Annotated in this window: 38 protein-coding genes; 13 read left to right on the top strand and 25 right to left on the bottom strand. The window is 33.0% G+C overall.

All coding sequences use genetic code 11. The features are described from left to right. Positions 1-900 precede the first annotated feature (900 nt). Positions 901-1710, bottom strand: a complete 810-nt coding sequence (locus IQ05_RS14850) for a lysophospholipid acyltransferase family protein (RefSeq protein ID WP_144894246.1) — start codon at positions 1708-1710, stop codon at positions 901-903. 81 nt (positions 1711-1791) lie between these two features. Continuing rightward, a complete protein-coding gene (locus IQ05_RS14845) occupies positions 1792-2442 on the bottom strand; it encodes an NUDIX hydrolase (protein ID WP_144894245.1) in 651 nt (216 codons plus the stop codon). A 93-nt stretch (positions 2443-2535) separates the two neighbouring features. Between IQ05_RS14845 and IQ05_RS14840 the strand changes: the two genes are divergently transcribed. Beyond that, positions 2536-2967, top strand: coding sequence for a DUF4268 domain-containing protein (locus IQ05_RS14840; protein WP_144894244.1), 432 nt, complete (start codon positions 2536-2538; stop codon positions 2965-2967). A 16-nt stretch (positions 2968-2983) separates the two neighbouring features. Here the strand turns inward: IQ05_RS14840 and IQ05_RS14835 are convergent, their stop codons facing one another. The 5 genes from IQ05_RS14835 to IQ05_RS14815 all read right to left on the bottom strand — a co-directional run bounded on the left by IQ05_RS14835 (position 2984) and on the right by IQ05_RS14815 (position 8009). Then, positions 2984-3388, bottom strand: coding sequence for a hypothetical protein (locus IQ05_RS14835; protein WP_144894243.1), 405 nt, complete (start codon positions 3386-3388; stop codon positions 2984-2986). A gap of 3 nt (positions 3389-3391) precedes the next feature. Beyond that, positions 3392-4336 carry an NAD(P)H-dependent flavin oxidoreductase gene (locus IQ05_RS14830; RefSeq protein WP_144894242.1) on the bottom strand — a complete coding sequence of 315 codons (945 nt, stop codon included), beginning with the start codon at positions 4334-4336 and terminating at the stop codon, positions 3392-3394. 14 nt (positions 4337-4350) lie between these two features. Next, a complete protein-coding gene (locus tag IQ05_RS14825; RefSeq protein ID WP_144894241.1) occupies positions 4351-5964 on the bottom strand; it encodes a S8 family peptidase in 1614 nt (537 codons plus the stop codon). 70 nt (positions 5965-6034) lie between these two features. Next, complete coding sequence (gene mnmA, locus IQ05_RS14820) at positions 6035-7222, bottom strand: tRNA 2-thiouridine(34) synthase MnmA (RefSeq protein ID WP_144894240.1); 1188 nt, start codon at positions 7220-7222, stop codon at positions 6035-6037. A 70-nt stretch (positions 7223-7292) separates the two neighbouring features. Further along, entirely contained in the window at positions 7293-8009 is a 717-nt protein-coding gene (locus tag IQ05_RS14815; RefSeq protein ID WP_244289587.1) for a toxin-antitoxin system YwqK family antitoxin, read from the bottom strand. A 418-nt stretch (positions 8010-8427) separates the two neighbouring features. Between IQ05_RS14815 and IQ05_RS14810 the strand changes: the two genes are divergently transcribed. Next, complete coding sequence (locus tag IQ05_RS14810; RefSeq protein WP_144894239.1) at positions 8428-9390, top strand: fasciclin domain-containing protein; 963 nt, start codon at positions 8428-8430, stop codon at positions 9388-9390. A 442-nt stretch (positions 9391-9832) separates the two neighbouring features. Here the strand turns inward: IQ05_RS14810 and yidC are convergent, their stop codons facing one another. The 6 genes from yidC to guaA all read right to left on the bottom strand — a co-directional run bounded on the left by yidC (position 9833) and on the right by guaA (position 17849). Then, on the bottom strand, positions 9833-11740 hold the full coding sequence (gene yidC / locus IQ05_RS14805) for a membrane protein insertase YidC (RefSeq protein ID WP_144894238.1): 1908 nt from the start codon (positions 11738-11740) through the stop codon (positions 9833-9835). A gap of 65 nt (positions 11741-11805) precedes the next feature. Next, positions 11806-13419 carry a CTP synthase gene (locus tag IQ05_RS14800; RefSeq protein ID WP_144894237.1) on the bottom strand — a complete coding sequence of 538 codons (1614 nt, stop codon included), beginning with the start codon at positions 13417-13419 and terminating at the stop codon, positions 11806-11808. A gap of 150 nt (positions 13420-13569) precedes the next feature. Continuing rightward, positions 13570-13800, bottom strand: coding sequence for a DUF3820 family protein (locus tag IQ05_RS14795; protein WP_144894236.1), 231 nt, complete (start codon positions 13798-13800; stop codon positions 13570-13572). 61 nt (positions 13801-13861) lie between these two features. Continuing rightward, entirely contained in the window at positions 13862-14263 is a 402-nt protein-coding gene (locus tag IQ05_RS14790) for an OsmC family protein (RefSeq protein ID WP_144894235.1), read from the bottom strand. Then, the gene (locus IQ05_RS14785) at positions 14263-16206 is read right to left on the bottom strand and encodes a LysM peptidoglycan-binding domain-containing protein (RefSeq protein ID WP_144894234.1); all 1944 of its coding nucleotides are present in this window, start codon (positions 16204-16206) and stop codon (positions 14263-14265) included. The genes IQ05_RS14790 and IQ05_RS14785 overlap by 1 nt, the downstream gene beginning before the upstream one ends. Positions 16207-16319: 113 nt before the next feature. Next, positions 16320-17849: a glutamine-hydrolyzing GMP synthase gene (guaA, locus tag IQ05_RS14780; protein ID WP_144894233.1), complete on the bottom strand. Its 1530-nt coding sequence runs from the start codon at positions 17847-17849 to the stop codon at positions 16320-16322. A gap of 162 nt (positions 17850-18011) precedes the next feature. Here guaA and IQ05_RS14775 point away from each other — a divergent pair, with 162 nt between their 5' ends. Together IQ05_RS14775 and IQ05_RS14770 are read left to right on the top strand one after the other, a co-directional pair. Next, positions 18012-18539 carry a hypothetical protein gene (locus IQ05_RS14775; RefSeq protein WP_144894232.1) on the top strand — a complete coding sequence of 176 codons (528 nt, stop codon included), beginning with the start codon at positions 18012-18014 and terminating at the stop codon, positions 18537-18539. 72 nt (positions 18540-18611) lie between these two features. After that, positions 18612-19415 carry an endonuclease/exonuclease/phosphatase family protein gene (locus IQ05_RS14770; RefSeq protein WP_144894231.1) on the top strand — a complete coding sequence of 268 codons (804 nt, stop codon included), beginning with the start codon at positions 18612-18614 and terminating at the stop codon, positions 19413-19415. Between the two features lies 1 nt (position 19416). On the opposite strand, the gene IQ05_RS14765 is transcribed toward IQ05_RS14770, so the two are convergent. After that, positions 19417-20259, bottom strand: a complete 843-nt coding sequence (locus IQ05_RS14765; protein WP_144894230.1) for an isoaspartyl peptidase/L-asparaginase — start codon at positions 20257-20259, stop codon at positions 19417-19419. Between the two features lie 31 nt (positions 20260-20290). Beyond that, positions 20291-21163 (bottom strand): cyanophycinase, encoded by an 873-nt coding sequence (locus IQ05_RS14760; RefSeq protein ID WP_144894229.1) that lies wholly within the window; start codon positions 21161-21163, stop codon positions 20291-20293. Positions 21164-21403: 240 nt separating this feature from the next. On the opposite strand from IQ05_RS14760, the gene cphA reads away from it, so the two are divergent. Further along, positions 21404-24028 carry a cyanophycin synthetase gene (gene cphA, locus IQ05_RS14755; protein WP_144894228.1) on the top strand — a complete coding sequence of 875 codons (2625 nt, stop codon included), beginning with the start codon at positions 21404-21406 and terminating at the stop codon, positions 24026-24028. Positions 24029-24185: 157 nt separating this feature from the next. Here cphA and IQ05_RS14750 read toward each other — a convergent pair whose 3' ends face one another. Next, on the bottom strand, positions 24186-25445 hold the full coding sequence (locus tag IQ05_RS14750; protein WP_144894227.1) for an asparagine synthetase B: 1260 nt from the start codon (positions 25443-25445) through the stop codon (positions 24186-24188). 315 nt (positions 25446-25760) lie between these two features. On the opposite strand from IQ05_RS14750, the gene IQ05_RS14745 reads away from it, so the two are divergent. Continuing rightward, positions 25761-26282: a DUF547 domain-containing protein gene (locus IQ05_RS14745; protein WP_158634597.1), complete on the top strand. Its 522-nt coding sequence runs from the start codon at positions 25761-25763 to the stop codon at positions 26280-26282. Positions 26283-26342: 60 nt separating this feature from the next. On the opposite strand, the gene IQ05_RS14740 is transcribed toward IQ05_RS14745, so the two are convergent. The 9 genes from IQ05_RS14740 to tgt all read right to left on the bottom strand — a co-directional run bounded on the left by IQ05_RS14740 (position 26343) and on the right by tgt (position 34940). Beyond that, complete coding sequence (locus tag IQ05_RS14740; RefSeq protein WP_144894225.1) at positions 26343-27008, bottom strand: response regulator transcription factor; 666 nt, start codon at positions 27006-27008, stop codon at positions 26343-26345. Continuing rightward, positions 27008-27802, bottom strand: coding sequence for a sensor histidine kinase (locus tag IQ05_RS14735; RefSeq protein ID WP_144894224.1), 795 nt, complete (start codon positions 27800-27802; stop codon positions 27008-27010). Before IQ05_RS14735 ends, IQ05_RS14740 begins: the two co-directional genes overlap by 1 nt. Next, positions 27780-28196: a hypothetical protein gene (locus IQ05_RS14730; RefSeq protein ID WP_244289586.1), complete on the bottom strand. Its 417-nt coding sequence runs from the start codon at positions 28194-28196 to the stop codon at positions 27780-27782. Before IQ05_RS14730 ends, IQ05_RS14735 begins: the two co-directional genes overlap by 23 nt. 245 nt (positions 28197-28441) lie before the next feature. Further along, positions 28442-28822, bottom strand: coding sequence for a hypothetical protein (locus tag IQ05_RS14725; RefSeq protein ID WP_144894223.1), 381 nt, complete (start codon positions 28820-28822; stop codon positions 28442-28444). A 184-nt stretch (positions 28823-29006) separates the two neighbouring features. Further along, positions 29007-30551, bottom strand: coding sequence for a replicative DNA helicase (gene dnaB, locus IQ05_RS14720; RefSeq protein ID WP_086453927.1), 1545 nt, complete (start codon positions 30549-30551; stop codon positions 29007-29009). A gap of 151 nt (positions 30552-30702) precedes the next feature. Continuing rightward, the gene (locus IQ05_RS14715) at positions 30703-31656 is read right to left on the bottom strand and encodes an acetyl-CoA carboxylase carboxyltransferase subunit alpha (protein WP_144894222.1); all 954 of its coding nucleotides are present in this window, start codon (positions 31654-31656) and stop codon (positions 30703-30705) included. A 115-nt stretch (positions 31657-31771) separates the two neighbouring features. Next, positions 31772-32659, bottom strand: a complete 888-nt coding sequence (locus IQ05_RS14710) for a DMT family transporter (protein WP_144894221.1) — start codon at positions 32657-32659, stop codon at positions 31772-31774. Continuing rightward, positions 32646-33734 carry an LptF/LptG family permease gene (locus IQ05_RS14705; RefSeq protein ID WP_144894220.1) on the bottom strand — a complete coding sequence of 363 codons (1089 nt, stop codon included), beginning with the start codon at positions 33732-33734 and terminating at the stop codon, positions 32646-32648. Before IQ05_RS14705 ends, IQ05_RS14710 begins: the two co-directional genes overlap by 14 nt. A 75-nt stretch (positions 33735-33809) precedes the next feature. Beyond that, the gene (gene tgt / locus IQ05_RS14700; RefSeq protein ID WP_144894219.1) at positions 33810-34940 is read right to left on the bottom strand and encodes a tRNA guanosine(34) transglycosylase Tgt; all 1131 of its coding nucleotides are present in this window, start codon (positions 34938-34940) and stop codon (positions 33810-33812) included. A 197-nt stretch (positions 34941-35137) separates the two neighbouring features. On the opposite strand from tgt, the gene IQ05_RS15435 reads away from it, so the two are divergent. The 7 genes from IQ05_RS15435 (at position 35138) to IQ05_RS14670 (ending at position 41732) form a co-directional block, all read left to right on the top strand. Continuing rightward, on the top strand, positions 35138-35308 hold the full coding sequence (locus tag IQ05_RS15435; protein WP_167496950.1) for a hypothetical protein: 171 nt from the start codon (positions 35138-35140) through the stop codon (positions 35306-35308). A 12-nt stretch (positions 35309-35320) separates the two neighbouring features. Next, entirely contained in the window at positions 35321-35635 is a 315-nt protein-coding gene (locus IQ05_RS14695; protein ID WP_144894218.1) for a hypothetical protein, read from the top strand. 18 nt (positions 35636-35653) lie between these two features. Next, positions 35654-37036, top strand: a complete 1383-nt coding sequence (locus IQ05_RS14690) for an NAD-dependent succinate-semialdehyde dehydrogenase (RefSeq protein WP_144894217.1) — start codon at positions 35654-35656, stop codon at positions 37034-37036. 311 nt (positions 37037-37347) lie between these two features. Next, positions 37348-38391 (top strand): tyrosine-type recombinase/integrase, encoded by a 1044-nt coding sequence (locus tag IQ05_RS14685; RefSeq protein WP_144894216.1) that lies wholly within the window; start codon positions 37348-37350, stop codon positions 38389-38391. Positions 38392-38551: 160 nt separating this feature from the next. Further along, entirely contained in the window at positions 38552-39640 is a 1089-nt protein-coding gene (locus tag IQ05_RS14680; RefSeq protein WP_144894215.1) for a hypothetical protein, read from the top strand. Between the two features lie 172 nt (positions 39641-39812). Next, on the top strand, positions 39813-40634 hold the full coding sequence (locus tag IQ05_RS14675; protein WP_144894214.1) for a carboxypeptidase-like regulatory domain-containing protein: 822 nt from the start codon (positions 39813-39815) through the stop codon (positions 40632-40634). A 168-nt stretch (positions 40635-40802) separates the two neighbouring features. After that, positions 40803-41732 (top strand): hypothetical protein, encoded by a 930-nt coding sequence (locus IQ05_RS14670; protein ID WP_144894213.1) that lies wholly within the window; start codon positions 40803-40805, stop codon positions 41730-41732. The last annotated feature ends 146 nt before the right edge of the window (positions 41733-41878 follow it).

The following is a 41878-nucleotide window of genomic DNA, read 5'->3' as shown; positions in this document are numbered from 1 at the left end:
GCTATTGTTATTCGACTAAATTCTAGTGGTTTTTTCAAATCTTCCGATTCTATTACTCTTATTCTTTTGTTCTGTTCTTGCGAACAAAACGGCTGTCAATTCAATATGTCTAGGAACGTGTCTTACTATTTTTTCGCCTTTCGTTTGTTTCTCAAAGCGGGTGCAAAAGTAGTTATTCTTTTTTAACCGGCAAGAAAAATTTGAAGTTTTTTTGATATAAATTTTATCTCGTTTGCTTCTCTTTCTCTTATCAATCTCTCAAAGAACTTCCGTTGTTTTGCGGGGTGCAAAGATAACTTTCGTTTTTAAATCTCACAAGCTTTTTTTAAAGTTTTTTCTAAAGATTAAATCCCTAATTACTTTGTTTTTCTTGCCAGTATTTTAATGAACGTCTGCGCTATTGCGGGTGCAAAACTACAACCTTTATTCGCTTTTACAAGCTTTTTTTGAACCTTTTTTTAATCTTTTCTTAACTTTTAAACTAAAGCACTGATTAAACGACTCTTAAAGCATAAACTTTTTTTAGCTAATTTGAATTTTGATTGCCAAACAGTGAAATCATAGCATTGATGGGGATTTGACACCATTCTATATATAAGGTGTAACGGTTTATATATACTCAATAATAGAATCCTTATCTATTATATACAGGTAGCACCTTTACCACAATAACAACATCATAAACCTTTATATATATAGGTAGTGATTATCTTCTCTAACAAAAAAGTCTTCTACACTCATAAACCGCGTTAGGGATAGCAGCGAAAAGCCCACAGTGACGACCAAAAGGAAGGAACGAGGACTTGCAGCGAAGAGCCCGACCTTATCTAAAACAACAAGAGTAGCAGGATCAACTGCTACTCTTGTTGTTTTAGATAAGGGAACGCCCAGCAAAAAAATTTAATATTCCCATCTACGGGTTTTGTTTAATTCCTCTTGCTCTTGAATGATCTCGGCTGGTATTACTTTTAAGAACGATGCATGTTGTTCTATTGCGTATTCTACTTTTTCTACAATTTCATCGATGGTGTCATTTTCATAATCAATATCCAGTGGTTCTTTGATGATAAAAGATTGAAGAATCCCTTTCTTTTTCATGCGCAATCCTTTTTTATCAAATGAACGGCGGAAACCATCAATAACTATAGGCACCACTATAGGTTTGTGTTGTTTGATGATGTGAGCAGTACCTTTACGTACTGGTTTGAATGATTTTGTAGTACCTTGAGGAAATGTGATTACCCAACCATCTTTGAGAGCGATTTTAATATTCTCCGTATCATCTGGATTGATATCTTTTTTTTCTGTGACATCAACACCTTTTTGGCGCCAGGTACGTTCTACAGAAATTGCTCCAGCATAAGCCATAATTCTTGGTAAAAGTCCAGCACGCATGGTTTCCTTAGCAGCAACATAATAAATGTTCATTTTAGGTTGCCATAAATAGGTTACGTCCTTAATATTATCTTCTCTACCACTTAGGCTTGCATTGAATACATGAAACATAGCCACCACATCAGCAAAATAAGTTTGATGATTTGATATAAACAGTACATTATTATCTGGTAAGTTTCGGATTATCTCCGATCCTTCGATTTGAAGTTCATTAAAGCCTCTATACCTGCGATGCGTAAAAGCTCCAAAAATTCTGATCAACCATTTTTTGATAAAGAGTATATGTCCGAAAGGATTTCTTTTGAATAATCCCATATTTTTTTGAATTTTATAATAGAATGCAAACTTACGAAAAAAAATAATTGCGAAAATATATGAAAAATGATAAAACTATGATTAACTATTAGGTTGTAATACCTGAATCAAAACCTCTTTCAGCTCACTTAATATCATTGCTGTTGCTCCCCAAACAATATGTTCATTAATATTAAAACCAGGAACAAAAATCTCATTTGAATAAGAAGTAATTTGCTTTTTGTTAACTAGAATTTCATTGTTTAGAAGTAGCATCAAGGGTATTTCGATTATCTGAGCAACCTCTAGTGGATCAGGAATAAAATGGAGAGGTTCTTTACTAATCCCTAAAAAAGGGTATACTAAAAAGTTGCTTGGAGGAATGTAAATTTCTGAAAATGGTTTTATAATTTTGATTTGACTTGGATCAATTCCGATTTCCTCATGAGTTTCGCGCAATGCGGTGTATGAAAAATCTAAATCGTCTTTTTCATGTTTTCCTCCGGGTAACGCAACTTGAGCTGAATGCACTCCATCATACGAATTTCTAACGATAAGAACTAAGTGCACTTTTCCATTTTTGGGATACAAAAGCATTAAAACCGAAGCTAACCTATGAATTTCATTTGAAACATCTACCTTTTTAAGGCTTTCTATTCTTTCAAGAGGAGCCATTTTTATATGTGCGTCAAAAGCTGGTAAATGGGAATTTATTATTTCTGGAACAATCTCTAAAAATTCTTGAAAATCCATAATCAATGTCTATTTTTGCAAATTGAAATAAAATCTAAATGTAGTTTAGATAATAGAGTATAGCAAATTTTACCACAAACAAAATACTTACACATGTATAGCAAAGAGGAAAACCAGAGATTAAAACGAGAATTTTGGATAGCATTTGCTGAAAAATACCCTAGAAAATGGTTGCTCTATGACACAAAAATTAAAGACTTTTCATTTAAGTTTTTTGTAGACAATAAAAAAGCTCAAGTACTTATTGATATTGAACATAGAAGTACCGAAAAAAGAATTGCCTATTTTGAAAAACTTGTTTCCTTAAAAAACATATTAAAAGAAGAGTACATATCATCCCTAGTATATGAGCAAGACTATACTTTAGAGAGTGGGAAAACTATTAGTCGCATTTGGGTTGAAAAACTACACGTGAGTGTGAGTAATAGAAGCTACTGGGATGAAATATTTGATTTTTATTATGAAAAAATGAATGCGTTAGAGTTATTTTATCTTGAATACGACTCTTATATTAAAGACATATAAAACCAACCTTTTTGGATTAAATAAGATTATAGACAATTATCCTATCCTCATAATTAATGTAAAGTTGTTTTCTGTTTTCTTGTTTTTTTCTAGTGATTATAGACAAAGTACACTCTTCTCCTTGATTGTCTTTACAATAAAACGTATCTACTTTATCAATATCATTTTCATCAGTATCATAATACTCGACGATTTCAAATAATTGGATAATTTGAGAATAAACAACTATTCTATTTTTCTTAGTATCTAATGTAACAATTAGATTCACATTTTTTGGCGCGGACCATTCCCCCCATTTGCCTTTTTCATTTTTTGTAGAAACACTTAGGGATGAAGTTTTGAATTTATAATTTTGGCTGTATAAAACAGGTCCCGTTATTATAAAAAACAGTATTATTAAAAATTTAATGCTCAATCTCATCGCTTAAAAATTAATTTTTGACATTTCTTTTTTGGCCTCCTCAAACTGTTCTAAAATATCATTCATAATTACACTTACAGGTGCTACATTATGAATTATACCCGCAATTTGACCTATCTCCAATTCACCATCAACTAGGTCACCCTCAAACATACCACGTTTAGCTCTTGCTCTTCCTAGTAATTGTATTAAATCCTCCTTAGTAGGACAAGTTGCATATAAATCCTGAACGTCTTGATAAAATTTATTTTTTATTAATCGCACAGGCGCAAGCTCTTTGAATGTAAGTTGGGTATCCCCTTCTTTAACTTGTACAATTGTATTTTTGAAATCAATATGTGCCGAAGACTCTACAGAAGCTACAAACCTGCTCCCCATTTGAACTCCATCAGCACCCAATGTCATTGCGGCAAGCATTCCTCTGCCTGTTGCAATACCTCCTGCAGCAATTAATGGTATTTGAATTTTTTCCTTAACCATCGGTATTAATGTGAGTGTAGTGGTTTCTTCCCTTCCATTATGACCTCCTGCTTCAAAACCTTCAGCAACTACAGCATCTACTCCTGCTTCTTGTGATTTTAACGCAAAAATAGAGCTGCTTACAACATGAACAACCGTTATTCCGTTTTGCTTTAGATAAGAAGTCCAAGTTTTGGGATTTCCAGCTGAAGTAAATACAATTTTCACCTCTTCCTCTACAATAATTTTCATTATTTCCTCAATGTTGGGATACAAAAGAGGCACATTAACTCCAAATGGGTTTGATGTTGCTTTTTTACATTTTTGAATGTGTTCCCGTAATACCTCTGGATACATAGATCCTGCTCCAATTAACCCTAATCCACCGGCATTACTTACCGCACTTGCAAGTTTGTAACCGCTATTCCATATCATTCCACCTTGAATTATTGGATACTTAATATTAAAAAGTGTCGTAATTTTATTCATTAGTCTAACTATAACTATTGTTTGTAAATTTTTCCAGTTTTAATGAAATCCTGAGATTGGAACTTGTATAAATACAATCCGGTTTGGAGTTCTTTAATTGAAATTGATGAGTCGTTATTCTCTATTTTTTTTTCAAAAACTTTTTGTCCTGCAGTATTAAAAAATTGTATTATTCCAGATGTACTATTTTTTGGCAAAATTAAAGATAGTAGATCGGCAGTGGGATTAGGATAAATAACTACTTCATTAACTGCTATTTCATTTAAATCTAACTGATCTGAGAAAGCAGCATTAAAATCTGGAACTCCATATCCGTATAGATTGTTTGGAGCCGCAAATCTATCTGACGACTTGATTATTATTTCTCTAATTTCTTTATTTGTTTTATTAGGTAAGGCCTGCCACAAACAAGCTACTAAACCCGTCAAAATTGGACTTGAAAAAGAAGTTCCGTTAGCTGTTACTATATTTCCCAAAGGATCTGAAATAATGGCTGATTGACCTTGAGCCATAACGTCTGGTTTAATTCTATTATCAAAAGAAGGACCAATTGAACTGAACGAAGTTCTAATTTCGCTTGCATTTACGGCTCCGATAGCTAAAACAGAAACTGCATCTGCAGGAACTGCTATATTTGGATTGGAAGACTCACCAGAATTACCTGCAGAACTAACTACAATAATGCCTCTTGAAAAAGCAATCTCAGCTCCACGTGACATAAATGCTGTTTTTCCGTCCATTTCACTGTACGTATGATTATAAGATGTATTGTCAAAATCAAAATAACCCAAAGAAGTATTGATGATATCTACACCTAAACTGTCCGCTTTTTCGGCAGCTTCAACCCAAAGTGATTCTTCTACTGGATTTTCAGATGTATCATTTTCAGTGATAAACAAATAATAAGAAGCATCTGGTGCTGTACCAACAAGCTGGTTTTCCTTAAAGCCTCCCATTGTAGAAAGTACCGATGTTCCATGAGAAGTTCCCGTGTAAAAATCTGGATTTCTTAAAACATAGTTATAACCTCCTAAAATTTGTTTGTTGTCTATTAATCGCTTAAATGGTTGGGCTGAATTAACACCTGGAAAACCACTATCCATAACTGCAATAATCTTACCTGAACCAGTATAGTTTTGTTGATGTAATAAATGCCCGTTTAGCATTTGAATTTGATTAGAGGATGTGCCGTAAGCATACTCTATCTTCGTCTTTGCTGTTTTTGAAACATTTTTTTCCTTTTTAACCGCAATACTTTTGGCTGATTGATTCAAGGATTTATTTGCAAAATCAATTTTTTCAACAAATGGTAATGCTTTCATTGCATTGAGATCTGTTTGTGTTCCCCTAACATGTATTGCATTGAGCCATTTTGAAGTAGCCATAACAGAAACTCCGCTCTTGCTTTTTATTTGATTAAGATAGGTACTTTCTATTGGAACATCTTTTGCATCTAAGTCAATTTTCTGATTGCTTCGTCGGTCTAATGCCCTTTGCGAAAGCATTTTTGATGGTGAATTAAAAAAAGTTGGTGAACTAGGTTTGTCTTTTAAATACACCCAAGCATCTTGTTGTGCATGAAGTAAAGATGTACATATAAATAATAAGATGAAGTATTTTTTTTTCATAGTGCACTGTATTATTAAATGTATAAAATTTAAAATTGATCTATTATGTGTACAAAAAAAATCTAAAAAATCATGAAATCACACCAGAGCCTACTAATTCTTCTCCTAAGTACCAAGCTGCAAATTGCCCTTCAGTGATTGCTGATTGTGGTTCCTCAAAAGAAATAAACATTTCATTTTCAAATTGATGTAATATTGCTTTTTGCAATGGCTGACGGTATCGTATACGTGCCATTACTTCTAAAGTTTCACCATTGATTAATGCCAAATCATCTCGTACCCAGTGCACCTCGTCTTTTAAAATTCGTAATGCCTTTTTAAATAAACCTGGATGATGGCTTGTAAGTCCAGTATATACGGTGTTTGTAATTACATCCGTTGCAATAATAAACAATGGGTCTTTTGTACCCCCTACATTTAAACCTTTACGCTGACCGATAGTAAAATAATGAGCTCCTTTATGATTACCCATAAATTTCCCCATCTCTGGAGTATAAGCAATTTTTGTAGCTTCAATACGGAGTGAATCTTCTACCGTTAATCCTGATTTGTCATCTTGCTGATATATAGGATGATCTTTATAAATTTGAATAATGGCTCCTTCTTTAGGCTGAAGTTTTTGCTGTAAAAATTCAGGAAGCCTCACTTTACCAATGAAACAAAGACCTTGAGAATCTTTCTTTTCGGCTGTTACAAGTTCCATTTGAGCTGCTATTTCACGAACTTGAGGTTTGGTCAATGCGCCTATTGGAAACAATGATTTTGATAATTGTTCTTGAGATAATTGACATAAAAAATAAGATTGATCCTTATTAACATCAGCACCAGCAACTAGTTGATATACTGTTTTACCCTCAATTTCAGTTTCACTTTTTTGACAGTAGTGTCCCGTAGCTACAAAATCAGCTCCCAAACTCAATGCAATTTTCATAAAAACATCAAACTTTATCTCTCTATTACAAAGCACATCGGGATTTGGAGTTCTACCTTTTTCATATTCATTGAACATGTAATCAACAATCTTCTCTTGATATTGTTCACTTAAATCAACTGTTTGAAAAGGTATACCTAATTTTTCAGCAACAAGAAGAGCATCGTTACTATCTTCTAACCAAGGACATTCATTAGAAATAGTCACTGAATCATCGTGCCAATTTTTCATAAACAATCCTATAACTTCATATCCTTCTTGTTGCAACAAATAAGCTGCAACGCTTGAATCTACCCCACCTGAAAGTCCTACAACAACACGCTTCATCTAAAAAAAATTATACTATTTAAGGGTGTAAAGTTACAAAAGATTTACATTAGAAATTCCCAAGATTTTTTTAATTGTTTTTGGTGTTTTTACTTTTTTGGTGCAGGCACATATTTGTTTCTTTGACAAGTTTTCCTTTTTCATAAAATTGCCAAATACCCATTTTTTTTCCATTTACAAATTTGCCTTGCGAGACAATGACTCCAATTGCATCTCTAAAAATAGCAACACCATCATAAACATTGTCTTTGTAAATGGATTCCTCAAGTACAACTCCATTTTCGGCAATTTTTTTATAAAGACCGTTTTTTAAATTATTTTTATAACTAATTTCCTCTGCAATAGCACTATTAGGATAGTACACATATCGCACACCTTCTAATTTACCCTTTACATAATTCTCAACAGTCATAATGGTTTTTGAGGCTTGGTGATAATATTTCCATTGTCCATCAAAAAGCTTGTTTATCACATTTCCTTCGCTGACTTTATTACCTTTTTGATCAAAAAATATTGTGAAAGCGGCATTGTTTTTCAAATTAAACTCGCGCGTAGCTATAACTGACATCGCTTTAGTATCATCATAAAATTTAAAAATACCAGTTTCCTTACCATGATCAAATGTTCCTTCATAACGAGGTCGTTTGGATTCTTCATAAACTCCCTTCCATAACCCGTGCTTTTTACCTTTGTCATCGTATTTATTAAATTCGGTTTGGGCAATACCCTTGTGTCCAAAAATTATAAATAATAAAACAGAAAACAACACCATTTGATTTTTAAACATAATAATAAGATTTTGATATGTAGTACAACTACAATATGTGACTTTTAGTGTCTCAAAATTACATTTTTTAGAAAGAAAAGTGTAAAACTCATATAGTTTTAATATTAAAAAATAAAAATAAATACTTTATTGCATCTATCAAGAATAAAGATGGAAGTTTCGATTAAATCCGGATTTTAATATTTGTTTAACTAAATAAAAAATTAATTAAAACAAAAAATAATACGAAATAATCTTTTTGGAATACTAAAATCAATGATTTACTGATTTTTAGTAGCCTAAAAGTAATTTTATCAAACAATAAACAGTTTTAAAAATAATAATAAAATTCAATACTGTTTATTAAATTTTTCTAAATATTAAACAAAAAATAAATTCTTATATTTAGTTTAGCAGAAACAATTAAACAATAACCCTTATGAAAAATGTATTAAAATTTAAAAACATTTTCGTTATTGCACTTTTGGCAATTCTATCCTTCTCGTGTGACAACGATGATGAAAGTACTACTGCAGATAACACAGTTACAGGTTTAGCTGTAAAATCTCCTAATTTAAGTATCCTTGTACAAGCACTTACTCGCGCTAATCTTGCAACAACACTTCAAGGAACAGGACCCTTTACCGTTTTTGCTCCAACGGATGCAGCATTTACAACTTTTTTACAAGCGAACAATTTCAACAGTATCAATCAAGTGCCGGTAGAGGTATTAACTCAAATTTTATTGAACCACGTGGTAAGCGGAACGGTAAAATCAACGGATCTACAAACTGGATACGTAAAGACCTTGGCCAAAAGCGCAACTTCTGGAACAAATACTATGAGCATGTATGTTAACTTATCATCAGGCGTTAGATTAAATGGTGTAGCTTCGGTTACTACCCCAGATGTAATAGCATCAAACGGTGTCATACACATTGTAGATGCAGTAATAAATTTACCAACTATTGTTACACATGCAACTGCAAACCCAAACTTTAGTTCACTTGTTGGTGCTTTAACTGGTGCTGGTCAGCCTAATTTTGTGTCTATATTGTCAGGTACTGGACCATTTACTGTATTTGCACCAAATAACGCTGCTTTTACGTCATTGAACACCGAGTTAGCTCCAGGTGGTATTGCCAGTGTTTCAGCAGCTAACTTGACAAAAGTATTACAGTACCACGTAGTTAGCCCTGCAAATGTATTAGCAGCTACATTAACCGAAGGACAAGTCGTAACACCAATATTAACTCCAGCTCAAACTTTTAAAGTATCACTTACAGGTGGTGCCAAAATTACAGATGCAAGTAATAGAGTTTCTAATATAACTGCATTTGATGTGCAGTGTTCAAATGGAGTTATTCATGTTTTGGACAAAGTTCTATTACCTATCTTATAATAATTAAAAAAATATAAACTAATTACTTTTAAATAATTAAAATGGCTGTCAAATTTTTCAATTTGACAGCCATTTTTTGTTGTGTATTAATTCGAATTTACTTAATTAAAAATTCTATTACTATCATTGTCTTAAAGATTTTGAATTGTCAATAAGTAGACAGACTTAAACTTTAAACTTAATACAATTAAAAAGGAACGAAATCAATTAGTTACGTCCAGAGTTTACCTTATAAGTTTAAGAGTTTGAAAAAAGACCAAACACTTACTTTACATACACATTCATTATATCCTTACCTTAAATATAACATCTATTCTTGAAAATAAAGTACCAAACAATTCACGCTAGAAAATCAATTTTTTGAAAAACTCAAATATTCAAGAATAAAAAAACCTCACAAAACAAATATGTTTTATGAGGCCTTAAATATTAAAAAATCTAATTACTTATTCTTTTTGTCCAATGCTTTTTGAGCTTCGGCTTGTTCCATTACTTCTTGTAACTTTCGTTGAAACTTACCTTGTTTTTTGGGTTCTTTCAGTTTGTTTTCTTGAATTTGTGCATGAATTTTATCACTGTCAATGAAATACTTTTTAATTACCAACATGATTAATATAGTAACCAAGTTTGATATAAAGTTGTACAAACTCAATCCAGCTCCATAACTATTAAAGAAAAACAACATCATTATTGGCGAAACGTAAATCATGATCTTCATCATCTTGGCCATATCTGGCATACCTTCTTGTTGTGGCGCTGCCATTTGCTGGTCTCCAGATGTCATTTTCATATAAAAGAAAATAGCTATCGCTGCAAGAATAGGAAACAAACTAATATGATTTCCATAAAAAGGAATGTAAAAAGGCAATTTTACAATTTCATCAAAAGATGAAAGGTCATCTGCCCAAAGAAAACTTTTATGTCTTAACTCAAATGCGGATGGGAAAAACTGAAACGAAGCCATCAAAAAAGGCATTTGAATCAATGCTGGTATACAACCTGCCATAGGATTCACGCCCGCTTTGTTGTAAAGCTTCATTGTTTCTTGTTGCTTTTTCATTGGATCTTTCTTGAACTTCTCTCCCAATTCAGCAATTTCAGGTCGCAATAACTTCATTTTTGCTTGAGACAAGAAAGATTTGAAAGTTATAGGCGACATAGCCAATTTTATCAAAATAGTAAAAACTATAATTGCAATACCATAGGCAATATATGATCCTAAGAAATCAAATAATGGTACAAATATGAAACGATTAATCCATCCGATGATTCCCCAACCCATTGTTACAATTTTCTCTAAATTCAAATCATAACTAGCCAATGTTTTATAATCAGATGGTCCCATGTACCAACTTAATTTGTGATCAATTTCACCATTAGTAAACGCTAATGGAATATTTGCTTTAAATGATTTAGTAAATGTTGTATCTACTTTTTCATCTTTCATCAAGTTAGTTGATGTTACTTGGGCGTTCTCAAATGGAGTTTTAGAAACTAATATAGTTGAGAAAAAATGCTGTTTGAAAGCTATAAATGTAGGTTTTTCAAGCAACTCATTCTCAGAAGCTCCAAGTCCAGCATAGTCTATTTTACCGTCTTTGTGCTCAAAATATATTTCAGTATATTTATTTTCGTAAGAAATACTTTTTTCATTTCTATTTGCCTTTAAATTCCACTCTAAATCTAAAGGTTTTGAAGTATTCAACACTTTTTGAAGACCTTGAGAACGAATATCAAAACCAATCATGTAATCATTTGGTTTCAAAATATATTTATACTCTAAAAACTCATTGGCTCCAGCCTTTAATTTCATAGACAAAACTTGGTCTGCACCAATTTTTGTTAATGATGATTCAAAATATAAATCTTTAGTGTTTAAAGTGCGGTTGTCCAAAGTGATCAACTGTACATTCAAACTAGCGTTGTTGTCGTTAATCAATTGGACTAATTGTCCTGACCCTTTTTTAAATTTTTCAAACTCTTTTAAAGTAGCCTCAACAATATATCCTCCTTTATTGGCAATTGTAAGTTTTACCAAGTCGTTTTCAATTGTTGTTACGCTAGCCTTTGCAGATGGCAAAGTTGCAGAATAAGCAAAACTACCTAAAGATTTTTCTAATTGTGCCAATTGTGTTGTATCCCCAGTTGCGGCAACAGCTTGAGCAGCAATTTCAACTTTTTTTACTTCAAGAGCCTTTGCTTTTGCCTCTTTAATTTGCAATGCCTTTTGCGCTTTTTCTGCTGCAACCACCTTTGGATCTGGTTGATTTTGATACATGATAAAAATCAAGATTACAAAAATTAAGGCAAAACCGATAATTGAATTGAGGTCAAATTTTTTTTGTTCCATTTTAATATTTAAAAGTGTTTAATCTATTAGTAGCAAGTTTCAGTAAATGTTTCACTACAACCTTACTATTTTTTTTTTGCTTGAACTGCAGCTGCTACAAAATTAACAAAAATAGGATGCGGATTTGCTACCGTACTCTTGTACTCTGGATGGTATTGAACACCTATAAAGAAAGGATGGTCCTTAATCTCTACAATTTCAACCAATCCTGTTTCAGGATTTACTCCAGAGGATATCAATCCAGCATTTTCTAACTGGTTCACATAGGCATTATTGTACTCATAACGATGACGATGACGCTCAAATATGGTTTCTTTTCCATAAATTTTGTATGCAAGTGTATCTTTTTTGATGTCACATTTCCAAGCACCTAATCGCATGGTACCGCCTTTATCAGTAACGGTTTTCTGTTCTTCCATCAAATTGACAACAGGATGTGCTGTATGTTCATTCATTTCAGTAGAATTGGCGTCAGCATATCCTAAAATATTTCTAGCCTGTTCAATGATCGCCATTTGCATTCCTAAACAGATTCCGAAAAAAGGAACTTTATTTTCCCTAGCGAATTGTACAGCAGCTATCTTACCTTCTATTCCTCTTTCTCCAAAACCTGGTGCTACTAAAATCCCATCTAAATTTGCACATTTTTCTTTGATATTGCTAGCATCTAAGTGTTCCGAGTGAATTGAAATTACATTCACTTTTGTTTCATTGGATGCGCCTGCATGAATAAAAGCCTCCAAAATAGACTTGTAACAATCTTGCATTTCAACATATTTACCCACCAAACCAATGTTGACAGTATGCTTAGGATTTTTCAATCTTTTTAAGAAAATGTTCCAGTTTTTTAAATCCGGTGCTGCTTTCTTTGGTAAATCTAATTTTTTCAAAGCTACAACATCTAATCCTTCTTCGAGCATTAAATTTGGAACCTCATATATAGTTGAAGCATCTATAGATTGTATTACCGCTTCACGTTTTACATTGCAAAAAAGAGCTAATTTATTGCGCAATTCTTCTGACAATTCGTGCTCAGTTCTACAAACAAGTATGTCCGCTTTAATACCGCTTTCCATCAATGTTTTTACAGAGTGCTGCGTAGGCTTTGTCTTTAATTCTCCAGCTGCAGCCAAAAAAGGAACCAAGGTAAGATGAATTACAATACCGTTGTGCTCTCCAAGCTCCCAAACTAATTGTCTAACAGACTCAATATATGGTAGAGATTCAATATCTCCTACAGTTCCACCAATTTCTGTGATTACGATATCATAATCCCCAGAATTGCCAAGCAACTGCATTCTTTCTTTAATTTCATTGGTAATATGAGGCACAACTTGTACCGTTTTACCTAAAAACTCTCCTCTTCTTTCTTTTTCAATTACAGACAAATAAATTCTACCTGTAGTAACATTATTAGCTTGAGATGTTGGCACATTCAAAAAACGTTCGTAGTGACCTAAGTCTAAGTCTGTTTCTGCTCCATCATCAGTAACATAACATTCTCCATGTTCATAAGGGTTTAACGTCCCTGGATCAACGTTTATGTACGGATCAAATTTTTGAATAGTTGTACGATATCCTCTTGCTTGTAACAATTTTGCAAGAGATGCTGCAATGATTCCTTTTCCTAAAGAAGAAGTCACACCTCCTGTAACAAAAATATATTTTGTTTGATTCATTCTGTCGAGTTTTGTGTTGTAGTTGTGTAAAAAAACGTGGCAAAAGTACAAATTTAATTGGACTATTAGAACATATACTTCTGAGATTTTATAGTTTAAAAAACGGAAGGATTAAACCCATATTGATAACTTAAAAGCAAAATTTAAATGCTATGGTTTGGGATATTTTTTTTTAATATTCCGAATCAAATCCTCTAGGCCATTAAGTTTTAATTCATAAACCAATTGTAATTGTTGCCCTAACTCACCTTTTGGAAAGCCTTTATTGGCATACCAAACAATATAATATTCAGGTATTTCAATTAAAAACCAGCCCTCATATTTACCAAAGGGCATTTTAGTATGAGCCAGTTTTATAAGTTGTTTTTGGTTTTGATCCATTTTATAAAAAGAAAAAAGCAAGAAATAAATCTCTTGCTTTATATGTATTGATTACTAAGTATTATTTCCAGTTAAACGAAATGCTTTTTTCTATTTCTGGATGCAAACTTAAAAAGACAGGACACGTTAAGGCAGCTCTTTCTAATATTGTTTTTTCTTTCTCATTTTGAGTTCCAAAAATATCAAATGCGATTTCAATTTTACCTATCCTTCTTGGTTCTGCATTCATGATTTTAGTAACATTTGCAATAGAACCCTTTAAATCAACATTTAAATCTCTTGCTTTAATACCCATAATAGTCATCATGCAAGTAGCCAATGCATTCGCAACGGTATCTGTAGGAGAAAAAGCTTCCCCTTTTCCGTTATTGTCTACTGGTGCATCCGAAAGAATTTCTGTACCCGATTGTAAATGAATCGACGATGTTCTTAAATCCCCTAAATATGTTACTCTTGATGTCATTACTTTGCTTCTTTAATCGTTAAATCTGTATCATAATACAAGATATAAATTCCGTTATTGCTATACCCTCCCGTGGTGTTTTTTGAGTAATCAAACTTATTATCTACTTGCTCTGTTGTAACTTCCAAGGTTGTTTCCTCAAACTTTTTACCTTGGGACAAACGCAAAAGCGTATCAAACGTAACATCAAATCCTCTTGTTGCAAAAACACTTGGATACACTTTATTTTTCTTTTTGTATTCTTTTTCAAAAATTAAAGCCTCTGGAGATTCATTTTCACGGCTTACAGCAGGATACATCAGTTTCAGTTTTGTTAAACTTGAAAAATTAATTTCATCTGTATCTAATGTTTCATTAGGTTCTAAAATAACTAATTGTACTTTGTAAGTTGCCATAGCACTCATTAATGCAGAAAGTGTAGCCTTGATCATGCCTGTATTTTCGGTTTCCATGACTACATAATTCATCTTGTCTTTTACTAATAAACTTTTAATACTCTCAGCTGATACACCCCCTGTAGCGGTAAGAGGTACAAAACGCACATCTTTGTGATTGTCTGAAATAAACTTTATTACTGAACCTTTTTTCTTGTCTACAACTGCAATCATATTCCCACCTTTGGTACGCATGTAGTCAAACATGGCATTCTTAACTGCATCCGGATTAGGAACCGACTGGAAAATGTTTGCAAATTTAACTTCATTTTCTTTTGACAAAGGAGATACTACTGGAACTTGATTTTGCAAAACAAGCTCTGCCATTTTCTCTACATTTGCTTGATAAAATGGTCCTATTATTGCGTCAGATTCTTCGAGATTATTACTTTTTGTCAATGCTGCTACGGCCGAACTATTTTTAGATTCTTGTGAATCTAGTATTTTTATTTCTACATTTAACCCTAATGTTTTTGCCGAATCAATTGCCATTAAAGCACCCGAATAAAAATCTAAAGTCATGTTTAGAAATTTATCTTTCTTTAAGCGTGCGGTAATAGAATTTACAGTGTCGTTTTCAATTTTTGTAACATTAAATGGCAACAATAAAGCTAATTTCTTTCTCTCGTTATTTTTCTTAGCAAGGACAGTAAATTCCTTTTTTATTGCTTCTACTGGTGTGATAGTAGCTGATTCTGGGATTTTTATCTCCATTCCTACTTCTACTCCATTAGCCAATGCTGGATTTTCTTTCAATAGTTCTTCTTGAGATAACCCCGACATTTTTGACAAACTGTAGAGCGTTTCTTTTGGCCTTACAACATAGCTTATAAAATTCCCTTTTGGAAAAACAGCTGCAGAAGCTACTTGTACAGATTCTTTTTTTACTTCAGTTGCTATAACTGATTTTGCAATTTTAATTGGATTTCCTTTAATGATTAGCTCATAACCTATGGGTAAATTGGATACAATTTCAGGATTTTTTCTCTCTAATTCTTCTATTGTAATACCGTATTTATTAGCAATAGAATATTTAGTTTCTTTAGCTAAAACAATATGTTTTACCGCTTTTTCCTGCGTAGGAACATTACTTTTTAAAGCCGTTTTAGATGGAATCACAAGAACTTGTCCAATTTTTAAAGCTTGAACATCTAGTAATGGGTTTACTTTTTGCAGTTCCTCTGTTGTAACATCATATTTTTTCAAAATTCCATACAAAGTCTCTTTTGGAGCCATGACATGTTTTGTTGAAGTTACCTCTTTTTTTACTGGTAAAGTAATAGCTTTTTTAGCACTTGGACTTGGAATCAACAAAATACTATTCAATTGCAATCCTTTTTGAACATCTGGATTTAACTGGTAAATATCATACGGTGTCACTTTGTATTTTTGAGCAATACTATTGATAGTTTCCCCTTTTTCAACCTTGTGAGTTGTAGCTTTACTTTGTGCAAGCGTACTCAAATTGAACCACAATGCTGTCATGCATACTGCTAAAAAATATTTCATCTTTTTTTATTAATTTTAAATCCTTAACAAACAACGGTATCAAATTTTATTCCAAAATCTGATACCGTTAATTCTTATGCGCTTATTATCACGCTATTTTAATTGAACTGGTGCTATTCCCATTCAATTGTTGCTGGTGGTTTTGAACTGATATCATAAACCACTCTATTTACCCCTTTAACTTTATTAATGATATCATTTGAAACTTTCATTAAAAACTCATACGGAAGATGAACCCAATCAGCAGTCATACCATCAGTAGATTCAACGGCGCGTAATGCAATTACTTTCTCATAAGTACGTTCATCACCCATAACTCCTACGCTATTTACAGGTAGAAGAATTGCTCCTGCTTGCCAAACTTTATCATACAATCCCCAAGATTTTAATCCGTCAATAAAAACAGCATCTACATCTTGTAAAATTTGTACTTTTTCTGGTGTAATATCCCCTAAGATACGTATTGACAATCCAGGTCCAGGGAAAGGATGTCTTCCTAGTAATTCTGGATCTATACCTAATGAAGCACCAACTTTTCTTACTTCATCTTTAAAAAGCATTCTGAGTGGTTCCACAATTTTCAATTTCATGTAATCTGGCAAACCACCTACATTATGATGTGATTTGATCGTTGCAGAAGGTCCTTTTACAGATACCGACTCAATTACATCTGGATAAATGGTTCCTTGGGCCAACCATTTTACATCTTCGATAATTTTTGACTCATCATCAAAAACTTCTACAAATACGCGGCCTATAATTTTACGTTTGGTTTCTGGGTCACTAACGCCTGCTAATTCAGACAAGAAACGATCTCCAGCATCCACTCCTTTTACATTCAATCCCATTCCTTTGTATTGATCTAATACATTTTGGAACTCATTTTTACGTAACAAACCATTATTTACAAAAATACAATATAGATTTTTACCAATAGCTTGATGTAATAAAACTGCTGCCACTGTTGAATCTACTCCTCCAGAAAGACCCAAAACAACTTTATCGTCTTGTAATTTTTCTTTCAATTCAGAGACCATTTCTTCAACGAAAGCATTTGGAGTAAAGGTTTGTGGAACCTCAGCTATTTTTACTAAGAAATTCTCTAGCATTTTAGAACCATCCGTTGAGTGAAAAACCTCAGGATGGTATTGTATTGCATAAGTGGTTTCGCCTTCAATTTTGTAAGCAGCAAACTCAACATCATGAGTGCTGGCTAGTTTTACACCATTTGTTGGCAAAGCTTTGATACTATCACTATGACTCATCCAAACTTGGCTGTTTGAAGAAACACCTTCAAAGAAAATCTCATCTTCCTTGATAAATGATAAATTAGCTCTACCATATTCTCTTGTATTAGATGCAGCTACTTCACCACCGCTAAAATGAGATAAATATTGAGCTCCATAACAAACTGCTAATAAAGGAAGTTTGCCTCTTATTTGAGATAAATCTGGATGGGGTGCATCGTCTGCGCGAACAGAAAATGGACTTCCTCCAAGAATTACTGCTTTATAAGATGATAAATCACTCGGAAAATGATTATATGGGAAAATTTCGCAGAATATATTTAATTCGCGAACTCTACGCGCAATAAGCTGTGTGTATTGCGATCCGAAATCTAAAATAAGTACGTTGTGTTGCATGCGCAAAAATACTTTTTATATTTTGAATTGAAAAATTGAATTTTGAAAAATATTCATTTAATTTGCTTACAATGCCATTCTCAACTTGTAAACTTAAAATTTCTAAAATCCATACTACAGAAATTTGCGTACATCCCAAAAATAAATTCACAAAATGTAATTATGAAAACAAAAATTTCTTTAGCCATAGCTGTATTGTTATTGATTGCGACTTCTTGCAATGTAATTGATGATTTACTCACTTTTAACATTGAAAATGAAACAAGTATACAAATTGATAGTGCTTTTCCTGTTGGGACAGCTTTTACAATTATCACTCCTGATGTCACGACAAATTCAAGTGCCACATTTGAAAACAATAATACGAAGGCCGATTTAGTTAAGGATGTGAAAATTACGGATTTGAAATTAACGATTACTAACCCTAGCAATAAATCATTTAGTTTTCTAAAATCAATACGATTGTTTATTTCAACAGATGCAAATGACGAGATTGAATTAGCATTTTTAGAAGACATTAATTCAACTGCCACTACTTTGAACCTGACGTGTACTTCGGCAAAACTTGACAAATACGTTAAAGCTCCATCGTATACTATTAGAACAAGAGCTGTTGTAAAAGAAACCTTGACTCAGGATATTACTGTAAAAGCTAATATGAGATTTAGAGTTACTGCTGATCCTTTTTAAAATACAGTTAACCAAAAAAGATATTCTAAACTAAGAATTGCGAAGATTTTTATCCTTTTTATACACTTACCGTTGAAATCATTTTTTTTATTTTTACTCTTACTTGTTCAGTTGTCTTTAACTGGACAAGTCAAAGTTATTTCTTGGAATATTGAAAATCTTGGTAAATCAAAGAGCAATGAAACTATCGATTTTATTGCACAAACTACACGAGACTATGATATTATTGCCATACAAGAAGTAGTTGCGGGTTACGGTGGTGCGCAAGCAGTGGCACGGCTAGCAGATGCGTTAAATAGAAAAGGATCTAAATGGGATTACTCCATCAGCAATCCTACCTCCAGTAGCGCTTATAAAACAGAGCGATATGCTTTTTTATGGAAAACAAGCAGAGTAAAACTTATTGGAACTCCTTGGTTAGAAAAAAAATACCATCTAGAAATAGATAGAGAACCGTATTACGCCACTTTTGAATTTGATAAAAAACAATTCACATTAGTAAATTTTCACGCCATTACAAAAAGTAGACAGCCCGAAACGGAAATCAAACATTTCAAGTTTTTACCTAATTTGTATCCAACTCTTAATTTGGTTTTTTTAGGTGATTTTAATTGTCCGCAGTCGCATTCTGTTTTTGGCCCGCTAAAAAAATTAGGATATAAATCAGCGTTACAAAACCAAAAAACATCTTTGAAAAGGAAGTGTCAAAACAATACTTGTTTGGCGTCAGAATTTGACAATATCTTTTACAATTCAAATCGAATTTCGTTTTTAGATACAGGAGTAATTCATTTTTACAATAAATTCAATTCACTAGAAGAAGCTAGAAAAGTATCTGATCACATTCCTATTTGGATGTCATTCAAGGTGCTTTAATTTATTCAAAAACCTGAAATTCAGTTCCGTCAAAACTAGCATAAACCATACTAGGATGTGAATCTTGATGGTAAATAGTACCGTTGTGATCTATTGCAATTGCACCTGCAAAACCATCATAGGGTAATAACTCATTGAAGGTTTTAGCAAAAGCGTCTTTCAGTTGCATTCCATCAGTTACTCGGGTAACAATTTTTACAGCTGTAGCATTACTTACAATATCTTCTCCTACACCTGTCATGCTTACGCCACAAAAAGCATTGGCATAATTTCCTGCTACAGTTGCCGAATCTGAAATTCGACCTGGGATTTCAAAACCTTTACCACCAGTAGAAGTAGCTACAGCTATTTTTCCATCTTTATCTAATGCTACACATCCTACAGTTCCTGTTCCGGTAGCTTTTAATTTGGCTTCAAATTCTTGTTTTCGTTGTGAAATTTCTGTAGAAAAATACTCAAACCCATTCGCTCTAGCAAAATTAGTAGCTCCAGATCCTCCTAAAATTCGATCATCTTGTTGCATTAATAGAGCCGCTACCTCAATAGGATTTTTTACAGCTTCTATATTGATTACACCACTCATTTTTTGGGTTTCACCATCCATAAGAGCAGCACTCATCCTAATTTTTCCGTCACTTTGAATTTGTGAACCCGTTCCTGCATTAAAAAGAATATCATTTTCAAGTTGGGTTACAGCATAAACAACCGTTTCTGAAGCAGTATGAGTTTTTAAGTACTCATAAGATCGCATCACTATTTCTTCAAGTGCTTTCTGTTTTGCAATTTTAGTATCATCTGAAGTTGATGATTCCGAAAAAAAACCGCCGTGTATAATTAGTTTCATAATGGAGTTCTAGAATTAAAGTCTGAAAAATCTATAAATAATGCGAAGATTGAATGTGCATTTTATGTGTATCCAAGTTGTAAGTATCAAACTTACTCATTACGTGTGTGACCAAATGCGAAATGGAAATGGGTTGCCCCAATTCTACTTTAGTCAAATTAGTATCTTTTATTTCTCGGCCGTCCACCAGAATTACAAGTCCAGACCCGATGGCTTCCATTTCTTTATTATTGGTAATTAACAAACCCGTATCTTCTCCAAGACCTATTCCTAAAACTCTTGGATTCCCCACAACTGCTTGAAATAATCGACCAATACGACCGCGCTGAACAAAATGCGTGTCAATAATAACGCCATCAATAAGTCCTAAACCACTCGCTATTTTTACTTCTCCTTTCAACAAAGCTTCAGAGCTACTGCCTTGGTAAATCATATTGTTTGAAGCTGCTGCTGCACCTGCTGATGTTCCAGCATAAATAAACTCTTCATTATGATATTTATCAAGCAACATATCGTGAAAAGGAGTTCCGCCCAAAATAGAACTCAATCTTAATTGATCACCTCCTGTAAACATTACAATATCAGCCGCCTTTAATCGTGCCAAAACTTCCAGATCAGCTGCTTGCTCTCTTCTTTCAATGGTCAGTATATCTACGTTCTTTGCATTTAAATACGTAAATGCCTTTACATATTCGGGACCAATTTCACGCGGAATTACAGATGCCGTTGTAACAATCTCTATTCTAGATTCCTCTTTATACTTTGATTCGTTCAGAATTCTTTTTAAAATTCCAGTTTCAAAAAAATTTAAATTGGTATTCGCATTTTTATCTAAATCAGTTTCTGTAAAACTTCCTTTGTCTACAGCACCACCTATAATTATCAGTTTTCCAAGTATATTCATTTGGCAAAAATAACTAAAAACTTAAAAAGTACCATTTACAAGGGCGTTTATTTAAAAAAAATACAGTTTGGAGTATATTATTGCATAAAATTTTTTATTTCATATCAAAAATGGCTACATTAGTAAAATGCTTTCTTTTTTTTATTTTTTGATGCATTGGTTTTGAAAAATACTTCAAATATCGAATTCAAAAATAGAAATATCTGTTTGGCTTTCACTTAAAAAAATCATTTTGCTTTTATGAAAATTATTAAAATACAAGCCCTACGTGGACCGAATATTTGGAGTATTCAACGAAAAAAATTAATCCAAATGCGATTGGATTTGGAGGAAATGGAGCAATTTCCTACCAATAAAATCGAAGGTTTTAGGGAAAGAATAGAAGCTATGTTGCCCAGCATGATAGAACATAGATGCTCCGAAGGTTGCAGAGGTGGATTTTTCTCAAGGGTAGATCGAGGTACATGGATGGGACATGTAATTGAACACATTGCGCTCGAAATTCAAACTTTAGCTGGAATGGAAACTGGTTTTGGTAGAACCAGAGAAACTAAAACTCCAGGAACTTACAATGTTGTTTTTAGTTACACTGAAGAAAATGTAGGTTTATTTGCTGCCGAAGCTTCCGTTGCAATTGCCGAAGCCTTAATTGCTGGTAAAGAATATGATATTGATGCCGACTTGCAAAAAATGCGTGAAATCAGAGAACGCGTTAGGTTAGGACCAAGTACAGGTAGTATAGTAGATGAGGCCGTTTCGCGTGATATTCCATGGATACGTCTTGGAACTAACTCATTAGTACAATTAGGATATGGCATAAATCAAATGCGCTTTCAAGCTACAATTACCTGTAAAACAAGTAGCATAGCGGTTGACATCGCTTGCAACAAAGAACAAACAAAAAAAATGCTAGAGAATGCTTCTATTCCTGTAGCCAGCGGAAGTATTTGTGTTGATGAAGAAAGCTTAGCCGATGTGATCAAAAAAATAGGCTATCCTATTGTGCTTAAACCATTGGGAGGAAACCACGGAAAAGGCGCTTCCATAAACGTAACCAATTGGGAAGATGCTGTATCAGGACTTGCATTTGCTCAAACCTATGGCAAACGAGTGATTGTAGAAAAATTCATTACAGGTTTTGATTTTAGAGTTCTTGTAATTGATAACAAACTAGTAGCAGCAGCAAAAAGAGTCCCAGCTCATGTTGTAGGTAATGGCGTTGATACCATTCAACAATTAATATATACTACTAACTTAGATCCAAGGAGAGGCTACGGTCATGAAAATGTATTGACACAAATTGATGTTGACCGCGATACCGAAGATTTACTAGAAAAACTAAACTATACGCTTGAAACCGTTCCTAACAATGGTGAAACGGTATTTTTAAAATCAACTGCAAATTTAAGTACCGGAGGCACATCAGTTGATGTGACTGATATGATGCATCCTGAAAATATTTTTCTAGCAGAGCGTATCTCTAGAGTAATAGGACTTGATGTATGCGGAGTTGACATCATGGCCGAGAATTTAACACAACCTTTAAAAGAAAATGGCGGAGTCATTCTTGAGGTTAATGCAGCACCGGGTTTTAGAATGCATTTGGCTCCCTCAGAAGGCTTACCAAGAAACGTTGCCGCTCCAGTGATTGACATGCTCTATCCTCCCGGAAAATCATGTAGAATTCCTATTATTGCGGTGACAGGAACAAATGGTAAAACGACCACTACCCGACTACTTGCACATATTGTTAAAAATAATGGTTTCAAAGTTGGTTTTACCACATCTGATGGTATTTATGTGCAAAACCACATGATGGAAAAAGGTGATACAACAGGACCATTAAGCGCCGAGTATATCTTGAGAGACCCTACTGTAGAATTTGCAGTGCTAGAAACAGCACGTGGCGGAATCCTGAGATCTGGACTAGGATTTAGCCTTTGCGATATTGGGGTAATCACAAATATTCAAGAAGACCACTTAGGTTTAAGTGACATACACACCCTGAGTGATCTTGCCAGAGTAAAAGCAACTGTGGTTAGAAGTGTTAAAAAGAATGGTTGGGCAGTTTTAAATGGAGATGATGAACATTGCATTAAAATTGCAAATGAACTCCAGTGCAATGTAGCCTACTTTAGTTTAAATGAAAATAGTGAATTCATAAAAAAACAATGCGCTGAAGGAAAAACAGTAGCCGTATATGAAAATGGTTTTATAACCATCAAAAAAGGAGAATGGAAAATAAGAGTAGAAAAAGCTACACTAGTCCCGCTAACATTAGGAGGAAAAGCTAAATTCATGATTGCAAACGTTCTTGCTGCAACGCTAGCAAGTTATTTATGGGGATTCAAAACGGGTGATATTAGTCAATCCTTAAAAACTTTTATTCCCAGTGCAGCGCAAACACCTGGACGCATGAATATTTTCGAGTTTAAAAAATTCAAAGTGCTTATTGATTTTGCTCACAACGCATCAGGATATAAAGGGGTTGCTGATTATTTGGAAAGCGTAACTGCATCCAAAAAAATAGGAATTATAGCAGGCGTAGGAGATCGCAGAGATGAAGATATTAGAGAATGTGCCCACATTGCAGCACGCATGTTTGATCACATTATCATCAGACAAGAAAAGTTTTTAAGAGGAAGAACCGAAGAAGAAATTATCAATTTAATTCTTGAAGGTATTAAAACCTCAGGTAAAGATGTTACCTACGAAATTATTCCAAAAGAAACTGAAGCCATAAAACACGCTATCAATTGCGCCGAAGAAGGCAGTTTTATCACCGCATTGAGTGATGTAGTAACTAATGCCATTGAAATAGTGCAAGAATACCTTGACAAAGAAAACGAAAAAGAGACGTTTTAGTTTTTTTTCTTGGAGCTATTCCTGCTGTCCGTTATATTCCCGCTTAAAAAACTACGGCAAAAAGCCTTGTTTTTTAAAATCGGGAGATGCCACTTCCATCAGGGCTAAAAAACAGAAAAACCAGTTCACAAGACTGGTTTTTTGTTTTCAATACGATTTACGTTTTCAATTTTTTCTTTTTGGCAGCCGGAAACAATACGTTGTTCAATATCAGGCGGTATCCAGGAGAATTTGGATGTAAATCCAAAACGGTAGGTGGATCACCAACTTGGTGCTGAAAATCCTCAGGATCATGACCTCCGTAAAAGGTAAACATTCCTTTTCCTTTTTGACCATGAATGTACCTAGCTTCTGCATTTAACTCACAGCTTCCCATGACTAAAACATTAGATTTTATCAACCCTGCATCGTAAGCTGTCGTTTGTCCCATAAATCCCTTGATTAACTGGGTATGATTCTGGCATAACATACTAGGAATGGGATCCCATTTTGCCGAAAAGTCCATGAGTGTGAAATAATCTTTATCTGGTGGTATTCTGCGTTTAGGCGTCATATCAATATCCGAGAATTCATATACCTCTGGTTTTCGTTCTAATGTAAAATCTTTAAAAGCAAATGAACTGCTGTAATTCATCTTGGTTTGATAATTGCCTTCGCTAGCGTCACCATCAAACATAGCCTCGCAAATATCAACTCCATCTGCTGCCAATGCAATATCAAAACTATCTGTAGCAGAACACATAGCAAACATAAAACCTCCACCTACAACAAAATCTCTAATTTTTTTGGCAACAGCTCCTTTTTGATGTGAAACTTTTGTGTACCCTAATTTAGTTGCAAGCAGTTCAGACTCTTTCTTTTGCTCGATATACCAAGGCACATTTTTAAATGCGTTATAAAATTTACCATACTGTCCTGTAAAATCCTCGTGGTGTAAATGCAACCAATCATACAGCAATAATTGATCAGATAAAACCTCTTCATCATAAATAGGCGTAAACGGAATCTCAGCATAAGTTAACACAAGCGTTACAGCATCATCCCAAGGTTGTTTTCCTTTTGGGGTATACACTGCAATCTTAGGCGCTTTTTCAAGCACCACCGATTCCATATTTTGTGACGGACTTGAAATCTCGTTTAAAATAGTGGCTTGCTCTTGATCTGAAAGAATTTCAAAACTCACTCCCCGTATCTGACATTCTTTTCTAATTTCATCAGCGTCTGGTAACAAAAAAGAACCGCCTCTATAATTAAGCAACCAGCTGGCTTTGTAATTTTTATTTAGACACCAAAACGTAATTCCGTAGGCTTTTAAATGATTTTTTTGAACCGTTTCATCCATAGGCAACAATAAAAAAGAAGCTTGCATGGTACCAGAAAACAAGAATAATACAAGTATGATAAAACGTTTTTGCATATTTAATTTATTTATAATCCAAATATAGTAACTAAGCTACTTATGGTTAAAAATTTTAACTATTTAATTTAAATATAGAGAATAAAAACACGTATTAATACGCGTACTCACTTATAGGTTTAAACTTAACTTGCAATAACTAAATAAACGAACCATGAAAAATGAAACTTGGAATAACAGCTTTAACAATACACCTATGAACCCTTTGGATATTTTAAAAAAAATAGGCCTGTGCTTATTAGTCTTATTCATAATTTTTTTCTACGTACTATGTTTCCAATACCTTTCTTAAAATAATTTTAAAATAAAATAACCTTGAAAAATTATTACACCACTTTATCAGCTAAAATTTTATCTGTAGCGCAATCAAATGGGGATACAACCTCATTAAGACGACAGCTTTACTTCACCCGTGCCGATAAATTAGAAAAAAACTTAAATACAGATGATTTAAAAAAAACATTCTGGATCAATATTTATTACGCTTACTTTTTAATCATGAAAAAAGAAAATATTGACTTGAACAGTAGGTATAACTTAAAAAGAATACGAATTGCCCATACTGAAATTTCTTTGAATGATATTGAGTTTGGAATTTTAAAAAAATCAACAATGCGTTTGGGTTTTAGTTATTTTGTGAATCCTTTTCACTCTAAGTTTGTAAAAAAGATGTCTATACAAGAAATGGATTATAGGATTCATTTTGTAATTCAAAGTATTACATTAAAAAAAACTATTTTCAATTATTATGATAGTGAGTTATTAAACGAGCAATTAGAGGAAACTATGAAACTTTTTATTAGTCAAAAACTTCAACAAGCCCCTTTATTTCAATAATTGTCAATAACAAAATAATTACTTTAAAATCTCTGTACATTTTTAACTTTTTAGATTGTTCTAATCAATAGCCATGATTTCGTTTTGAATTGCAAATAATACTAAACCTGCAATATTTCTTGATTCTGTTTTCAAAAGTAGATTATTTCTATGTCCTTCAACAGTTCTCGGACTTATAAACAAAGCGTCTGCAATTTCAGTACTACTTTTTTGATCACAAATAAGTTTTAATACTTGAATTTCCCTAGTTGTCAAAAAATTAGAATCTAATAAACATTTAGGTTTCTTTACTGTTGAAATATCCTCTTGAATTACCTTCATAATGTAATCCGTATAATAATATCCTCTCTCGGCCACTTCATTAATAGTAACCAATAGTTCTTGTGGAGTAGAATTTTTTACTAGATAAGCCACTGCTCCTACAGCAATCATGTTTAATATAAAGGATTTTGTATTGTAACTTGTTAAAGCAATAATTTTTATACTAGGATAAACGGTATGAATTATTTTTGTAGCCTCTACACCATTTATACCCTGCATTTTCAAATCCATTATGATAATATCAGGATGATTGTCATGATTGCTTTCAAGAAAAGCCAAAAGTTCTCCACCACTTGAAGCTTCATAAATTACATCAATATTATTTTCTCTATCCAATAAAAATGAAATTCCTTTTCTAAAAAGTATTTCATCATCAACTATAATAATTTTTATGCTATTTTTCATCATTCAAAATTAAAAATAATTATAACTCCCTCATTTGGTGCTGATTTTATATCGATAGTACCTTTTAAAAAAGCAATTCGGCTTTCAATATTTTTCATTCCTAAACCTTTCATGTTTTCGGAATTATGCATTAGAAAACCTATGCCATTATCTGAATAAGTACATTGCTTTTTATTATCAATTTCCTCAAAAAGAATAGCAATTTTTGTTGCTTTTCCATGGCGCAATGAATTATTCATTAGTTCCTGTAAAATCCTGAACACATGTAAATGACAATCATTTTCTGCTATGTTGAATTCCGTTCTACAGCTATAATTTACCTTAACAGCCTTTGAATTGCTAAACTCTAGACACAATTCTTCGACTCCTGCATGCAAACCAAATTTTTCTAAAACAGGTGGTAGCAATCCGTGTGCAATTTTTCTGGAGCTGTCTAATGCTTTGCCGGTTAAATCAATTATATTTTGTGTTATTTCCTGAACTTCGTTCACAGACAAATTAGGACTGTTTAACAAATGACTGTTTAAGGCTACCACATTCAATTTTGAACTTATATCGTCATGCAAATCCTGAGCAATTCTTTTTCGTTCTTCTTCTTGCGTTAAAATTACGGCTTGAATTTGATCTTGTTTAAATTGAATTTCTAAATCTTTTTTCTCTAATTCTTTTTCAATAATACGTTTACGAGAAAAATAAAAAAAAACGATTAAACCTACAGCTAGTAGTATAAAAAATAGAGAAGTATACAATATTACCGCAACAATCTCTTTTTCATACATTTGATTTCCTTCCATTATAAATTCTTAATGCTTTTTTAGAAAAACTTTTTTTCCATTCAACGAAAATAAGCAATTGAAAAAGAATTACTAAAAATGAATTTACATTCCAAGTCAATAATTTAAATTCATCACTTAGTCCAGTTGTTATGTTTCCTACAAAAAAAAGAACGGTACTAGCTAATAAATAAGTGATTATTCCTATAGTTAGAAAGTAATATTGCTTATGCTCTAACAACATGTTGTACAAATGCATTACAGCATACAAAACAACAAGTAATGAGGTAAGAGCAATTTCAAGTAAATTAAATTTAAAAAATTGTTCAGGATAGAGTGCATAATCAACAATAAGTAAAACACAACCTGCTATCATACTGTATTGTATTATAGCAACTTGTGTTTTTGTTTTCATTAATGTTTTATAAAAAAATCCCAAACACAAAAACTGTCCGATAAAATAAGCATGAACTAGGAACAAGTTATTTTTACTTTGTAACACTAAAATTTCCATAATTACCTGTACAATCACTAAAACTGTAAGATAACAAACAAGATACTGAAAGGTTTTTCCATGTTTAGAAAAACCATTCCAGTATAAAATAAAATTAAGTATTAATATGAAATAACCTACGTAATTTACTATTAAACCCATTACTATTAATTTTGCAATGGACTATCTGGGTCGCCGTGTGGAGGGCAAGGTCTAGAAGCATCATATACAATACTAATATCTTCATCTAAGTCAGCATCTTTTTCAGTTCCCAAAGTGCCAAAAACATCTCTGTAAATACCCGTTTCATCTTTATTTGCTCCTACAAAGATTAGTGTTTTTTCTTTTTTATCATTTATACCCATATAGGCACGCACAGCATCTGTTTTTAAGGCTAATACCGCTTCTAGACTTTCTCTTGGAATTAAAAAAGCATTTACTTTCTTGCTTGCATCTTCAAGTTCTTGATTACCTCTGTAAGCTTTGGTCCACTTTTCAGCAGTTTGTAATGAAACTTCAATAGGATCGGATAAGTTTTCGTTGTCCATAATCGTCTTTTTATTTTGGTTAGTTTATAGTACTTAGTTTACTAAATAAGCATTGCTAAGATATTTAATTTTTTTCAAAAAAGAACATTATAATTTCATTAATAATGTAATGATAATTTTACCAAAAAAAATGCCCTCAAAAATTATTCATTCGAGGGCATTCTTATGCTGTTACAATACACTATTAAAAGGGTACATCACTATCATCTTCATCATCATTAAAATTACTTCCAAAAGCTTCATTAGCTGAAGGCAAATTTTTTGTAATAAACGGATTGTCATCTTGGTTCATACTAGAAGGCAAATCATCATAACCGCCACTGTAATCCTCCAGATTATCAAATTTACCTAAGTGACCTATAAACTTTAATCGTACGTTTTCTATACTACCATTACGGTGTTTAGCAATCATGATTTCGGCTTGACCTGTGGTTGGCGAAGCTTCGTCATCATCCCATTCGTCAATTTTATAATACTCAGGACGGTACAAGAAGGATACAATATCAGCATCCTGCTCAATAGCTCCAGATTCACGTAAATCAGACAGTAACGGACGCTTACTAGAACCACGCGTTTCTACCGCACGCGAAAGTTGAGAAAGTGCAATAACGGGCACATTCAACTCCTTAGCCAATGCTTTTAAATTTCGGGAAATAGTAGATATTTCTTGCTCTCTGTTTCCACCTCCTTTACCACTACCTCCTGCAGTCATTAACTGCAAATAATCTACAATAATAATCCGGATACCGTGTTGTGATACTAAACGTCTTGCCTTGGCACGTAAATCAAAAATAGATAAGGATGGGGTGTCATCTATAAAAAGAGGTGCTTTTTCTAAATTTTTAACCTTGGTACTTAACTGTTCCCACTCGTGTTTTTCAAGCTTTCCAGTACGCAATTTTTCTGATGATAATCCGGTCTCTGATGAAATTAAACGTGTAATTAATTGCACCGATGCCATCTCTAAAGAAAACAAGGCAACTGGCATTTTAAAATCAATAGCCATATTTCTAGCCATTGATAATACAAATGCTGTTTTTCCCATGGCGGGTCTTGCAGCAATAATAATTAAATCACTTGGTTGCCATCCTGAAGTAATTTTGTCTAGCTTATCAAAACCAGTGGCTACACCACTTAATCCTTCTTGACCTGCAATTTCTTCAATACGTTTTTTGGCTTGCAGTACTAGACTTTGTGCGGTTTCTGAACTTCGTTTTATATTTCCTTGAGTAACTTCATAAAGCTTCGATTCGGCTCTGTCTAATAAATCAAATACATCTGTAGTTTCATCATAGGAGTCTTCAATAATTTCAGTTGAAATCCGAATTAAGCTTCGTTGAATAAATTTTTGAAGTATAATTCTAGAGTGGAATTCAATATGTGCTGATGAGGATATCTTTTGCGTAAGCTGGATTAAATAAAAATCGCCACCTGCCAACTCTAGTTTTGCGTTTTTCTTCAGCTGAGCCGATACCGTCAATAAATCTATAGGTTGTGTCTCAGTAAACAATTGAACGATGGCTTCAAAAATATGTTTGTGCGCTTCTTTGTAAAAAGCATCAGGTTGTAAAATATCAATTACATCATCAACCCCTTTTTTATCAATCATCATTGCGCCTAGAACAGCTTCCTCTAGTTCAAGTACTTGAGGCTGCAATTTTCCTTTTTCTAAGCTTATTATTGTGCTTTTATCAACCTTTACAGGATTAATATTTCTGAAATTTTCCATAAGGCGAAAGTAACATAAATTAAAAAAAAATCAGCGATGAGTTGTTACAAATAAATGTTGATAACTAACTATTTTTTGTTCATAACCCAAAAAAAATCCGTCTCGACCTAGGTTTTAGTACGAGACGGATGAACTATAAATTTGTAAGATTTTATTCTTTAAACTCTCCCATTTTACTGTATTTCTCCATTCTCTGAGCTATAAGATCAGCTGTTGATAAGTCTTTCAGTTCGTTATAGCCTTTTAAGATATACTGCTCTACTGTTTTAAAGGTAGTTTCTTTATCATAATGAGCTCCTCCTAGCGGTTCTGGTATAATATCATCAACTAATTTTTGCCTTTTCATATCAGCTGAAGTCAGTTTCAAAGCATCGGCGGCTTGTTCTTTGTACTCCCAACTTTTCCATAAAATAGACGAACAAGATTCTGGCGAAATAACAGAGTACCAAGTATTTTCCATCATGTATACCTTGTCCCCTACTCCTATTCCTAATGCTCCACCTGATGCACCTTCTCCTACAATAATTGTAATAATTGGCACTTTCAAGTTAATCATCTCAAAAATGTTTCTCGCAATAGCTTCTCCTTGTCCGCGCTCTTCAGCCTCAAGACCTGGATAAGCTCCTGGAGTATCAATAAGTGTTACCACTGGAATACCAAATTTCTCGGCCATTTTCATCAAGCGCAATGCTTTTCTATATCCTTCTGGATTTGCCATCCCGAAATTACGAAACTGACGCATTTTAGTATTGATCCCTTTTTGTTGACCAACAAACATAAACGATTGTCCATTAATTTGTCCAAGTCCACCTATCATGGCTTTGTCGTCTTTAAATCCTCTATCCCCAAAAAGTTCCAAAAACGTACCTTTGGTAAGATTCGTAATATGCTCTAAAACATAAGGCCTATTTGGGTGTCTAGAAAGCTGAACACGTTGCCAAGCCGTTAAGTTTTTATAAATATTCTTTTTTGTCTCTTCTAGTTTCTTGCTGATTTGTTTGCAAGTATTCGTTACATCAACATCTGATTCTTCACCAATAATAAGACATTTGTCCAATTGATCTTCAAGTTCTTTTATTGGAAGCTCAAAATCTAAATATTCCATAGGATTTTTGCGTTTTTGTTTTTATTTCGAACAGCAAATATAAAATTTTAAATCGTTCAAAAAGGTAAATTTAGTATTTATGTGAAAAATTTTGATTCCTAAAGCGTACCAAAAGCTATGTCGTTTTGGATTTCTGGTAGTGTTTAATCACTCCGTTAAGTATCACAGTAATGACAATTATTATGGCACCAATGTAAAACTCAAAACTCATTTTTTCTTTGCCACCCAAAATAAAATAAGCCAAGATTATCCCGTAAACAGGCTCTAAATTTGTGGTAAGCATAACGGTATAAGGCGTGAGTTTTTGCATTACTTTGACCGAGGCGGTAAAAGCATAAGCGGTACACACTGAGGCAAGTATTAATATTAGAATCCAGTTGTTTACTGTCATTTCAAAAAAAGCGGCTGTAAACTTTCCTTGTATGAAAAAGTAGGCAGATATAAATCCGACTCCCGCTACAAACTCATAAAAAGAAATAACCGAAGGATCGTGATTAGCGATTAATTTACCGTTCATCAAGGTAAATAAAACTCCTAGTAATATAGATACCAATGCATACAACATCCCATCAAGATAGTTGATTTCTACTTGCATTATTAAGGCTAACCCGGCAATGATGATGAGTCCAAAAAAAACTTCATACCACAAAACTTTTCTGCCATAAAACAAGGGCTCCAATATGGATGCAAAAAAAGCACCTAATGAAAACACCGATAATGTTATAGACACATTTGAGACATGAATGGCTTTAAAGAAAAAGATCCAATGCAATGCGATTAACAATCCAACAAACATTAACTTCAATAAAGATTTTACCGGAACTTTAAAAGATTTTTTTGAAAACACTAAAAAAGCGGCTATAAAAATCCCTGCAAAGAACATCCTAAACCACACCAATGCATCAGCAGATATAGTAATCAAAGCGCCCAAAATGGCGGTGAAACCCCATATAAAAACAATTAAATGGAGGTTTAAATAACTTTTTAAATTATCGTTTTGCATTGCGTAGTAAATAAATGGCTAAAATTCCAAAAACAATATTGGGTAACCATACGGCTAGTAATGGCGGAATACTGGACTTCTCTGCAAGTACACCAAAGATTTTATCAAAAAATACAAATGAAAAAGCAAGTGCAATTCCTATGGCTAGATTGGTTCCCATTCCGCCTCTTCGTTTCATGGATGAAACAGCGACTGCAATAATGGTTAAAATAAATGCTGAAATGGGTACACTATATTTTTTATATAAAACTACGAGATATACATTTATGTTTGAAGAACCCCGCTCGCGTTCTTTGTCAATAAAAGCATTCAGTTTGCCTAAACTTAAAGTCTCTGCTATGTAGACTACTGGCGTTAAATCCTCTAAGTCAAATTCAAAAACAGCTTTCTTTTCCGGGAGTTTTACAATTACATCATTCAGCGGGCCTACTGTTCTTTTAGTATAATCATATAAGGTGTAGGTACTGTCTTTTGGGTTCCAAGTAATTCTAGTGGCTGTAATTTTATGTACCAGTTTATCGTTTTTAAAACGCTCTAGCGAAAAACTAAAAGCCGTCTTAGTATCGGTATTAAAACTGTTTACATAAATAAAATCGGTATCATTTATTTGCCTGTACACATCAGTATTATCACCTCTCATGGCTTCTTTACCGCCTCCTTTTAAGTACATGTACCTAAAATTATTAAAACCTTCACTAGCCGATGGTACCACAAAAAATCCCATCAACAAAACAAAGACTGATACTATAGAAGCACCCATAATGTAAGGCCTCAAAAATCGTGTAAAGGAAATACCTGAACTCAGTATGGCAATAATCTCAGTATCATTGGCCAGTTTTGAAGTAAACCAAATCACCGATAAAAACAAAAATATAGGAAAAAGTGAATTGGCAAAATAAACCGTAAAATTGTAATAATAAAGTGCTATTTCAACAATAGGAACTTTATTTTCAAGCAGTTTATTAATCTTCTCAGATACATCCACCACAATCCCAATTGGAATAAACAACAACAACATAACCGCAAATGTGGCTAAATATCTTTTAAGAATGTATTTGTCTATTATTGTAAGCATGTTTTAGTTTCAAGTTTAAAGTTTCAGGTTTAAAGCATACGCCAGAACGTTACACTTAAAACCTGAAACATTTTTTTACAAACGTTGGCTCATGTTTTTAACCATCATCTCTTTCCAAGGTTTAAAGTCTCCTGCTAAGATGTGTTTTCTAGCCTCGCGCACTAACCACATGTAAAATCCAAGATTGTGAATGGTAGCAATTTGTTTTCCTAAATATTCATTGGCAGCAAAAAGGTGACGCAAATACGCTTTTGTATATTCTGTATCAACAAAAGTGATTCCCATTTCATCAATAGGAGAAAAATCAGCTTCCCACTTCTTGTTCTTAATGTTTATGGTACCATGTGCCGTAAATAACATTCCGTTACGGGCGTTACGTGTAGGCATCACACAATCAAACATATCAATACCCAAAGCAATATTTTCAAGAATGTTAATTGGCGTTCCCACACCCATTAAATATCTTGGTTTATCCTCAGGTAATATTTCACACACTACTTCGGTCATGGCATACATTTCCTCAGCTGGTTCCCCTACAGATAAGCCGCCTATGGCATTACCTTGTTGGTTCGAATTGGCAATATATTCTGCTGATTGTCTTCGTAAATCCTTATATGTACTTCCTTGAACAATTGGGAAAAAAGTTTGCTCATACCCGTACTTAAACGGGAGCGTATCTAGGTGATTGATACAGCGGTCTAGCCAACGGTGCGTCATTTTCATAGAGCGCTTGGCATAATTGTAATCACAAGGATAAGGCGTACACTCATCAAATGCCATGATGATATCAGCACCTATGGTTCGCTGAATTTCCATAACATTCTCAGGCGTGAAAAAATGGTAAGAACCATCAATGTGAGATTTAAACTTAACGCCCTCTTCCTTAATTTTTCTATTGGCACTCAAAGAATATACTTGGTACCCACCAGAATCAGTCAAAATATTGCGATCCCAGTTCATAAACTTATGCAAACCACCTGCTTTTTCAAGAATTTCAGTTTGCGGACGCAAGTATAAGTGATAGGTATTCCCCAGAATAATATCTGGATTAATATCGTTTTTTAATTCCCTTTGGTGCACTCCTTTTACAGAGGCCACAGTACCTACAGGCATAAAAATTGGCGTTTCAATCACACCGTGATCTGTTGTAATTGTTCCCGCTCTGGCCTTAGATAGCGGATCATTTTTTAATAAATCAAACTTCATATAACTTTTTTACTGTTGGCAAAGATAACAGAATTACAATTTGGGAATACCGAATTCTGATTTTTTAATACTGATTTATTATTTTGAATGATTATTAGCACTTATGACAAGAATAATATAACTTAATACTAAAATACTGTAACACTCTTAAAGTAAAAATACTGAAATTTGGGGTAACAATTTAAAATTAAAAAATCATGCAAACTTTACTCAAAAAAATCATTCCTTTAGTTCTAATTTCATTCTTTTTTACAAGTTGCTCGGTAGTAGAAGGTATCTTTAAAGCAGGAATGGGAGTTGGCATATTTATAGTCATTGCAGTAATAGCAGTGATCGTTTGGATTATTAGCCGAATTACAAAAAAATAAAACATAGAAATCATGAAAAAGGATACCAATAAGGTTAATGCCGAAAGTTCTAAAAGTACTATTGAGAAAAACCTGGAAAAATTAGAGTATCCAGCCACAGAGGATATTTTTGTTCAATTGGACCAAGACAAAGAAATTGATATAGATGCGATTCCGAATAATAAAAAATTAGAAAATAAACCAGAACTTTGGGACGAAAATGCGTTGCCAACACAAGGAATCGGAAGTGATTTAGACATTCCTGGTTCAGAACTGGATGATACTCAAGAACAAGTGGGCAGTGAAGACGAAGAAAATAATTTTTACAGCGAAAGCGACACTAAATAATCCCTTAAAAACATAATTATGGCTATCAAATCAGTTAATCCATATACTTTAGAAACGCTAAAAACGTTTGACGAAATTACAGATTCCCAGTTAGAAAAAGCAATTGATACTGCGCATGACGCGTACTTAGACTGGAAAAAAACAAGCTATGAAGATCGTGCAGCATTACTAAATAAAATTGCTGCTACCTTTCGATCAAAAAAGAAAGAATTGTCCGAAATGATCACCACCGAAATGGGGAAATTAATTGGACAATCGGAATATGAAATTGAATATTGTGCCAATATTTTTGAATATTATGCCAAAAATGGAGCTGAATTTTTAGCCGATCAAAAAATAACTACCGCAGTAGGTGAAGCCGTTTTGACCAAAGCGCCTATTGGTGTTATTCTTGCCGTTGAGCCTTGGAATTTTCCATTCTATCAAGTTGCCCGCGTGGTTGCTCCTAACTTAATGATTGGGAATACCATTGTGCTCAAACATTCATCAAACGTGCCTCAATGTGCCCAAGCATTTGAAGATATTTTTACCGAAATACAAGCTCCAAAAGGTTTATACACCAACTTGTTTTTATCTTCAAAAAAGATTGAGAAACTAATTGAAAACCCAAAAATTCAAGGTGCTTGTTTAACCGGAAGTGAAAAAGCAGGAGCTTCACTTGCCCAATTTGCTGGGAAAAACATTAAAAAATCAGTATTAGAACTGGGGGGAAATGATCCGTTTATTGTTTTGGAAGATGCCGATATTGACCGTGCAACCGACTTAGCAATTAAAGGCCGAATGATCAATAACGGACAAAGTTGCGTGGCTTCAAAAAGATTTATTGTTTTAGAGCAAGTAGCCGATGCGTTTTTAGAAAAATTCACTAAAAAAATGGAAGCCTTAAAACTGGGCGATCCCATGGACAAAGAAACACAACTAGGACCATTATCCAGTCAAGATGCCCTAGACACCTTATTAGAACAAGTAAACACCACCATAAAACAAGGCGCAACGGTTGTTACTGGAGGAAAGCAAGCAAATTTAAAAGGCGCTTTCATGCAACCTACCATTTTGACCGATTTAAAGCCAGATATGCTCGCGTATCAAGAAGAATTATTTGGTCCTGTAGCCAGTTTTTACCGCGTAAAAAATGATGAAGAAGCCATTGAATTGGCCAATGCTACTCGATTTGGTCTAGGAAGTTCCATTTTTTCAAAAGACATGGAAAGAGCAAAAAATATGGCAAAACAAATCGATTCTGGAATGGTTTTCATCAATCAACCCACAAAATCAAACGAAAGTTTACCCTTTGGCGGAACAAAAAGATCAGGTTATGGTAGAGAACTTTCTGCATTGGGGATGGATGAATTTGTAAATAAGAAATTAATTCATGCCGTTTCAGAAACCGACATCCTATAAATCAATCCACATTTTAAGAGTCCCACTTCGGTGGGATTTTTTTTTGGTAATGAAAAAAAAACAAAATCCAAATCAAAAAACAAAATCCTACACTACATTCCCACAAAATAGCATTCATTTCCTTTTGGGTGTACCCCTACGTAAAAACTTCGGGTCGGGCTTTCGGCTTTATCTTTCCGTTACACTACAAGGATACCTCCCGAAGTCTCGGGATCATCCCTTACACAAAAAAAAAGACACTACTTCATTCTACAACATGGAGTAAAAATCTTAAAAAATTTTGTATCTTTAAAGCCCAAAAAAGAGGCACAATGAACTGGAAAGCAGCACCCTTAATACACAAAGACGAAAATAGAATTGCACTCTATTTTGAAAAAAACCAAGATCTTATTCAACAAGTCAAGCAAATAAGCGGCGCTAGATGGAGCCAACAAAAAAAACTGTGGCACATACCCGATACTATTGAAAACCGAATCCAGTTTCAAATTCAAGCAGACCCCACACAGCAAATTTCTCTAGAAGCAATTCATTATTTGGAAAAATTCAAACAATGGCTGCAATCCAAACGCTATAGCCAAAACACCATAACCACCTACTCTGAGGCCCTAAAAACATTTTTGCTCTTTTTTCCAGAAAAAAACATCCCCGAAATAGACAATAATGATGTAATCCTATTCAATAACAACTACATTCTACATAAAAAATTATCTGAATCCTATCAAAATCAAATTGTAAACGCCATCAAACTCTTTTTTAAAATAGTAATGGACACCAAAATTGACATTGACAAGATACATAGACCAAAACGTGCCAAAGTATTACCCAATGTATTAAGTAAAGAAGAAGTAAAACTAATTTTGAATGCCCACAGCAACCTCAAACACAAAACAATGCTTTCCTTGATTTATAGTTGTGGCTTACGCAGAAGCGAACTTTTAAACTTAAAACCAGCCGATATTGATTCTAAAAGAGGAGTTGTTGTTATTAGACAAAGTAAGGGTAAGAAAGACAGAATTACACCATTATCCCAAAAGATATTAGAATTGCTGCGAGAATATTATAGTTTATACAGGCCTAGCATTTGGTTATTTGAGGGGCAAAATGCAGGAGAAAAATACTCTGAATACAGTTTACAAAGCGTTTTAAAACAGGCGCTACAAAAAGTAGGAAATACAAAACTAGTTACACTTCACTGGTTACGACATAGTTTTGCCACCCATCTATTAGAAAGCGGCACTGATTTAAGGTATATTCAAGAATTATTGGGTCATAACAGCAGCAAAATTACCGAAATTTACACCCACGTAAGTACGAAAAGTTTACAACAAATTAAAAGTCCGTTTGATGATTTATAACTAATTATTTCTATATTTGAAAACAAATAAAATGTGACGTTTATCACACATATCTACCCAAATTGGGATGGCTTTGAGTGATTTTGTCACACATATATACAAGTTAGCCGTCAGTTTGGCGGAACGTAGAAAAACCAAACATAAAATATAAATTATAACAATGAGAAATTATTTAATTTCAGTATTCCTTTTTTTTCCAATTTTAATTTTTTCTCAAAACATTAAAATAACTTTTATAGATAAACTTGATAAAAAACCAATTAACGGAATACAAATTTTCAGCGATAATGGAAGTTTAATTGGAAATTCAAATATTCAAGGGGAATTTAAATTTGATAAATCGATTTTGAAAGAAACAGGTGTTAAAAATTTAATGATTTATGATGATAATTATTTATCTGTTGAATATAACATTGATGAAATACCTCAAATCATCAGTTTGGAAAAGATGAAGAGTTATGAATTAGAACCTGTTATTATAATAAAAAAACTTTCGGAAAAATATTATACTATAAGAGGATATTTTAGAAGTTGGCAATTAGTAAATAATAAGCTTGTAAAATATGGCGATGGGTTAATTGAATATCATATTCCATACAAAAACACAAATAATGATTTTGATACAGGAATAAAAAAATATATTACGGAATATAGAACATTTAAAATAGACAGTATTAAACAAAAATCAAGAATAATAAGTATTTCTAGTTTTGATAGTTATTTAGATTGCCAAATCCCTAAAAGAGATATTTTAGCAAGAGGATGGAAACAATACAAAACAGAATTGACTAAAGATAGTTTGCATTCCATTTTAGAAGGCAAAAAAATTGTAGGTTACGTAAAATATGATAAAAATAATAATGCAGATGAAATTAATGTAAGTGAAAGTTTTGAGGATAGTGATGCCGTTAAATTCCTTTTTTGGAAATTTTCAGCCAGTTATATCAATACTGAAAAATGGACTGGAGAAGATGAAATTAGACATCTTAATTATTCGTTCATAAGTGAAAAAAAAATAGTTAAATCCAAAGAGAAAAATAATGCAGTTGAAACTATTAATGAGATTTTTATTGACGATAAACTTATTTACAACGACAAAATTCCTGAAAAAAGTAAAACTTACATAGATAAAGATAGAAGTTATTATACTAGTAAATATTGGGAAGAACAAATAAAAAAACATCCTTTACCAAATGCAATAAATGGGCAACTATTAAACGTAAACGAGAACAAAAATAACTATAAATAAAAAACCGAACGGCTAACAGGCGTTTGGCAAGATTGCGAATTTTGTAGTAAATTCACGTTTATTTCTCGCAAGAAAATTTATCTTTGATAGAAAATAATCGGTTCCGAAGTTCGCAACCTCGCCAAGCGCCGGAACGTTGTAGGCAAGCTTAAAACGAAATAAACACAAGAAAATGAAAATTACTATTACCTATTTTTTTCTATTATTTGTAACTCTAACTTACGGACAGATTACGTTAAGTGGAATAATTAAATCAAATACTAAAGAACCTCTTGAATATGTCAACATTGGAATTAAAAATAAAAATATTGGAACTATATCCGATGAAAATGGGAACTTTAAAATCACCCTTAATAATTCTGAATTGAACGAGTTACTTTCTTTTTCATATATTGGTTACGAAGAAAAACAGATTAATGTTTATAAATTACAAAAATCAAATTTTAATGAAATCATTTTAAAGGAAAGTCAAACTGTTTTAAATGAAGTAATTGTTATTTCAACTAAACCAAAACTTGTTGAACTTGGCACAAAGTCATATGTGTCAATGGTTGCAGGTTATGTAAAAGCCAATAATGATATAAATAATGATATTCAAGAATTTGCTAAAGAAATTAAAATAAAGAAACCTTCAAAAATATTAGATGTAAACATAAACTTGTTTAATGTCTTTGTTGATACTGCGAGTTTTAGAATAAACATTTATGATGTAAAAGATAATTTGCCAAACAACAAAATAAATACTCAAAATATTATAATTCAAAAAAAAGTCGAAAACGGATGGAATAAATTTAATATAGAAGAATTCGATTTAAATTTTGAAGAACCGTTTTTTATATCGATTGAATATTTACCAAAACAAAAAGATGAAGCGGAACCTTTTAGATATAGTGGACAACTTTTTGGTAAATCAATTACACGCTCATCAAGTTTCGGAATTTGGAATGTTAAAAAAGGATTAACAATGTCAATGTTCGCAACAGTAAAACAATAAAGCCAGCCTACAACAGCTGTTTTGAGCTAGCTGGAGTTTACTGGAATTACCGTTTCGCATCAAGTTTTCGTTAAGCCGAAAATTGAGCTGTTACGAACTTCCAGCCATCTCAAAGCAGCAAAACGTTGGTGGCAATAATCCAGAAAATCGTAACTAAAAAGAAAAAATATGTTTTCATTTTTTAATAAGAAAAACATCAAGACAGAAATACCAAATTGGGCTTCGTTTTTTGAAAATTCTGAATATTCTACATTCATATATGAAATTGAAAATTATTTTAGAAAGCTAAATATTGAAATTGAAATTTCCGATGGAATTATACTTGTAACTGAAAACGAATTAGGATTTAGTAATTTAGGATTAAGCAATGTTGCGCAAAATTGCAAACAAGACAAACCAAAAAATTATAAGGATATAATTAAGGATCACTTCAATTTATTGATAGAAGCAAACAAATTTGAAATAGAATTTGAAAAAATTGCGGATAACTTTGAGGAAGTTAAAAAATATATCGGAGTAAGATTATACAAGGATGAATATATTGATTATGTTGGAAAAGAGTTCGCAATTGGAAAAGAGTTTGAAGGAGATATTTATTCTATGCTTGTATTTGATTTTCCTCACAGCATAGCAAATATAAAACCAGAACAAATAAAAAAATGGGAGAAATCTATTGATGAACTTTTTGAAATTGGATTGCAGAATATTAAAGACAAATATCCACTAACAATAACAAAAGAAAATTTTAATGTTTTTGACATTTGGTTTGCAAATTCCGACCATTTCTTTACGCCAAATATAGTTTATGATTTAGAAAATCGAAAAGAACTAACCGGAAGTAAAGGTTTGTTAATTGGAATTCCGCATAGACATTCAGCAATAATATATCCAATTGAAAATTTAGAAGTTGTAAAAGCAATAAATGGAATTTTTCCTGCAATTTATAATATGAATGTAGAAGGTCCAGGTTCACTTAGCAATAAAGTTTTTTGGTATAATGACAGAGTTTTTACTGAAATTCCATATAAAATGGAAGATGGAAAATTGCAATTATTTCCACCAGATAATTTTCTGAAATTATTAAACGAACTAACTTGATAAATAAAATTACTGCCACCAACACACGCTACAAGCAATTTGGGTATTAGGCTTAATTTGAAGTTGGTTTTGTATTTGGAAGATTTGGCAAATCCGAAAATAGGGCTTAATTTAGTCCCAAACTGCTTGTAGCGCGGGGACGTTGT

This window comes from Flavobacterium tiangeerense (assembly GCF_007830355.1).
GTDB classification, from domain to species: Bacteria; Bacteroidota; Bacteroidia; order Flavobacteriales; family Flavobacteriaceae; genus Flavobacterium; species Flavobacterium tiangeerense.
Note: the sequence above shows the minus strand (reverse complement) of the source record. Positions and strands in the feature narration are given on the sequence as shown.

Bases quoted from the DNA above. Each gene is read 5' to 3' on its own strand.
- IQ05_RS14850 (WP_144894246.1), bottom strand. From the start codon at position 1,710: ATGGGATTATTCAAAAGAAATCCTTTCGGACATATACTCTTTATCAAA.
- IQ05_RS14845 (WP_144894245.1), bottom strand. From the start codon at position 2,442: ATGGATTTTCAAGAATTTTTAGAGATTGTTCCAGAAATAATAAATTCC.
- IQ05_RS14840 (WP_144894244.1), top strand. From the start codon at position 2,536: ATGTATAGCAAAGAGGAAAACCAGAGATTAAAACGAGAATTTTGGATA.
- IQ05_RS14835 (WP_144894243.1), bottom strand. From the start codon at position 3,388: ATGAGATTGAGCATTAAATTTTTAATAATACTGTTTTTTATAATAACG.
- IQ05_RS14830 (WP_144894242.1), bottom strand. From the start codon at position 4,336: ATGAATAAAATTACGACACTTTTTAATATTAAGTATCCAATAATTCAA.
- IQ05_RS14825 (WP_144894241.1), bottom strand. From the start codon at position 5,964: ATGAAAAAAAAATACTTCATCTTATTATTTATATGTACATCTTTACTT.
- mnmA (WP_144894240.1), bottom strand. From the start codon at position 7,222: ATGAAGCGTGTTGTTGTAGGACTTTCAGGTGGGGTAGATTCAAGCGTT.
- IQ05_RS14815 (WP_244289587.1), bottom strand. From the start codon at position 8,009: ATGTTTAAAAATCAAATGGTGTTGTTTTCTGTTTTATTATTTATAATT.
- IQ05_RS14810 (WP_144894239.1), top strand. From the start codon at position 8,428: ATGAAAAATGTATTAAAATTTAAAAACATTTTCGTTATTGCACTTTTG.
- yidC (WP_144894238.1), bottom strand. From the start codon at position 11,740: ATGGAACAAAAAAAATTTGACCTCAATTCAATTATCGGTTTTGCCTTA.
- IQ05_RS14800 (WP_144894237.1), bottom strand. From the start codon at position 13,419: ATGAATCAAACAAAATATATTTTTGTTACAGGAGGTGTGACTTCTTCT.
- IQ05_RS14795 (WP_144894236.1), bottom strand. From the start codon at position 13,800: ATGGATCAAAACCAAAAACAACTTATAAAACTGGCTCATACTAAAATG.
- IQ05_RS14790 (WP_144894235.1), bottom strand. From the start codon at position 14,263: ATGACATCAAGAGTAACATATTTAGGGGATTTAAGAACATCGTCGATT.
- IQ05_RS14785 (WP_144894234.1), bottom strand. From the start codon at position 16,206: ATGAAATATTTTTTAGCAGTATGCATGACAGCATTGTGGTTCAATTTG.
- guaA (WP_144894233.1), bottom strand. From the start codon at position 17,849: ATGCAACACAACGTACTTATTTTAGATTTCGGATCGCAATACACACAG.
- IQ05_RS14775 (WP_144894232.1), top strand. From the start codon at position 18,012: ATGAAAACAAAAATTTCTTTAGCCATAGCTGTATTGTTATTGATTGCG.
- IQ05_RS14765 (WP_144894230.1), bottom strand. From the start codon at position 20,259: ATGAAACTAATTATACACGGCGGTTTTTTTTCGGAATCATCAACTTCA.
- IQ05_RS14760 (WP_144894229.1), bottom strand. From the start codon at position 21,163: ATGAATATACTTGGAAAACTGATAATTATAGGTGGTGCTGTAGACAAA.
- cphA (WP_144894228.1), top strand. From the start codon at position 21,404: ATGAAAATTATTAAAATACAAGCCCTACGTGGACCGAATATTTGGAGT.
- IQ05_RS14750 (WP_144894227.1), bottom strand. From the start codon at position 25,445: ATGCAAAAACGTTTTATCATACTTGTATTATTCTTGTTTTCTGGTACC.
- IQ05_RS14740 (WP_144894225.1), bottom strand. From the start codon at position 27,008: ATGAAAAATAGCATAAAAATTATTATAGTTGATGATGAAATACTTTTT.
- IQ05_RS14735 (WP_144894224.1), bottom strand. From the start codon at position 27,802: ATGGAAGGAAATCAAATGTATGAAAAAGAGATTGTTGCGGTAATATTG.
- IQ05_RS14730 (WP_244289586.1), bottom strand. From the start codon at position 28,196: ATGAAAACAAAAACACAAGTTGCTATAATACAATACAGTATGATAGCA.
- IQ05_RS14725 (WP_144894223.1), bottom strand. From the start codon at position 28,822: ATGGACAACGAAAACTTATCCGATCCTATTGAAGTTTCATTACAAACT.
- dnaB (WP_086453927.1), bottom strand. From the start codon at position 30,551: ATGGAAAATTTCAGAAATATTAATCCTGTAAAGGTTGATAAAAGCACA.
- IQ05_RS14715 (WP_144894222.1), bottom strand. From the start codon at position 31,656: ATGGAATATTTAGATTTTGAGCTTCCAATAAAAGAACTTGAAGATCAA.
- IQ05_RS14710 (WP_144894221.1), bottom strand. From the start codon at position 32,659: ATGCAAAACGATAATTTAAAAAGTTATTTAAACCTCCATTTAATTGTT.
- IQ05_RS14705 (WP_144894220.1), bottom strand. From the start codon at position 33,734: ATGCTTACAATAATAGACAAATACATTCTTAAAAGATATTTAGCCACA.
- tgt (WP_144894219.1), bottom strand. From the start codon at position 34,940: ATGAAGTTTGATTTATTAAAAAATGATCCGCTATCTAAGGCCAGAGCG.
- IQ05_RS15435 (WP_167496950.1), top strand. From the start codon at position 35,138: ATGCAAACTTTACTCAAAAAAATCATTCCTTTAGTTCTAATTTCATTC.
- IQ05_RS14695 (WP_144894218.1), top strand. From the start codon at position 35,321: ATGAAAAAGGATACCAATAAGGTTAATGCCGAAAGTTCTAAAAGTACT.
- IQ05_RS14690 (WP_144894217.1), top strand. From the start codon at position 35,654: ATGGCTATCAAATCAGTTAATCCATATACTTTAGAAACGCTAAAAACG.
- IQ05_RS14685 (WP_144894216.1), top strand. From the start codon at position 37,348: ATGAACTGGAAAGCAGCACCCTTAATACACAAAGACGAAAATAGAATT.
- IQ05_RS14680 (WP_144894215.1), top strand. From the start codon at position 38,552: ATGAGAAATTATTTAATTTCAGTATTCCTTTTTTTTCCAATTTTAATT.
- IQ05_RS14675 (WP_144894214.1), top strand. From the start codon at position 39,813: ATGAAAATTACTATTACCTATTTTTTTCTATTATTTGTAACTCTAACT.
- IQ05_RS14670 (WP_144894213.1), top strand. From the start codon at position 40,803: ATGTTTTCATTTTTTAATAAGAAAAACATCAAGACAGAAATACCAAAT.